The sequence below is a fragment of the Paractinoplanes brasiliensis genome (assembly GCF_004362215.1).
GTDB lineage: Bacteria > Actinomycetota > Actinomycetes > Mycobacteriales > Micromonosporaceae > Actinoplanes > Actinoplanes brasiliensis.
Map to the genome: position 1 here is coordinate 5144681 of NZ_SNWR01000001.1, position 57671 is coordinate 5202351.

The 57671-nt window shown below is 69.1% G+C and carries 44 protein-coding genes, 3 tRNA genes and 1 pseudogene (2 of these 48 running past the window's edge); 32 read left to right on the forward strand and 16 right to left on the reverse strand.

All coding sequences use genetic code 11. The annotated features are described in order from the left end of the window. The 3 genes from C8E87_RS23445 to C8E87_RS43790 all read left to right on the forward strand — a co-directional run. Window positions 1-6506 carry the 3' portion of a polymorphic toxin-type HINT domain-containing protein gene (locus C8E87_RS23445; RefSeq protein WP_133875090.1) on the forward strand. Its footprint begins 226 nt before the window's first position, so only the last 6506 of its 6732 coding nucleotides appear in the window; its start codon lies off the left edge, out of view; it ends in the stop codon at window positions 6504-6506. Between the two features lie 63 nt (window positions 6507-6569). Beyond that, a complete protein-coding gene (locus C8E87_RS23450; RefSeq protein ID WP_133875091.1) occupies window positions 6570-7697 on the forward strand; it encodes a hypothetical protein in 1128 nt (375 codons plus the stop codon). A gap of 108 nt (window positions 7698-7805) precedes the next feature. Beyond that, entirely contained in the window at window positions 7806-8009 is a 204-nt protein-coding gene (locus tag C8E87_RS43790; RefSeq protein ID WP_166661217.1) for a hypothetical protein, read from the forward strand. 71 nt (window positions 8010-8080) lie between these two features. Here C8E87_RS43790 and C8E87_RS23460 read toward each other — a convergent pair whose 3' ends face one another. After that, the gene (locus C8E87_RS23460) at window positions 8081-9262 is read right to left on the reverse strand and encodes a GNAT family N-acetyltransferase (protein ID WP_133875093.1); all 1182 of its coding nucleotides are present in this window, start codon (window positions 9260-9262) and stop codon (window positions 8081-8083) included. Between the two features lie 179 nt (window positions 9263-9441). Here C8E87_RS23460 and C8E87_RS23465 point away from each other — a divergent pair. From C8E87_RS23465 to C8E87_RS45655, 4 genes are all read left to right on the forward strand, one after another. Beyond that, window positions 9442-9514, forward strand: a tRNA-Gly gene (locus C8E87_RS23465). A gap of 34 nt (window positions 9515-9548) precedes the next feature. Then, window positions 9549-9619 (forward strand) — tRNA-Cys (locus C8E87_RS23470). Window positions 9620-9640: 21 nt separating this feature from the next. Further along, window positions 9641-9712 (forward strand) — tRNA-Val (locus C8E87_RS23475). Window positions 9713-10225: 513 nt separating this feature from the next. Beyond that, a complete protein-coding gene (locus C8E87_RS45655; protein WP_133875094.1) occupies window positions 10226-10597 on the forward strand; it encodes a VOC family protein in 372 nt (123 codons plus the stop codon). 130 nt (window positions 10598-10727) lie between these two features. Here C8E87_RS45655 and C8E87_RS23485 read toward each other — a convergent pair whose 3' ends face one another. Next, window positions 10728-11090 carry an ArsR/SmtB family transcription factor gene (locus tag C8E87_RS23485; protein ID WP_166661219.1) on the reverse strand — a complete coding sequence of 121 codons (363 nt, stop codon included), beginning with the start codon at window positions 11088-11090 and terminating at the stop codon, window positions 10728-10730. Window positions 11091-11241: 151 nt separating this feature from the next. Here C8E87_RS23485 and C8E87_RS23490 point away from each other — a divergent pair, with 151 nt between their 5' ends. The 4 genes from C8E87_RS23490 (at window position 11242) to C8E87_RS23505 (ending at window position 15957) form a co-directional block, all read left to right on the forward strand. Beyond that, window positions 11242-12645 carry an FAD-dependent oxidoreductase gene (locus tag C8E87_RS23490; protein WP_133875095.1) on the forward strand — a complete coding sequence of 468 codons (1404 nt, stop codon included), beginning with the start codon at window positions 11242-11244 and terminating at the stop codon, window positions 12643-12645. Next, window positions 12629-13882, forward strand: a complete 1254-nt coding sequence (locus C8E87_RS23495; RefSeq protein ID WP_239079893.1) for an MFS transporter — start codon at window positions 12629-12631, stop codon at window positions 13880-13882. Before C8E87_RS23490 ends, C8E87_RS23495 begins: the two co-directional genes overlap by 17 nt. A gap of 237 nt (window positions 13883-14119) precedes the next feature. Further along, on the forward strand, window positions 14120-15370 hold the full coding sequence (locus tag C8E87_RS23500) for a phospholipase D-like domain-containing protein (RefSeq protein WP_133875096.1): 1251 nt from the start codon (window positions 14120-14122) through the stop codon (window positions 15368-15370). Window positions 15371-15513: 143 nt separating this feature from the next. After that, window positions 15514-15957 carry a lamin tail domain-containing protein gene (locus C8E87_RS23505; RefSeq protein WP_133875097.1) on the forward strand — a complete coding sequence of 148 codons (444 nt, stop codon included), beginning with the start codon at window positions 15514-15516 and terminating at the stop codon, window positions 15955-15957. Between the two features lie 7 nt (window positions 15958-15964). Here the strand turns inward: C8E87_RS23505 and C8E87_RS23510 are convergent, their stop codons facing one another. Next, entirely contained in the window at window positions 15965-16942 is a 978-nt protein-coding gene (locus C8E87_RS23510; RefSeq protein WP_203720449.1) for an MsnO8 family LLM class oxidoreductase, read from the reverse strand. A 125-nt stretch (window positions 16943-17067) separates the two neighbouring features. On the opposite strand from C8E87_RS23510, the gene C8E87_RS23515 reads away from it, so the two are divergent. Together C8E87_RS23515 and C8E87_RS23520 are read left to right on the forward strand one after the other, a co-directional pair. Then, a complete protein-coding gene (locus C8E87_RS23515) occupies window positions 17068-17601 on the forward strand; it encodes a SigE family RNA polymerase sigma factor (RefSeq protein WP_133875099.1) in 534 nt (177 codons plus the stop codon). Continuing rightward, window positions 17588-18781, forward strand: coding sequence for a hypothetical protein (locus tag C8E87_RS23520; protein ID WP_133875100.1), 1194 nt, complete (start codon window positions 17588-17590; stop codon window positions 18779-18781). Before C8E87_RS23515 ends, C8E87_RS23520 begins: the two co-directional genes overlap by 14 nt. A gap of 3 nt (window positions 18782-18784) precedes the next feature. Here the strand turns inward: C8E87_RS23520 and C8E87_RS23525 are convergent, their stop codons facing one another. After that, window positions 18785-19597 carry a siderophore-interacting protein gene (locus C8E87_RS23525; protein ID WP_239079894.1) on the reverse strand — a complete coding sequence of 271 codons (813 nt, stop codon included), beginning with the start codon at window positions 19595-19597 and terminating at the stop codon, window positions 18785-18787. Window positions 19598-19671: 74 nt separating this feature from the next. Between C8E87_RS23525 and C8E87_RS23530 the strand changes: the two genes are divergently transcribed. Continuing rightward, window positions 19672-20439 carry an AraC family transcriptional regulator gene (locus tag C8E87_RS23530; RefSeq protein WP_203720450.1) on the forward strand — a complete coding sequence of 256 codons (768 nt, stop codon included), beginning with the start codon at window positions 19672-19674 and terminating at the stop codon, window positions 20437-20439. A gap of 39 nt (window positions 20440-20478) precedes the next feature. On the opposite strand, the pseudogene lgt reads toward C8E87_RS23530, so the two are convergent. Further along, window positions 20479-21300, reverse strand: a pseudogene (gene lgt, locus C8E87_RS23535) (prolipoprotein diacylglyceryl transferase); the annotation flags it as partial. Between the two features lie 112 nt (window positions 21301-21412). After that, window positions 21413-22351: a phosphotransferase gene (locus C8E87_RS23540; RefSeq protein ID WP_133875102.1), complete on the reverse strand. Its 939-nt coding sequence runs from the start codon at window positions 22349-22351 to the stop codon at window positions 21413-21415. A 36-nt stretch (window positions 22352-22387) separates the two neighbouring features. On the opposite strand from C8E87_RS23540, the gene C8E87_RS23545 reads away from it, so the two are divergent. Further along, a complete protein-coding gene (locus C8E87_RS23545; protein WP_133875103.1) occupies window positions 22388-25612 on the forward strand; it encodes an NACHT domain-containing protein in 3225 nt (1074 codons plus the stop codon). A gap of 3 nt (window positions 25613-25615) precedes the next feature. Here C8E87_RS23545 and C8E87_RS23550 read toward each other — a convergent pair whose 3' ends face one another. Beyond that, on the reverse strand, window positions 25616-26008 hold the full coding sequence (locus C8E87_RS23550) for a DUF1801 domain-containing protein (RefSeq protein ID WP_133875104.1): 393 nt from the start codon (window positions 26006-26008) through the stop codon (window positions 25616-25618). Between the two features lie 97 nt (window positions 26009-26105). On the opposite strand from C8E87_RS23550, the gene C8E87_RS23555 reads away from it, so the two are divergent. The 3 genes from C8E87_RS23555 to C8E87_RS23565 all read left to right on the forward strand — a co-directional run bounded on the left by C8E87_RS23555 (window position 26106) and on the right by C8E87_RS23565 (window position 28348). Further along, window positions 26106-26732, forward strand: a complete 627-nt coding sequence (locus C8E87_RS23555; RefSeq protein ID WP_133875105.1) for an NADPH-dependent FMN reductase — start codon at window positions 26106-26108, stop codon at window positions 26730-26732. Window positions 26733-26929: 197 nt separating this feature from the next. Further along, on the forward strand, window positions 26930-27409 hold the full coding sequence (locus C8E87_RS23560; protein ID WP_203720451.1) for an Lrp/AsnC family transcriptional regulator: 480 nt from the start codon (window positions 26930-26932) through the stop codon (window positions 27407-27409). Window positions 27410-27796: 387 nt separating this feature from the next. Continuing rightward, window positions 27797-28348: a GNAT family N-acetyltransferase gene (locus C8E87_RS23565; RefSeq protein ID WP_133875107.1), complete on the forward strand. Its 552-nt coding sequence runs from the start codon at window positions 27797-27799 to the stop codon at window positions 28346-28348. Window positions 28349-28539: 191 nt separating this feature from the next. Here the strand turns inward: C8E87_RS23565 and C8E87_RS23570 are convergent, their stop codons facing one another. Together C8E87_RS23570 and C8E87_RS23575 are read right to left on the reverse strand one after the other, a co-directional pair. Beyond that, complete coding sequence (locus tag C8E87_RS23570) at window positions 28540-30075, reverse strand: APC family permease (RefSeq protein ID WP_133875108.1); 1536 nt, start codon at window positions 30073-30075, stop codon at window positions 28540-28542. Window positions 30076-30146: 71 nt separating this feature from the next. Continuing rightward, window positions 30147-30785 carry a GOLPH3/VPS74 family protein gene (locus tag C8E87_RS23575; RefSeq protein WP_133875109.1) on the reverse strand — a complete coding sequence of 213 codons (639 nt, stop codon included), beginning with the start codon at window positions 30783-30785 and terminating at the stop codon, window positions 30147-30149. A gap of 230 nt (window positions 30786-31015) precedes the next feature. Here C8E87_RS23575 and C8E87_RS23580 point away from each other — a divergent pair, with 230 nt between their 5' ends. After that, a complete protein-coding gene (locus C8E87_RS23580; RefSeq protein WP_133875110.1) occupies window positions 31016-31864 on the forward strand; it encodes a helix-turn-helix domain-containing protein in 849 nt (282 codons plus the stop codon). A 34-nt stretch (window positions 31865-31898) separates the two neighbouring features. Continuing rightward, window positions 31899-32138 (forward strand): DUF397 domain-containing protein, encoded by a 240-nt coding sequence (locus C8E87_RS23585; protein ID WP_239079895.1) that lies wholly within the window; start codon window positions 31899-31901, stop codon window positions 32136-32138. A 1704-nt stretch (window positions 32139-33842) separates the two neighbouring features. On the opposite strand, the gene C8E87_RS23590 is transcribed toward C8E87_RS23585, so the two are convergent. Together C8E87_RS23590 and C8E87_RS23595 are read right to left on the reverse strand one after the other, a co-directional pair. Then, the gene (locus C8E87_RS23590; RefSeq protein WP_133875111.1) at window positions 33843-34355 is read right to left on the reverse strand and encodes a CAP domain-containing protein; all 513 of its coding nucleotides are present in this window, start codon (window positions 34353-34355) and stop codon (window positions 33843-33845) included. Between the two features lie 200 nt (window positions 34356-34555). After that, window positions 34556-36442, reverse strand: coding sequence for a M4 family metallopeptidase (locus C8E87_RS23595; protein ID WP_166661343.1), 1887 nt, complete (start codon window positions 36440-36442; stop codon window positions 34556-34558). A 314-nt stretch (window positions 36443-36756) separates the two neighbouring features. Here C8E87_RS23595 and C8E87_RS23600 point away from each other — a divergent pair, with 314 nt between their 5' ends. Beyond that, window positions 36757-37710 (forward strand): helix-turn-helix domain-containing protein, encoded by a 954-nt coding sequence (locus C8E87_RS23600; protein WP_133875113.1) that lies wholly within the window; start codon window positions 36757-36759, stop codon window positions 37708-37710. Between the two features lie 4 nt (window positions 37711-37714). Here the strand turns inward: C8E87_RS23600 and def are convergent, their stop codons facing one another. From def to C8E87_RS23625, 5 genes are all read right to left on the reverse strand, one after another. Then, the gene (gene def / locus C8E87_RS23605) at window positions 37715-38320 is read right to left on the reverse strand and encodes a peptide deformylase (RefSeq protein ID WP_133875114.1); all 606 of its coding nucleotides are present in this window, start codon (window positions 38318-38320) and stop codon (window positions 37715-37717) included. An 86-nt stretch (window positions 38321-38406) separates the two neighbouring features. Continuing rightward, entirely contained in the window at window positions 38407-39555 is a 1149-nt protein-coding gene (locus C8E87_RS23610) for a CynX/NimT family MFS transporter (RefSeq protein ID WP_133875115.1), read from the reverse strand. A 76-nt stretch (window positions 39556-39631) separates the two neighbouring features. Then, window positions 39632-40462, reverse strand: a complete 831-nt coding sequence (locus C8E87_RS23615; protein ID WP_133875116.1) for a siderophore-interacting protein — start codon at window positions 40460-40462, stop codon at window positions 39632-39634. Window positions 40463-40569: 107 nt separating this feature from the next. Further along, on the reverse strand, window positions 40570-41967 hold the full coding sequence (locus C8E87_RS46670; RefSeq protein WP_133875117.1) for a hypothetical protein: 1398 nt from the start codon (window positions 41965-41967) through the stop codon (window positions 40570-40572). A gap of 1910 nt (window positions 41968-43877) precedes the next feature. Continuing rightward, the gene (locus tag C8E87_RS23625; RefSeq protein WP_133875118.1) at window positions 43878-44639 is read right to left on the reverse strand and encodes a glycerophosphodiester phosphodiesterase family protein; all 762 of its coding nucleotides are present in this window, start codon (window positions 44637-44639) and stop codon (window positions 43878-43880) included. A 179-nt stretch (window positions 44640-44818) separates the two neighbouring features. On the opposite strand from C8E87_RS23625, the gene C8E87_RS23630 reads away from it, so the two are divergent. From C8E87_RS23630 to C8E87_RS23680, 11 genes are all read left to right on the forward strand, one after another. Further along, window positions 44819-46378, forward strand: coding sequence for a GMC family oxidoreductase (locus C8E87_RS23630; RefSeq protein ID WP_133875119.1), 1560 nt, complete (start codon window positions 44819-44821; stop codon window positions 46376-46378). A gap of 13 nt (window positions 46379-46391) precedes the next feature. Beyond that, window positions 46392-47426, forward strand: a complete 1035-nt coding sequence (locus tag C8E87_RS23635; protein ID WP_133875120.1) for a quaternary amine ABC transporter ATP-binding protein — start codon at window positions 46392-46394, stop codon at window positions 47424-47426. Beyond that, on the forward strand, window positions 47423-49045 hold the full coding sequence (locus C8E87_RS45665) for an ABC transporter permease (RefSeq protein WP_239079896.1): 1623 nt from the start codon (window positions 47423-47425) through the stop codon (window positions 49043-49045). Before C8E87_RS23635 ends, C8E87_RS45665 begins: the two co-directional genes overlap by 4 nt. A 53-nt stretch (window positions 49046-49098) precedes the next feature. Next, window positions 49099-49674: an ABC transporter permease gene (locus tag C8E87_RS23645; protein ID WP_203720452.1), complete on the forward strand. Its 576-nt coding sequence runs from the start codon at window positions 49099-49101 to the stop codon at window positions 49672-49674. Then, window positions 49671-50621 carry an ABC transporter substrate-binding protein gene (locus C8E87_RS23650; protein WP_133875121.1) on the forward strand — a complete coding sequence of 317 codons (951 nt, stop codon included), beginning with the start codon at window positions 49671-49673 and terminating at the stop codon, window positions 50619-50621. Before C8E87_RS23645 ends, C8E87_RS23650 begins: the two co-directional genes overlap by 4 nt. Beyond that, window positions 50567-53353, forward strand: a complete 2787-nt coding sequence (locus C8E87_RS23655) for a GcvT family protein (protein ID WP_133875122.1) — start codon at window positions 50567-50569, stop codon at window positions 53351-53353. Before C8E87_RS23650 ends, C8E87_RS23655 begins: the two co-directional genes overlap by 55 nt. Beyond that, window positions 53350-54522: an N-methyl-L-tryptophan oxidase gene (solA, locus tag C8E87_RS23660; protein ID WP_239079897.1), complete on the forward strand. Its 1173-nt coding sequence runs from the start codon at window positions 53350-53352 to the stop codon at window positions 54520-54522. The genes C8E87_RS23655 and solA overlap by 4 nt, the downstream gene beginning before the upstream one ends. A gap of 40 nt (window positions 54523-54562) precedes the next feature. Next, a complete protein-coding gene (locus tag C8E87_RS23665; protein WP_133875123.1) occupies window positions 54563-55681 on the forward strand; it encodes an aromatic ring-hydroxylating oxygenase subunit alpha in 1119 nt (372 codons plus the stop codon). Between the two features lie 111 nt (window positions 55682-55792). Then, a complete protein-coding gene (locus C8E87_RS23670) occupies window positions 55793-56545 on the forward strand; it encodes an L-type lectin-domain containing protein (protein ID WP_239079898.1) in 753 nt (250 codons plus the stop codon). Between the two features lie 74 nt (window positions 56546-56619). Further along, complete coding sequence (locus C8E87_RS23675; RefSeq protein WP_133875124.1) at window positions 56620-57432, forward strand: glycosyltransferase family 2 protein; 813 nt, start codon at window positions 56620-56622, stop codon at window positions 57430-57432. After that, window positions 57429-57671: the 5' end (the start) of a glycosyltransferase family 4 protein gene (locus C8E87_RS23680; RefSeq protein ID WP_166661221.1), read on the forward strand. Its footprint extends 882 nt past the window's final position; only the first 243 of its 1125 coding nucleotides appear in the window; its start codon is at window positions 57429-57431; its stop codon lies off the right edge, out of view. Before C8E87_RS23675 ends, C8E87_RS23680 begins: the two co-directional genes overlap by 4 nt.

Here is a 57671-nt window from a genome sequence, read left to right on the forward strand (position 1 = left end):
GGCCGGCCGCCGGTTCCACCGACATCGTCCTGGCCGGCGCCACCGGCCGGGCGGTCGAGGCAAAGGCCGGCTCGATCAAGGTGAAGGTCAAGGCGGCGCCGGGCAAGAAGGCGCCGGATCGGGTGCGGGTCACCACCCTGCCCAAGGAGCAGTCCACCAAGCTGGGCCTGTCCGGCCCGGTGCTCGCGGTCGAGGGCGACCAGCCCGGCGACGTGGAGACCGAGGTCGACGTCGACAGCTTCAGCCAGTTGTACGGCGGCGGCTGGGCGGGCCGGCTCAACCTGAGCCAGTTGCCGGCGTGCGCGGCGACAACCCCGCAGAAGGCAGAGTGCCAGGACGCGGTGCCGCTGAAGACGGAGAAGCAGGCGACGACGCTGGCGGCGCCGATGACGCTGACGGCGGCGGGACCTACCGTGCTCGCCCTGACCGCGGACACCGAGTCGGGTGAGGGTGACTACAAGGCCAGCGACCTCCAGGCATCCGGTTCGTGGACGGCCGGCGACAGCTCCGGGGCGTTCAACTACTCGAATGCCATCAAGGTGCCTCCGGCGCCCGGCCCGGTGCCGGCCGTCGCGCTGAACTACTCGTCGCAGATGGTCGACGGGCGGATGGCGGGCAACAACAACCAGGCGTCCTGGGCCGGCGACGGCTGGGACTACACCCCCGGATACATCGAGCGCAGCTACGTCACCTGCCAGGACGACGTGGACAAGGCCGACGGCAAGGACCCGAACAACAAGGACAAGAAGACCCTCGACCAGTGCTGGAAGGACAAGTCGCCGAACATCACCGTCTTGCTGAGCGGCACGAACACGGCGCTGGTCAAGGACGACGCGACGGGCGCCTGGCGGCCCGCGGCGGACGCCAACTGGAAGGTTCAGCTGGAGGGTTCGACCGCCAAGAAGGGCACCGCGACCACCGAGCGGTGGATCATCACGACTCCGGACGGCACCCGTAATTTCTTCGCCGCCGAGGCAGGCACGTCCAACTCGCGGTGGTCGGTGCCGGTCTTCGGCAACCACGACGGCGAGGACTGCCACGCCGACGCGTTCAAGGACTCGTCCTGTGAGCAGGCCTGGCGGTGGCTGCTGGACAAGCAGATCGACGTGCACGGCAACATGACCCGCTACTTCTACAAGAAGGAGACCGGGCACTACGGCTCGGCCGACGACAAGAACAACCGCGTCTCGTTCGACCGCGGCGGCAACCTCGAGCGCATCGAGTACGGCCTGCACACGGAGTACCCGGACGTCGCGGCCACCGGCCGGATCGTGTTCGGCACGGCGAACCGGTGCTTTGCGAGCGAGTGCTACTCCGACGGCAAGCCGGTCGCCGCGAACTGGCCGGACGTGCCGTGGGACAAGGAGTGCACCGCCGAGCCGTGCACCGACAAGCTCGCGCCGGTCTTCTACTCCATCAAGCGGCTCACCAAGATCACCACGGAGATCCGCACCAGCGCGACCGGGTTCGACCCGGTCGAGTCATGGACGCTCGATCAGGAGTTCAAGGCGCCCAAGTCGGCGCGCTCCGCCTCGCTGTGGCTCAAGTCGATCACGCACGCCGGGCACGTCGGTGGCACCGTCACGGACCCGCCGGTGGTGTTCACCGGCGTCGAACTGGCCAACCAGGTCAACGCGATCGCCGGCACCGAGTTCTTCTCCCGCTGGCGGATCCAGAACGTCCGCACCGAGTCCGGCGCGGACGTCTTCGTCAGCTACTCGGACGCCGACTGCGACGCGAACGACCTGCCGGCCGTGGAGAACAACAGCCGGCTCTGCTACCCGGTGTACTGGACCCCGGACGGCTACTGGGAACCGACCAGGGACTGGTTCCGCAAGTACGTGGTCAAGGAGGTCACCACGTACGAGCGCACCGCCGACCAGCCGCCGGTGACCACCCGATACGCGTACTCGAACGAGGGCACCAACACCAACGTTCTCTGGGGCTGGGACGACGGCGAGTTCACCAAGAAGAAGCACCGCACGTACGGTCAGTGGCGCGGCTACTCCCGGGTGACCGCCACGGTCGGCGGCACACAAGCTCCGCTGGTCACCCGCAAGCAGTTCTTCCGCGGCCTCGACGACCAGCCGCTGCCCGGCGACAAGACCCGCAGCGTGCAGGTCACCGACTCGGCCGGCAACAGCTACACCGACCAGCCCGCGCTGGCCGGCTCGACGCTCGAGGAGGCCTCGCTCGACGGCGCCGCGGTCGTCGAGACGTCGATCACGTCGTACTGGGTCAAGCAGACCGCGGCCCGTTCGCGTACCGGCGGATCGGACCGGGCGTACAAGATCGCCCCGTCGGTGAAGAAGGAGCGCCGGCTGATCGCACCCGGCACCTGGGCGCAGAGCGAGACCCGGACGACGTACGACGACGAGGGCTACGCCGAGGTCGCGTACGAACTCGGCGACACCAGCAAGACCGGCGACGAGACGTGCACCCGTAACACGTACGTGCAGAACGACAGCCCGTGGTTGCGCGGGCTGGTGTCGCGGAGCGAAACCGTGTCCAAGGCCTGCGGCGCGACCGTGTCCCGGCCGGCCGACATCGTCGCCGACGTCAAGACCTACTACGACGGTTCGGACACGCACGGCGCGGCGCCCGGCAAGGGCAAGGCGACCCGGGTCGACACGCTCGACGAGTGGAAGAACGGCGCGCCGCAGTACACGGTGACCACGCGGGCGGCCTTCGACGCGCTGGGCCGGCCGACCAGCAACACCGACTCGATCGGCAAGGCCAGCAAGACGTACTACACCCCGGCGGGGCCGGGCCCGGTCACCCAGACGCGCACGCTCAACGCGCTCGACCATGAGGTGATCACCGACCAGAACCCGGCGTGGGCCACGCCCACCTCGATCCTGGACGCCAACAAGAAGCGCACCGTCCTGGAACACGACCCGATGGGCCGGCTGGCGAAGGTCTGGCTGCCCGGACGGGCCAAGACCGCCACTCCGAACCTGGAGTTCTCCTACCTGGTCCGCAACGACGGTCCGCTGGCGGTGACCACCAAACGGCTCGGCCCGAACAACAACCAGATCACCGAGATCGGCCTGTTCGACTCGCTCTACCGGTCGGTGCAGGTCCAGGAGGACGCGCAGAAGAACAAGGACGGCCAGGACGCCCGCCTGGTCACCGGCACCGGCTACAACGACCGCGGCCAGGTCGAGTACAAGTCGGACGGCAACTACGCCCTCGGCAAGCCTGGCACCGGACTGGTGGGCATCACACCGGGCGAGGATCGCAGCCGGACCGTGTCGACCTACGACCGGCTGGGCCGCGTCGTGGAGGAGGCGCTCTGGTCGCACAACGTTCGCAAGTGGGGCACCACCACGGCGTACGGCGGAAACCCGCTGGGCTGGCAGGTTGCCGTCACACCGCCGAAGGGCGGCACCGCGACCGCGACCGTCGAGAACGTCGACGGCAACGTGATCGAGGAGCGGGAGTTCCACGGGCCCGAGCCCGAAGGCGCCTTCGACAAGACGTCGTACACGTACACGCCGCGCGGCGACCTCGAAACCGTGGTGAAGGGGGACCTCACCTGGCGGTACGAGTACGACCTGCGCGGTCGTGAGACCAAGACGGTCGACCCGGACAAGGGCACCACGGTGCTCGAGTACAACAACGGCGACGACGTCACCAAGTCGACCGACGCCGAGGGCGACGTGGTCTCGACCACCTACGACGACCTGGGCCGGCAGAAGCAACGCCTGTTCAACGGCGTCAAGGCTGCGGAGTGGACCTACGACACCGTCGCGAAGGGACACCTCAGCAAGTCGACCTCGATCGTCGGCGGGCACTCCTTCACCAAGGAGATCTTCGAGTACAGCGACGCGTACCAGGTCGTCGACGAGGAGGTCACCATCCCGGCGATGCCGGGGCTGACCGGGCTCGCCGGCACCTACGTCGCGACGTACACGTACACCGCGAACGGCCTGCCGTGGCGTTCCAGCCTGCCGAAGATCGGCCCGATGGAGAAGGAGGGCCTGACCCGTACGTACGACGACCTCGGCAACGTGGTCAAGCTGGCGGGCACCTCCTCGCCGTCCGGAACCGTCCGCACGTACGTCGACCGGAGCACCTACTCGCCGTACGGCGAGGTGCTCAACCGCTGGCTCGGAACGCCGGTCGGGGACAAGCCGCAGGCGTACCAGAACTACGTCTACGACGACGCGACCCGGCGGCTGTCGGAGTTCTGGTTCGACCGCGACGGCAGCGTGCCGAACGTTGCCGCGGTCACGTACGACTACGACGAGATCGGCAACGTCCGTTCGATCGCCAACCGGCCCGTGGACGCGGACAACAACCCGCGTGCGGGTGAGGAAGACGTCCAGTGCTTCACCTACGACCACCTGCGTCGCCTGACCCAGGCCTGGACGCAGGTGGCCACCGAGTGCGCCGGTCCGTCCGCCGTGGGTGGCAAGGCGCCGTACTGGAAGACCTGGGCGTTCGACGAACACGGGTCGCGGACGGGCACCAGCGACAAGCTCACCGGCAAGACCTCGACCTACGGGTACGCGGCCGGTGCGCAGCCGCACGGCGTACGCACCATCACGACCGGTGAGCAGGTCGACCACTACGACTGGGACAAGCGCGGCAACCTGAAGTACCGCAAGGTGGGCGACCGCACCGAGACGTTCCAGTGGAGTCCGCACGGCAAGCTGACCAAGATCAGCGGGCCGGAGGGCGACACCACGATGGTGTACGACGTCGACGGCAACCGCATCGCGCGGATCGACCCGAAGGGGGCGGCCACCGCCTTCCTGTTCGGCAACGAGTACACCTCGTCACCGGCCAGCACCAGCACCACGCGGTACTACGAGCACGCCGGCGACACGATCGCGTCACGGACCGACACCACCAGCCGCAAGGGCGACATCATCTGGCTGGCGTCGGACGCCCAGGACTCCGCGACCTGGGCGGTCAACGCGGTCACCCGGGCCGCGACGATCAAGTACAACGACCCGTACGGCAACCCGCGTGACGGATCGGCGACCCCGCAGTGGCCCTCGGGTCAGCGCGGGTTCGTGGGCGGCATCAACGATCCGACCGGACTGACCCTGCTCGGCGCCCGGTTCTACGACCCGAGAACCGGCGCGTTCATCTCGGTCGACCCCGAGATCGACGAGCACGACCCGCAACGGCTCCACCCGTACGCGTACTCGAACAACAACCCGACGACGTTCTCCGACCCGGACGGCCTGTTCTGGGGTGCCATCAAGAACGGCATCCAGAAGACGGCCAGTGCGGTGGCGAACGGCGCCAAGGCGGCCACCAAGGCGGTGGTCGACAACGCCGGCACGATCGCGTCGGTGGCCGGCACCGTGGCGATGGTCGCGGCGGTGCTGCCCCCGCCCGCGCAGGTGGTCGCCGCTGCGGCCGGTGCGGTGGCGGCCGTCGCCGGAGCGATCGACACGGCCAAGTCCTGTGTCGGTGGTGACGTCGGCGGCTGTGCGTCAGGCATCGCCGGCATGGTTCCCGGCGTGCGGCAGGCCAAGAACGCCGCACGAGGTATCGGGCCGTTGAAGAACGCCGCGAAGGGCATCTTCGCCAAGGGCTGCAACAGCTTCCTGCCCGGTACGCGGGTGCTGATGGCCGACGGCAGCACCAAGCCGATCGAGGACGTCGACGTGGACGATCGGGTCGTCGCGCGGGACCCCGAGACCGGTGAGGACGGCATCCGTCCCGTCACGTCGCTGATCACGGGCACCGGTGAGAAGCAGCTCGTGAAGATCACCGTCGACGCGGACGGCGACGGCGCCGGGGACGGCACCGTGACCGCCACCGACGGCCACCCGGTCTGGGTGGACGACGAGCGGAAGTGGCTGGACGCCGGCGCGCTGAAGGCGGGCATGCAGCTGCTCACGCCGGACGGCGCCCGGGTCACGGTCATCGCGGTGGTCGCCTACGGCGCCGTCGCCACGGTGCACAACCTCGACGTCGACGACATCGACACGTACTACGTCGTCGCCGGTGGCACGCCGGTCCTGGTCCACAACGCGGAAGCCTGCTCGATCCTTGAGCACCGCGCCAAGGAGCTGCACGACCTGCGCCGGGACGGCACCGCGTCGGGCTACTTCGCGTGGAAGCTCGGCACGACGGCGATCGTCCGCAGCAAGAAGGTGCTGCCCGACGGCACGGTCACCTACGTCGACGTGGTCGCGGCCAACGGCAAGGGACTGACAGCGGCGCAGAGGGCGGCTCTGCGCGGCAACGAGGAAGAAGCGGTCAACTTCGACGACCTGCACGCCGAGATGAACGCCCTGAAGCACGCGGTGGACTCGAAGTACGAGCCGCTGCACGGCGCGGCGAGCCGCAACGTCTGCCCCTGGTGCGAGAACTCGATCCGGGACCGCGGCGGCCGGCTCACCGGACGCTCGAAGTGGCGGCAGGCGGTTCCTGCGGCGGGCGGCAAGAAGAAGTACCCGAAGGGGCAGCGCGGCTTCGAGATCTACCGCAACGGGCAACTCTGGGGCATCAAGGTGCACGGCGGCACCCTGCTGCTCTGAGCCCCGGGCTGCCCGGCGCTTGCGGCGCCGGGCAGCCCGCCCCCTCGTCGATAGGATGCCGCCGTGATTCGTGAGATGCGCTTCGTCGTGTCGGTGCCGGATGAGGTTTCCGCCTATGCCGTCGCCGAGAAGCTGGCCGAGCGCGGCCACCTGCTGGTCGCGGTACGGCAAGTGCCGAACGACCCGCTGGAGGGTCGCTTCGCCGGTTGGTGGCGAGCCCACTCGCTGGTCGTGGACCCGCCCTACGAGGGTCCGCTGGAGGTCTCACCGGCAGAGAAGAAGGCCGTCGCGGCCGTTGCCCGGAAGTACGGCGGGCAGGTCAACTCGGCGTGCGGCCAGTTTCCGGACCAGGCGATCGAGCGCTTCTCGCGGGAGGGTCTCGCGCACGAGCTCGACCGGGCCGAGGCCGACCGGATCCGCGCGGAGCTCGTCGGCGCGCAGACGGCCGCCGCGCCGTCTCTGCCCGCGCCTCCTGGACTCAAGTGTGGTGGTTTCCGTCGTCCCGCCGCCGATCTTCGCGCGGCCGCCGAGGTGGTGCCCTTCGAGGGCCGTACCTTCGACGGCGTGGGCGACCTGATCGCGGCGATCGCGGACGAAGCGTTCCCGCAGGGCTCGGTGGTGCCCGCCACCCCGGGCGCGGTGCCGCGGCTGGCCGCGCTGGCCGGCGCCGACGGGGTGAGCGACTTCTACCGGGCGATGACGCTCATGGTGCTGTTCCAGATGAGCACCGCGGGCCGGCGGCGGCTGGCCTACCAGGCGGACGCCCCGGAAGACGGCGGCGCCGAGACGCCCGCGGAGACAGCGACCCGGGCCGCGGTCGCGGCGGTGCTGCCCGGTCTCGCCGTGGGCCGCAGCGAACTGGCCGAGTTCCTCCTCGCCGGGCTGTCCGCGGCCACCCGGGAGGCGGGGGCCGGGATGCCGGCCAGCCTGGAGCGGACCGCCGGGCGGTACGCGGGCACCGCCCGCATCCCGGTGGTGAACCTGATCCGGGCCGTGGCCGACGGCGCCGAAGAGCCCATCCGGACAGCCACCGCAGCGGTGGCGGCCGCCCTGCCCGGGGTGGTCGACGGCCTGCAGAGCCCGAAGGCCACGGCCGAGGGGCGGGCACTCCACACGCTCGACACCGTGCTGCAGTGGGAGCTGGACAACGCTCGGCTGTCCAAGCTGGGCGCGGTCTTCGGTCCCCGCTGATGACCGCCGGCGTCGCTGGTGCCTTCCGCGGCCGACCTTCAGGTTCCCGAAGGGCCTCAGCCGCGTTTACGCCGCCCACGGGTGTGCCCGTGCGAAGCCCCGCTCGTCATGAACCCCCGCCGCGCCCGCCACGCCATCACCGACCCGATCGACACCGCGGACAGGATCGACCCCACCGCCGCGAACGACCCGATCGACCCGACCGAGGCGAACGACCCGATCGACCCGATGGACAGCGCCGACCCGGTCGACCCGATCGACAGCACCGACCCTTTCGACCAGATGCTCAGCACGGAACCCTCGGACTTGTAAGACAGGATCGAGTCCTTCGTCATCCGCCGATTATCGTCCTCCTCCCCACGTCGGCGCTGTCCCTGCCGCCCCTAGAAGTCTGAGAACAAATACGGCATCTGTCGCGGGAACATGCTGCTCAGAGCGCCGATGGCTGCTCCGTTGACCTGCCCCAGGCCGCGCGTGATCACCTCGATGGGGTCGAGAACCCCGTACAGCAAACCGCTGAACCCACCCACTGAGAGCGTCGCCGCCGGTTCAGCCACACCCTTGCTCACCGTGAGCCGCCCGCCCTCGCCGACCAGTCGCCACGATCCGCCCACGAACTCGTCGTTCGGGATCTCGATCGTCACGTCGCCGTCCCCGACCTCGGTGCCGCTGAGCGCCGGCATGTCGAGGACCCGCACCATCGCCCCGCCGTGCCGCGGAAAGTCCACCCGCCCCTCGGTCGTGACCTGGAAATCCGTGCCCCACAGCTCGGGCACCTCCTCGCTGCTCACCCGTACGCGCACCCGCGCGATCTGATCGACGTGCCGCCCGAAGAACTGCAGCAGCAGCGCCCGGCCCAGCGGCCCCGTGGCCAAAAGATCAAGACCTTCAAGATCCCCGCCGTACGACTTCACCTGGTAATCAACCGCCCCCACGGTCTCTCCGCCGGCCCGGGCGATCGCCACCCACCGCCTGTCGTCCCGGAACTCGGCCGCCCGTGTCTCGTCGTACACCGAGAACCCGTGCCGCTCCCCGAGCAGCCGCTGCTGCAGCGTGCGCCACTCGTCGAACCCCTCCCGCATCCGCAGCAGCTCGACCTCACCCGGCAACTCGACCCGGGTGAGGTGAGACAGACCTTCCGGGGCGAACGTCGCAATCCGGTGCCGCGGAATCCCGACATAACCAAACCGGGCGTAAAAGCTCGGCCGGAACGGATACAGAGCGCTGACGGTGTGCCCCTCATCGCGAGCCTGGCGCAGCAGCCGCTCAAGAACCCCGCGAACCAGCCCCCGCCGCCGCGCGCTCGGATGGGACGCGACCGAGGCGATGCCGGCCATGTCGTGCACCTTGCCCCGCACGTTCTGCCGCATCCGCAACGCCGCCGCCCCGGCCAGCGCCGTCCCGTTCTCCTCGGCGACGACGTTGATCGCCGTCTCGAAGAACTTCATGCGACGCGCGTACGCCGCGTCATCGTCCTCGGGCCAGGGCGAAGGCATGAACGCGTACGACTGAAGGGGGAACATGGCCGCCGTGCGCTCCGCCGCGCTGATCTTTCGGAACTCCATGGGCCCATCCAACACCGGGGAGCCCGTTCGCCGCCCGCCTGTTTTCCAGGCTGTGGATAACTCAGGGAACCCCCTGGTAGACCCTCCGCGGCGACGCGCCGGGGTACCCCGGTTTGGCAAGGCCCCAGGTGACCCGCTAATGTTTCTTCCGTCGCCAGGGCAGCCGCCCAGACCGACACGCGGACGTAGCGCAGCTGGTAGCGCATCACCTTGCCAAGGTGAGGGTCGCGGGTTCGAATCCCGTCGTCCGCTCGGAGAGGCCTTCACAGTCGTGCTGGGCCGGCTCGGTGGAGTGGCCGAGAGGCGAGGCAACGGCCTGCAAAGCCGTCTACACGGGTTCAAATCCCGTCTCCACCTCGGCAGTATGCTGTACCCAAAGGGCGATTGGCGCAGCGGGAGCGCGCTTCCTTGACACGGAAGAGGTCACTGGTTCGATCCCAGTATCGCCCACAAGTCCCCGAGGCCCCCCTGTCCGCGAACGCGCGGACAGGGGGGCCTCGTCATGCTGGCTCAGGGGGCCGAGCCCCCTGAAACCCCGCGGGGCGGGCTGCGCGAAGCGCGACTGGGATTGGCCGGCGGCACATGAAGGCGTCGCGCGGCGGCAGTCTTCCGCCGTGTCGAGTCGCTCGGCCGGCTGTGGCCGAGGCCGGGTCGCGCGAGGCATTGCCGCGAGCTGTCCGTCTGCCGGGCCCGAACTTCGGGGTTCCACCTGTCGCAGCAGATGCTGGCCACGGTCGCCGCCAAGCGGCAGATCCCCGACCCCGAACTCGTCGCCGAGGCGCGCTCCCGCAAGAGCTGGTAGATCCAGCGAAGCGGCACCGGCCCGCCGCTCATGCCCGCGACGCCTGCCGAGCGCTGCCCGGCAGGCCTCGTGCCGCTCAGACGCGCGATGAGCTTGGCGAATATGGTCGAGCAGCCGGCCTTGCCCGGCTTCGAAGTCGATCTGTCCGTAGGGTGCCATCTGTGACTGATTCCCGCGCGGTCAGGCTGGTGGCCGTTTCCCTGGACTGTCCTGACCCACAGCGGCTCGCCGACTTCTACCGGGGCCTGCTCGGAGGTCGCCGGCTCTGGGCGAAGGAGTCCAGCGTCGGCATCGAGGTGAGCGGGATGGTGCTGGTAGCGCAACGGGTCGCAGGTTATGTCCCCCCGGTTTGGCCGGGAACTGCGATCGTGCACCTCGACTTCACCGCCGACGATCTCGGGATGGCTGAGGAGCGGGCGGTGGCGCTCGGGGCCACGCTGCCCGAGCAGCCCGACCCGCGCTGGCGGGTACTGCTCGATCCGGCCGGCCATCCGTTCTGCCTGACCCCGTTCACGCCGAACTCGGTAGCCTGACCGACGCTTCGCAGCCGACCACATGCCCTTGACCGAGCCTGCAGACCAGGGCACGCTCCGCGGCGACGGGAACGCGGTTGACCTTGATGAAGCGAGCCTTGCGCTGGCCCGGCGGCAGTTGGGGACCAAATCAGTCGTCGATGTCGAGCAGGGCTGACAGCCTGCGCATGAGCGCGGGCTGGGGGCGGTAGTAGACCCAGCTGGCTCTGCGTTCGGCGGTGACCAGCCCGGACTCCTTCAGCACCCTCAGGTGGTGCGAGATCGTCGGGCCGGAGATTTCGAACGCCGGCGTCAGGTCGCAGACGCAGATCTCACCGCCGGGCGCGGACGCGATCATTGACATCAGCTGCAGGCGGATCGGGTCGCCGAGGGCCTTGAACGCCTGGGCCAGCGAACCGGCTGCCTCGGGCGGGATCCGGCTCTGGGCCATCGGTGCGCAGCAACCGTCCGCGTTCACGTCTACTACGGCGATCGGCTGACCTGATTTTGACATGCTTCGAGGTTGACAGGTGTCGAAACCGCGTGCAAGTGTCGGTTTCGACAAACGTCAAGTTCGATGAATGTCGAATCCGGCTCGTGCCGCCGCCGGTGCGACGTCGTCTTCATCAGATGCTGCGGCACACCATCGACTAGGAGTTGCTCGCATGACCGAGCTCGGCACTTTGCCCATCGCTGTCATCGGCGCCGGACCCGTCGGCCTGGCCACCGCCGCTCACCTGGCCGAACGTGGCCTGCCGTTCGTGGTCCTCGAATCCGGCGAGCAGCCGGCCGCGGCCGTACGTTCCTGGGGTCACGTCCGGCTGTTCTCGCCCTGGCGTTACAACATCGACGCCGCCGCGGCCCGCCTGCTCGCCGACGCCGGATGGGTGCGTCCCGACAATGACAAGCTGCCGACCGGCGAGCAGTTGGCCGCTGACTACCTGCAGCCGTTGGCCGACCTGCCCGCGCTCAAGCCGCACGTCCGCTACCGCGCGCGGGTCGCCGCCATCACCCGGCTGGGCCTCGATCGGCTGCGCAGCACCGGCCGCGAGGAGACCCCGTTCCTGATCCGCCTGGCCGACGGCGAAGACGTCCTGGCCCGCGCGGTCGTCGACGCCTCCGGCACCTGGAGCACCCCGAACGTGCTGGGGGCCTCCGGGATCCCCGCCCACGGCGAAGCCGAAGCCGCGGCGTACGTGGAAACCGCTCTTCCCGACGTGCTCGGACGGGACCGGGAGCGTTTCGAGGGCCGCCGGATTCTGGTCGTCGGGTCCGGGCATTCCGCGGCCAACACGTTGCTGTTGCTGGCCGGCCTGCCCGGCACCGCCGTGACATGGGCGATCCGCGCCACGTCGCCGGCCCGTACGTACGGCGGCGAATCCGCTGACGCGCTGCCCGCCCGCGGCGCCCTGGGGTCCCGGCTGCGCGAGCACGTCGAGTCCGGCGCGATCGCCCTGCTCACCGGGTTCAACGTCCAGAAACTGACCGCCAACGGCGACAGCGTCGAGGTGTCCGACGGCGCCCGCGCGATCACCGTCGACCGGATAGTGTCAGCCACCGGCTTCCGCCCCGACCACACCGTCGCCGCGGAACTGCGTCTCGACCTCGACCCGATCATGGGCTCTACCCGTGCCCTCGCGCCGCTGATCGACCCGAACCAGCACTCCTGCGGCACCGTTCCGCCGCACGGGGTCGACGAGCTCACCCACCCGGAGGCCGGCTACTACGCGATCGGTTCCAAGTCGTACGGGCGCGCGCCGACGTTCCTGATGGCCACCGGCTACGAGCAGGCCCGTTCGGTGGTGGCGGCGCTGGCCGGCGACTGGGCGGCCGCCCGGGACGTACAGCTCGACCTGCCCGAGACGGGGGTCTGCTCGAGCAACGTGCCGCTGGACGCCGACACCATCGAAGCCGAGGAGGGCGGCTGCTGCGGCACTCCGGCAGCCGTGACCGAGCCGGCCGGACGAGGACTGGCGACCGGCATCGAGGGCGGGCTGCTCCGTGCCCCACTCGCCGTGATCGGTGCGCCGGCCAAGTCCGGCGAGCGGGCCGGTGGCTGCTGCGGCTGACGTGACGTCCAGCAGCACGGTGGCCGCCGACCGGAATGGCGGCGGCCACCGGAGCCGTGCCGGTGCGATCGTCGCCGCCCTGGCGGTCACCCAGACAGTCGGCTACGGCACCCTCTACTACGCCTTCGCCGTCCTCCTCGTCCCCCTCGCCACCGAACTGGACGCCTCCACCACCGCGGTCACCGGCAGCTTCACCGCCAACGTCCTCGCCTCCGCTGCCGTGGCCATCCCCGTCGGCCGCCTGCTCGACCGGCACGGCGGCCGCGCGCTCATGACCGCCGGATCCGTCGGCGGCGCCGTACTGCTGATCGTCTGGTCCCAGGTGGACAGCCTGTGGCAGCTCTACGCCGTGCAGATCGGTATCGGCCTCGCGTCGGCAGCCTGTTTGTACGAAGCGGCCTTCGCCGTCATCATCGCCTGGCACAGCGCCCGGCGACGCTCCTCGGCGCTGCTTGCCCTGACCGTGGTCGCCGGGTTCGCCAGCACGATCTTCATGCCGCTGACCGGCTGGCTCATCGAGCAACACGGCTGGCGGAGCACACTGCTGATCCTCGCCGCCATCCAGGCCGTCCTCACGGTCCCGCTGCACGCGATGGTCGTTCGGCCCGCTCCGTCCGTACCCCGAACACCTCCCGAAGCCGAAGACGACCAGCCCGTACGGCTGAAGGCGGTTCTCACCGATCGCGGCTTCTGGCTTCTCGGCGTCAGCTTCACCGCCCACACCGCAGCTGTCGCCGCCGTCGGCGTTCTCCTTGTCGCCGCGCTCATCGCCTGGGGTCACTCAGCCGCGTTCGCCGCCACCACCGCCGGCCTGTTCGGCGTCCTGTCAGTGGCCGGTCGACTGGTCTCCACCGGCCTGCAACGCCGATTTCGCACCACCAGGGTGGTCGCCACCATCTTCATCCTGCAAGGCACAGGCGCAGCCGCGCTCGCGTGGTTCGGGCGGGACGCGACCGCCGCGATCATCGCGATCATCGGTTTCGGGCTCGGCTTCGGGGTGGGCAGCATCGCCAAGCCGTTCCTGCTCGCCGAGCGTTACGACACCCGACGCTATGCCACGATCGCCGGGATCCTTGTCGTCCCGACGACCGTCGCCAAGGCCGTGGCCCCTCTGGCCGCCGCGGCCCTGCACACGGCAACCGGTGGCTACACGAGCGTCTTCCTCACGACCACGGCGGTCTGCGTGATCGCCGCCGCGGCTCTCCTCGGCATACCCGCCACACGTCCCGGACACTGAGATCAGGATGTCGGGTATGGGTGCCGCCGGGCCGGGATCAGCCGGCGACCGGCTCCGGGTGGAAGTGGACCTTGCCGTTACCGCTCGTTTCGCCTGCTCGATGGAGGCCCGCATCCGGGCGCCCAAGGGATTGGTGGTCTGGTCTGCCCCGCCCGTTCCTGACCTCGGGTATTGACGAAGATCGGTGCGGAAAACATACTCCGGGGGCCACATGGGCACATCACGGGGAGGCACTACATGCGGCGTCACTTCACCCTGCGCAGAACCAGCGCTGTCCTGCTGCTGGCCGGGCTCGCCCTGGCCGTCCCGAACGCGGCCGCGGCCGCCGACGAGGACCCGCCGGTGCAGGCCTCTGTCGCCTCGGCACGGGCGACGATCGCCGGTTATCCGGTCTGGGCCCACTTCAACGATCCACGGACGGCCGGCGGCGACGACAACACCATTCATCTCGAGCTGGAACGGCTCATCAACAACGCGCCGACGGGCTCCACGATCCGCGGCACCATCCATTCGCTGAGCATCGACTCGGTTGCCAAGGCGTTGACCAACGCCGAGAACAACCGTCAGGTCAATGTCTACATCGTCATTGACGGCAAGAACCTCGACTCCACCGACAGCGGCGTGGCCGAGCTGAAGAAGTTGAAGAACCACAAATTCTGCACGTACGGCTCGGGGCGGGCCTGCATCAGCACCAGCGCTGACGGTGACATGCACACCAAGATGTTCACCTTCACCGCCACCAAGGACCCGAGCGGCGTCGACCGCACCAACGTCTCGTGGTTCGGCTCGGCCAACCTGACCTATCAGACCGGGCCGAGGTCGTTCAACAACACCATCACCGTGTACGGCGATGCCGCGCTGATGAACGGCCTGAACGCCAACTTCAACGACATGTACAACCGGCGCCACTATTCCGGGAACGACTACTACGACGCCGATTCCGGGCGCGGCTACTACCAGGCGGCCGCGGCCGACGCGTACGCCTCGCCGGAGGCCGACGGCCAGACCGACACGATCAACACGCGGCTCAACGACGCCACCCCGGACGCGGACTGCCGGCTGCGGATCGGCATGTCGTTCGTCACCGCGGGCCGGCCCCGCATCACCAGCCTGGTCAAGCGGTTCGCGAATGCCGGCTGCAAGGTCTGGATCGTCGTGGGCTCCACCGACGCCAAAGAGATCAACATGACGAAGAGCGTCTACACCGAGCTCCTCGACGCGGGCGTGAAGATCCGCCGGATGGACATGGTGCACGACAAGTTCTTCGCCCTGTACGCCAAGTTCGGCTCGGCCTACCAGTACCGCGTCTACACCGGCTCGCAGAACTGGAGCCAGGACGCGCTCAGCGAGAACGAGGAGATCTTCGTCAAGATGGCGCCCGAGTCGGGCTCCACGCACCCGCTGTACGACGGTTTCTACGCGCACTTCAACGACGCCTACAACTACGGCGTCACGTGCACCACGTCGAACTACCCGTGTAAGAGCTGACATCGTCCGCCGGGGCCGTTTCCTCCTTTTCCCGGCCCCGGCGGACGATCCACAAAGGCAACACCGGCGTCCGTTCGAACGAAGGCTTCCGGCCGCGCTGTTCGCTACAAATGGTCGACCTCACCGATCGGAAAAGGACCTCCATGCGAAAGCTCTTCGTTTCCCTGGCCGTCACGGCCACAGTGTTCGGAATCGGCGCGGCCCCGGCCGAGGCCGCGACGAAGCCGGTGCTTTTCACCTACGTCTACGTCGACTCGCCGGGCAAGGACGACCGGAGCGCCGCGAGCCTCAACAAGGAGTACTTCCGGATCACCAACCAGCTCAACCGCCCGGTCGGCCTCAAGGACTGGTCGGTCAAGGACGCCGCGGGCAAGGTGTTCCGGTTCGGCAACGTCACGCTGCCGAAGAAGGGCTCGTTCATCGTGCACACCGGCAAGGGCACGCAGGGCAAGCCGGCCGGCCACTTCTACTGGGGCTCGGGCAACTACATCTGGAACAACACCGGCGACACCGCCACGCTGCGCAGCCCGTCGGGCGCGACGATGGACACCTGCAAGTGGAAGAAGGTCGTCACCACCAAGTGCTGACGGGACGTCATCGCAGGCCGCCGAGGAGCGCGGCCAGCGCGGCGTCCGAGGCGTCCAGGGCAGCGCGGTCGTACGTGCTGCCCGCGGCGACCAGCTCGGCTGCCCCCGTACGGTCGAACAGCTCGGCCAGGCGGCTCTCGACCTGGGCCGGCGTGCCCGCGATCGCCGCCGCGACGGTCTGCTCGACGTACTGCTGCTGACGTGCCGTCTTGGCAGCTTTCCGCGCGACGTCCACCGGTTCCAGTGGCGGGAAGACCCCGGTCGTACGGCTTTGGGCCATCGCCCACGCCTCGGGGAGCAGCAGCTCGGCGGCCTCCTCGGCGGTGCCGGCGACCAGCACGTCGAGGCTGATCGACACCCGCGGCTCGGGCTGCTGAACCGACGGCCGGAAAGCCTGCCGATAGCCGGCCAGCGCCTCCAGCCCGGGGGCCGGATCACCGCCGACACCCAGGATCGGCCCGCCGACGATCACCGGCAGCCCGAGTTCCGCCGCGACCCGCAGCCCGCTGCCGGTGGCGAGCACGTGCAACGGCACCGCACCCTCCGGCCGTGGATGCAGACCGACCTCCGAGGTGCCGTCGAGGAAACCCCGCAACTCGACGAGGTCGGCGGTGAAATCCCGGTCGACCTGACGTAACGCGCGGCGTACCGGCGGGGTGAACCCGGGCGATCGGCCCAGGCCCAGGTCGACCCGGCCGGGCGCGAAGGCCGACAGGGTGGCGAACTGCTCCGCCACCACCAGCGGCTGGTGGTGCGGCAACATCACCCCGGCCGACCCGATCCGCACGGTGGACGTCGCCCCGGCAACAGCGGTCAGAAGCACTGCCGGGGCGGCGCCGGCAATCCCGGGGACGCCGTGGTGCTCGGCTACCCAAAATCGGTCATACCCCAGCTGCTCGGCCCTCGCCGCGCGGGCGACCGAGCCGCGGAGCGCTTCCGGCTCGGGTTCACCGGCCCGGGTCCGCGACCGGTCCAGCAGCGACACGCGGTTGATCACCCTCAGTACAGCGTCGCCCTGCTGGGGCTTGTTCCCGGGACTACTTTTGAGGCTCGTGCAACTTTTGGGACCGGTGGCGCCGTTCTACCTCCGCCATAAAGGAGGCAGTCGACTTGAAAGCCGAAGACGAGCAGGCGTTCCGCGAGTTCGTGACGTTCCAGCTGCCCCAACTGCGGAAGCTGGCGTACATGACCTGCGGGGATTGGCACACGGCGGAGGATGCCGTGGCCAACGTGCTGGCGAAGCTCTATCCGCGCTGGCGCAAGCTGGAACGGCCCGACCTGTACGCCAAGACGATGGTGTACCGCGCAGCGATCGACGAGACACGCAAACCGTGGCGCCGCGAACGGGCCTCCGGTGATGCCATGCCGGACGTCGCGCACCGGGATCCGGCCGGCGCGGCCGACATGCGGCTGCGGCTGCGGGACGCGCTCGGCGCGGTGCCGCCCCGCCAGCGTGCGGCGGTCTTCCTCCGGCACTACCTCGGCCTGAGTCTCGAGGAGACGGCCGGGGTGCTCGACTGCAACGTCGGAACGGCGAAGAGCCAGACCTCACGCGGCCTGGCCAAGCTGCGCGAACTGCTCGCCGCCGACCGCATCAACCTCACCGGGGAAGCGATAGAGGAGTGGACCAATGCAGTTGCATGAATTCGTGGACACGGTGACGGCCGACGAACCGCCCCTGTCGCGCAGCGCGGACGACATCATCCGGGCGGGCCGCCGGGCTCAGCGGCGCCGCCGGGCCGGGTTCGCCTCGGCCGGCGCGGCCGGTCTCGTCGCCGTCGTGGTGGCGGGCTCGTTCGCGCTGTCGTCATCGTCGGGCAGCGAGCGCAAGACGCCCGGCACCGCCGCTCCGGCCGCGCCGGCCAAGGCCGCCACCTGGACCGACGCGCCGCCGTTCAGCTTCACGTTCCAGGGTTTCGACGCCGGCAAGTTCCACGTGCAGGACCCGATCGTGACGTCCACGGCGTACCAGATCGCCTCGGTCTACATGGACGGCGCGGAGTCCAACGACAAGCCCTCGACCGACGACGGCGAGGAGGCCAAGTCGCGCGAGGAAATGCTGCAGCGCAAGCGGAACGCGAAGCCCTCGCTGTACGCGTACCTGACCCTGTACCGGCCGGGCGCCTTCGACCCGTCCGGGATCAAGGACGGCAAGAACACCACCGTCGGCGGGCGGCAGGCCGTGCAGGCGACCCTCCCGGTCGGCCTCGAAGCCGGGAGCCCGACCGACCCGGCCAACAAGCTGCTCGCCTGGGAGTACACCGCCAACGCCTGGGCCACCGTCACCTCGATCTCCAGCCGCGCCGAGTCGCCGTCCTTCGCCGACCTGAACGCGCTGGTCGGCGGGCTCAAGCCGAGCAAGCCGACCCCGGCCACCCTGCCGTTCACGGTCGGTTACGTGCCCGCCGGCTACCAGCCCGTGCAGACCGGCACACACGCCCTGCCCGGCCTCAACGGCATCGCCATGGCCCGCGGCGGCGACTACGGCGGCGCGACCTACGCCAAGCCGGCCCCCGCCACGACCGGCCTGTCGGCGCCGTTCGACGAGGCCACCGAGGCCGGCATCAAGGGCAGCTTCAGCATCTTCGTCACACCGAGCAGGAACTCCAACCAGAAGGCGCGGGCCGGTCAGACGGCCTGCTACGACAACGGTTTCTGCAACGTGTGGAGCGCCGACGGCAAGACCCAGGTTCAGGTCAGCAACCAGGACACCGGCGCCAACCTGCCCGAGTCGGAGCTGAAGAAGATCGCCCGCTCGGTCAAGCTCGCCACCGTCACCGACCAGACCACGTGGCACCCGGCGGCCGAGGCCCTCAAGCCCTAGGGGTCACGGGCTGGCTCTGCCCACCTTCCAGTAGCCCAGGAAGGCGATGTCGGACTTGGGGACCCGGCGGTCGCTGACAAGATGTCTGCGCAGGCCCGTGGGGAGCGCGGATTCGCCCGCGGCCCAGGTGTAGAAGGGGCCGGGGCGTAACCGCGCTTCCCGTACGGTCCGGAGGGCGAGTGTGCCCGGTTTGGCCGACGCGTCGTTGCGCGGAAGCCAGTGGATCCTCGACCCGGCGGGCGCGGCGACCTCGGGGCGTACGTCGTCGTCGGTGGGCACCTCGAGGAAGACCTCGGCGGGCAGCTCGTCCGGGGACTGTTCCAGGATCGCGAGAACGGCCGGCACGGCGCTCTCGTCGCCGACGAGGAGTTGCCAGGTCGCGTACGGGGGTGGTCCGTAGCAGTAACCCTCGTCGAGGAAACTGACCTTGTCCCCGGGCTGGGCCCGCAGCGCCCAGTCCGGACCGGGGGCGCCCTCGTGCACGGCGATCTCGATGTCGAACGCGTTGATCTCCGGCCGGAAGCGGCGGATCGAGTACAGGCGTACGCGCGGGCGTTTCGCTGCCGGCAGGCGGACGTAGTGGAGCATCCACCGTTCGCCGGTGGGCAGAACCACTGTGTCGTCGCCGAAGAACAGACGGCCGGCCTGGTCGTACCCGGACTGCTCGAGATGCCGGAAGTCGTCCCCGCCCACCGTCACGGACACGAAATGTGGGCTGATCCGCTCGCGTCGCTGGACGGTCAACCCCAGCATCCGCCGGCGGCGCGGACGCCGATACTTGCCTGCCATCCCGATGGCCTCTTCCAGACTGGTCACCATGGCCTCCTCACGCCTCGGAGGCCATGGTCGCCGCGTCGGCGCATGCCCGGCCACCGGTAAGCTGACGTCTTGTGCCGGAAACCCGCCAACCTTCCACGCTCCATGCTCTGACCCCTCAGGGGAGCGCGTGGCTGCCCGACGGCTACCACCTCGAGACCCACCGCCACGCCCATGGCCAGCTGGTCTACGCCGCCGCCGGAGTTGTCGCCACCACGACCGAACGGGGAACCTGGATCGCGCCCGCCAACCGGATGACCTGGACGCCGCCCGGGTTCGACCACTCACACCGCTTCTACGGCCGGGCCGATGCCCGGCTCGTCGCCGTTCCGGCCCATCGATGCGACGAACTCGCCGCCCGACCCGCCGTGTACGCGGTCAGCCCGCTGCTGCGCGAGGCCGTCCTGGCTCTGACCGGCCGGCCGGAAACCCGTCCCGGCGCCCACGAGCGACTGCACGCGGTCATTGTCGACGAGCTCACCGAAGCCCCCGAGCAGGCCTTGCACCTGCCCGAACCCCGCGACGACCGGCTCCGCGCGGTCACCGGCCTGTTGCACGCCGATCCCGGCCGTGCCGCAACCCTGGCCGAGCTGGGCCGGGCCGCCGGCGCGAGCGAACGCACGCTCAGCCGCTTGTTCCGCAGCGAGCTCGGCATGAGTTTTCATCGCTGGCGCACGATCCTGCGCATCCACTACGCCGTGCACCACCTCACCGACGGCGTCTCCGTCACCGCCACCGCGGCGGCCTGCGGCTGGTCCAACCCGTCCAGCTTCATCGAGGCCTTCACCGAGGTGGTCGGCCAGAGCCCCGGCCGCTACCAAGCCGACCTGCGCGGGCGCTGAAGCCGTGGGCGGCGCTCACCCGATCCTGGCGGGCTCGGCGGGCTTCAGCTGCTCGCGGGGGCCGCGGACCAGCACGAAGTAGGCCGACGCCAGGCAGAAGATGACGGCGGCGGTGAACACGTTGACGCGTACGCCGAAAAAGGTGTTGGCCGCGTCGATGCGGAGCAGCTCGATCCAGAGCCGGCCCGCGGTGTAGCCCATCACGAAGAGCGCGAACGCCCGGCCCCGGCCCAGCTGGAAGCGGCGGTCGACGGCCCAGACCAGCGCGGCCACGCCGAGGTTCCAGAGCGCCTCGTACGCGAAGACGGGGTGATACAGATCGGGGTGGAGCCGGCCGGTCGACATGTCGTGGATCTCCAGGCCCCAGGGCAGCGTGGTGATCCGGCCGTAGACCTCGTTGTTGAACCAGTTGCCGAGCCGGCCGATCGCCTGGCCCACCGGCAGGCCCACCGCCAGGGCGTCGCCCAGCACGGTCAGGGGGATGCCGAGTTTGCGGGCGGCGATCCAAGCGCCGGCCGCGCCGCCGATGACGGCGCCCCAGATGCTCAGGCCGCCCTCCCAGATGTAGAGGGCGCTGATCGGGTCGCCGCCGGAGCCGAAGTACGCCTGCGGTGACGAGATCACGTGATAGAGCCGTGCGCCGACGATGCCGGCGGGCACCGCCCATGTGGCCACGTCGAGCGTCGTGCCGGGGGCCGCGCCTCGCGCTCGCAGGCGTTTCTCCATGATCAGGCCGGCGACGACGATGCCTGCCACGATGCACAGCGCGTAGGCCCGGATCGGCACGGGACCGAGATGCCAGACTGCCGTGGACGGGCTGGGGATGCTCGCGAGGTTCACGCCCGTCGACCTTAGGCCCATCTGCTGTTACGGGGCTGAGAGAGCGGCGCGACGGCATCGAGGATCCGGAAGACGGCCATCACCGCCTGTGGCCGACGTACAGCCGGCAACAAACCCTCGCGGTGGGCGACGGTCAAGACACCGGAGTCGGTTTTGGAATCTCCGCGAGGTAATACGCCGCTGCCGTGCGAAAGTCCTCAGCCACCGGTAGGGCAGCGTCGCGCAACGCCCTCCGCCAGGCCGCGGCCTTGGCGACCCGCCCGACGTGACAGGCCAGTACGGCCGACCGGCGCAGCGACTCCATCGGGGCCAGGTCGGACCACACCTCGAGATACGCGTCCCGCAGCCCGGCGAGCTCCTCGGGGGTGGTCGTGAAGAAGTACTGCGCCGACTGCAGAGCGACCAGCAAGCAGCCGAACGGATGCGCGACGGCCGCATCGCCCCAGTCGAAGAAACGGTTCCCCGGAAAGACGTTGGCGTCGTGCAGATCGTCGTGCTGCAGCGAGGCCGGCACCCCGTCGGCGGCCAATTCCGCACACCATTTCCCGTACGTGGTGACGTCCACCTCGCTGTCCACGGCCGTCTCGGCCAGCAACGCCCGCAGCACCTCCGGCAGCGTCTCGGGACGCATGTCGGGAACGCCCAGCGCCGTCATGTCGTGCGCCTTCGGGGCCAGGGTGCGCTGCAGAACCGCGTACGCCCGAAGCATCTCCCGCCACGCGAGAAGCCGTGCCTCCCGATCGTCGGGAAGCGTCTCCCGCAGGGTGGGCCCGGAATCGGCGGTGAGCAGCCATCCGCGTTTCTCGTCGACAGCGAGCGGCGTCAATACGGAATGCGGCGCCCACTCGCCGAGCGCCGCGACCAACCCGGCCTCGTACGCGCAATCCATGGTGTTCGCCTTGAACCAGCGCACCCCGGCGGTGGTGGGCGCCTTGTGCGTGACCGACCACGGGCGAACCCGTACCTCCTCGATCTCCCCGGTGACCGGGGCGCCGAGGCGGTCAAGGCTCTCGCGGATCCAGGAATGAGCCGCCGCCCGCCAGCGCGGGTCATGCCAGTCGTTCGCACGCATGCACCGGGACTTTAGGCCGTACGCCATCATGAAGCGATGCCACAGGGTCTGTCCTACGCCGACGCCGTTCGCATTCTGGGTGGTTCCGGCCCGCTCGCCAAGGCCGTCGACAATCTGCTCGGCGGCGCGCTCTCGGTGGCGACGGCCGGCGGCAGCGATCTCGCGGTCAGCCTGTTCGACGCGAAGACCGAGGTGGTCCGGCTCGGCACCCTGGTTTCCAGTTCGCTCAACGATTCCGTACGGGGTCTGGGCCGTTACGAACGCAGCGAGCGTCTGCAGGCGGCGCATGCCGTGCTGGTGGTGGCCGCTTTCTTCGAGTCGGTCGACGAATGCCTGACCGCGGCCGGGATCGAAACCGTCGAGTTCAGCCGCGACGACCAACTGCGATTGGTGGGTGACCCGGCCGAGGGAAAGCTGATCGAGCGGGTGCTCTCCACCCGCGTCCCGCTGCCGTCCGCCGATCTGCCGTACGAGCGCCTGTTGTCGGCGTTGCTCGACTGGTTCCTGCGGACGGCCGACACGATGCGGGCCCACGTCACCGGGTACGCGGTCTGGGAGCAGGCCGAAGAGGGCCGCCGCATGCAAGCGGACGGTCTGCTCCGCCGTCGGCTGCCCGAGCTGGCCGTCGAACGCTACGACGAGGCCCACCGCCGCCTGGCCGCGGAGATCCCCGAGTTCGCGTTCTGGTCCTCCCGGCTGGAGGCGCGAGCGGCCACGCGGGGGCTCGAACGGCTGGAAGTCCTGCTGATCGAGGTCACCTCCGGCCGCGACCCGAGCCGCCATCGGGCCACACTGGCCCGCGCCTACCGGGCCGATCTCGACCGGCCCGTGCTCGGCGGCGAGAACGGCGAACTGCGGCTGCCCGCGCTCGGGGCCGCGTACCTGGATCCGATCTTCCGCGTACGCGCGGCCGGACCGGGCGCCCGGCCGGCCGACGACCACTGGTGGGCCGAGGCCGGGAACCGCGCCGACGTCGCCGGGTTCCTCGCGTCGTACCTGACGACGACCCAGGCCACCGAGGCGCCGCTGCTGCTGCTCGGCCAGCCCGGCGCGGGCAAGTCCTCGCTCACCCGGATCCTGGCCGCGCGCCTGCCCGCCGCCGACTTCTTCGTCTGCCGGGTGGTGCTGCGGGACGTGCCGGCCGAGGCCGAGGTGCAGGACCAGATCGAGCACGCCGTACGCGCGGCGATCGGTGAGACGGTCTCGTGGGCCGAAATGGTCCTGTCGTGCGACGGCGCGCTGCCTGTGGTGCTGCTCGACGGCTTCGACGAGCTGCTGCAGGCCACCGGGCTGCACCAGTCCGACTACCTGCAGCGGGTGGCCGCGTTCCAGCAGCGCGAGGCGGCGCTCGGGCGGCCGGTCGCTGTCATGGTCACCAGCCGGGTCGCGGTGGCCGACCGGGCGCGTCTGCCCGCCGGCGCGCTCGCCGTCCGCCTCGAACCGTTCGACGACACGCAGATCGAGCGCTGGCTGACCGTCTGGAACGCCTCGGCCGCCGAGCCGCTGAGCCCGGACACGCTGCGGCCGCTGCGGCACCTCGCCGAACAGCCGTTGCTGCTGCTCATGCTCGCGCTGTACCACGCCACCGGGAACCCGTTGCAGGCCCTCGACGGCGGTCAGCTCTACGAGCGGCTGCTCGCCTCCTTCGCCGAACGCGAGGTCCGCCGCCTGCACGCCGGGCAGCCCGACCATTTGATGCCGGCCCTGGTCGAGCAGGAGCTGTTGCGGCTGTCGGTGGTCGCGTTCGCGATGTTCCACCGCCTGCGCCTGTGGGTCACCGAATCCGAGCTCGACGCCGACCTGGCCGGGCTCGGCCTCACCCCGTCCCGGCCCGGCCGCACCGAGGCCTTCCGCACGCCGCTCACCGCCGGGCAGGAGATGATCGGGCGCTTCTTCTTCATCCAGCGTGCGCAGGCCGTCCGCGACGATCAAACCCTTCAGACGTACGAGTTCCTGCACGCCACGTTCGGCGAGTACCTCGTGGCCCGGCTGGTCGTGCAGGCCATCCGCGACACCGAGGCGCGTGAGCGGGCGAGCACCCTGGCCTTGCGGATGGGACCGGCCCCCGACGACGACCTGCTGCGCTCGCTGCTCGGGTTCACGTCGCTGACCGCGCGCGCCACGGTCCTGCCGTTCCTCGCCGAACAGCTCGCCGGACCCGACCGTGAGCGCCTGCGGGAGTGGCTGGCCGGGCGCACGAGCCAGGCGGTGACACGTCCCACGTACACCGAAAGCGGTTATCGCCCCGTGGACAAGCGCGTCGACCATTGGATGGCGACCTACTCGTTCAACCTGCTGCTGCTGACCCTGGCGTGCGGCGATGAGCTGCGGGCGTCCGAACTGTTCACCAAGACCGACGACCCGGCGTACTGGATGCGCGGCGCGGCACTGCAGTGGCAGGCGGCCGTCCCCAGCGACATGTACATGGACGCCGTCGAAGTCCTCAAGGTCACCCGGGTCCGGCATGAGGGCAAACGCGACATCGTGCTGAAACTCGCCCTCGACTGGACCGCCGACCCACCGGACCCGATGGACGTCGCCTGGTTCAACAACCACCCGCGGGGCACTTCACGTCCGCACGTCTACCGCTCGGATTTCGAGCTGCACACGTTGCTCCGGTCCATGCACCTGAGCAACTCTCTCGGCGACAACACCCTCTTGCACGCGCTGGAGCCGCTGCTCGAACGGTTACCCGCCGGACTCACCACCTTCGTCACAGTGAACGGAGTGGAGCAGTCGGTTGCGCGTGGCCTGGTCGAATTGTGGCTGTCATCCGTCTCCGAGGACGAACTCCCGGAGGAGCGGATCGCGCGTTATGCACGGATGGCTGATGCGATCAAATTGGTCAACTCAACCCGGACGGGCTACTCCAAGCTGACCCCGCTGTTCCTGCAGGCGTTGTGCGCCGACATCGAACGCCTTCCGGGCGAGCTGGTCAGCCACCTGGCGAGCGACGTTGTGCTCAGTGAACTGACGTCGTCCAACCGAGCTGCCGAACTGGCTCTCCAATGTCTGCTGCATCCCAAGGTGGTCGGTTTGTCTTCGTCTGCGGAGCCGTTGATCGAGTTGATTCTGGACCACGTCGGAACACTCGACGAGCGCCTGGCCATCTCGGCACTCCATGCCGTTCTCGACGGCGGTACCGACGCCGAATACGTTCGCGAGGTCGTGGCCCGGCTGAAAATCGATGACCGCACGCGGTTGGCTGCGTTGGAAGGGCTCGATCCGAGGTTGGCCGAGCGCCTCGACGCTTTCCGCTGACCCTCAGCCGGTGACCTTGGCCGCCTCGTACGACCGCGCCACGATCTCGCGCAGCGCCGACTGGTCCGCCTCGTCGACCCGTTTCACGTACAGGCAGCCTTTGCCCACGGTGTGCGGCCCGAGGCGTTCGAGCAGATCCCCGTACGCGTCCAGGTAGCCGGTCAGATAGAGCACGGTCTGCGCCTTGCGGGGCGCGAACCCGACCGCCGCGACGTCGCCCTCGCGGCCCGACTCGTACCGGTAGCGCCGCGAACCGAACCCGATGATGCTGCTGCCCCACATCGCGGCCGGCTCACCCGTGACCTCGCCCATCAAACCGACGAGCAAGCGCGCGTCACTGCGGCGCCGTACGTCGCCGATCGTGTCCAGAAAAGCCTCGACATCGTCGTCAGCCATGGGTTCAGGGTGTCACAGGAACCGGCCCGGACGGGAACTGACGAAAAGCTGTCCGCCAAGACTCAACCGCGACATGACCACGGCCTAGGCTCGGCGCATGACCCGCATCCTGCTGATCTCGGGCAGCACCCGCGAGGACAGTCTGCAGACCGCCGCGCTGCGCACTGCCGCCCGTTTCGCACCGGACGACATCAACGCCGGCCTGTTCGAGGGCCTGCTCGGCGTGCCCGCGTTCGTGCCCGGCGACCCGAACCCGCACGACACCGTGGTGCTGCTGCGCCACCAGGTGCGCATCGCCGACGCCGTGCTGATCAGCACCCCGGAGTACGCGGGCACCGTGCCCGGCAGCCTCAAGAATCTGCTCGACTGGCTCATCGAGGACAACCTGCTGGACGGCAAGCCGGTGGCCTGGCTCTCGGTCTCCGGCGAGGGTGAGGACCACGGCGCCCGCACCACCCTGGAAACCGTCTTCAGCCACACCAACGCCAAGGTCCTGCGCGCCGCCTGCATCCGGGTCCCGATCGACCCCGGCACGATCGACGGCTCCGGCCTGATCACCGACGCCCGCCTGCACCAGGCGCTGCAGGACGCCTTGCAGGCCCTGGTCCGCGTCCTCAACATGAGCGACGCCCCGCCCCGCCCGGCCTGGCAGCACTATTCGAGCGTCTTCCCGGTCATCGAACGCCGTGACTCGGCCGGCCTCCCCGACTGGCAGGCCGGCTGACCGCGCGGCGCCTGCTTCGACGGCCGGCTGACTGCCGGAGGCCATTGATCTCCGGGTGGAATTTTCACCAATACTGCAACAGCTACTCGTCGATCACCGCCTGGATCGCATCACCTTGGCGCATCCTGCGCCACTTCGCGCTTGATTGCTGTGCAAACGCACAGCAGAATGGCCGTCAACAGGGGAGGATGGCAACGATGCGATCTTTGGACGGGACCGACGCGCGCATTCTGCTGGCGCTCGACGCCGACCCCGACGCCACCGTCGTCGCCCTGGCCGAGCGGCTGTCCATGTCCCGCAACACCGTGCAGGCCCGCCTGCGCCGGATGCGGGAGTCCGGCGCTCTGGGGGCGTATTCGCGCCGGGTCGAGCCGGCCGCCCTGGGTTATCCGCTCATGGCCTTCATGACGTTGTCGCTCAGCCAGCGCGAGGGTGACCTGGCGGCGCAGCAGATCGTCCGGATCCCCGAGGTGGTCGAGATCCTGGCCACGACGGGCGACGGCGATTTGCTCGTACGTATCGTCGCGAAGGACACCGCCGATCTGTACCGGATCACCAACCTGGTCGTGGCGTCCCCGGGCGTCGTCCGCACCTCGACGTCGATCGTGCTCCACGAGGTGGCGCCCAACAGCGTCGACGGCCTCCTGCGTCGTCACACAGCGGAGTCCCGCGGATAGGGCGTGTCACGCAGCGTTATTCTTTGAGGCGCTGAAATGGGTGATCCCGCCGGACAATGATCTTTGCGAATGGCGGATGCGCCAGCTCGTCCGTTCATTGAAGAAAAGCAGTCGCGTAAGGGCGTACACCAGGGGTAATGCGCACGAAGTCTAGTACTCCGGGGCCTGAGCAATGTGCTGGATCGAGGGACGAATCTACTGTGGGCACTGCAACTTGCATGCCAAAACGGGCACTCGACGCATCCGGTAGATGAATTGGCACATTCAATTGGTCGCCACGCATTGTCGCAATCGGGTAACCCTTCGTACGCTGATGGTCAACAATCATCGATCAAGATGAGTGCTAGTAGCGGGCCGACCTGGCGGCGGCCTGCGGGGGAGCCGAGCATGCTTATCAAAGTCATCGACCGGATCACCGACCAAGCGCTCCACGAGACAATGTGGACCATGTACCGGGACGCGTTCGAGGAGCTGAACCACCTGGCGGTTCAACGCCATCTGATGTTCCGGTCCGAGTTCGACGAGGTAATGGCGGACACGCGGGTCGACAAGTACCTTGCCCTCGATGACGACGGCACCATCTGCGGCGTAGCCACCTACACAAATGATCTGGAGGCCGTGCCCCTGATCGCCCCGCAGTACTTCGAACGGCATTGGCCCGAGCACTATGCCGCTCACAAGATCTGGTACATCGGATTTGTCGCGGTGAGCCCGCACGCGCAGGGTCGCGAGGCGTTCGCTCAGCTCGTCGAGCAGATGTACATGGTCGCCTCGGCCCAGAACGGGCTCGTTTGCCTGGACATCTGCAACCACAACGACGAGGTGCGGCGGATGTCGCGGGTGTTCCGGATGATGGTGAGCCGGCTCTCGGACAACATGAAGTTCACCCGGATCGACCAGCAGTCGTACTGGCTCTACGAATTCCCCTCGGCAGCCTGACGCCCTTGCGCGAAAACGCGGCAGGCCGCCGACTTTGTCGACGGTCTGCCGCGGAGCTGGGGGGAAACCTTCAGGCCATAGGCGACCTCCGGGTCGAAGCGGTGGATGCCGGTCTCCGGTAATCGCGTCGGACGCGGCTACCGGGTTCTTTCCGTCCGGCGTACGCGACGTCTCGCGAACGCCGGAGGAAGCTAGTAGGGATATCCGCTGCCGCTGCGGGCGCCGACGGGATCGGCGTGCATTGCCCGCAGCATGGATGCGCTGTCGGGAGCCACGCTCACCCGCCCCTCGGTGCCGCGGCCGATCGCCGCGTAGACCTCCGGGCGTGCCGCCCGCATGATCAGTGCCCAGACGAAGCCGATCATGGCCACGCCCAGATACAGCGCGGGAATGAGCCACTGGAACGGTGAATCACCGCTGACCTGAAGCAGTTCTCCGAAGCCGATGCACGTTGCCGCCAGCACCACGGTCAGCAGCAGGAATGCGGTGGCCGGTGCGACGTACGCCTTCCAGGCGCTCTCCCCGCGCTTGTTCCGCATGAAGAAGGCGAGTACGGCCGCCGACGCCGCCCACATGAGAATCAGCACGCCGAGCCCGCCGATCGTGGTGAGCCAGGCGAAGACGAAGACCAGCGGGTCCGAGCCGACCAGGGCGTAGATGCTGAGCACGATGATGGCCAGGACGCTCTGGGTGATGGAACCGAGCAGCGGCGCTCCCGTACGCGGGTGGGTCCGGCCCCAAGCGGCCGGGAGCACGCCCTCACGCCCGAGGGCGAACTGGTAGCGCGACACCGCCGCGTGGAACGCGAGCAATGCCGCGAACACGCTCGTGAGGAACAGGACGTAACCGAGGTCGATGAGGAAGCCGGGCAGGTGCGGCCCGACCAGCTGGAAGACCAGGTCGGTCTGGTGCTCGGCGGCTCGGGCGGCGATCTGGTCGGGGCCTGTGTTGACGGACATGGCCCAGGCCGAGACCGCGCACAGCACGCCCGCGAGGATCACCGCGATGTGGGTGGCCCGGGCGATCGTGCGTTTGGGGTCTTTGGCTTCCTCGGAGAGCACCACTGTGGCCTCGAAGCCGACGAAGCCGGCGATGGCGAGCACCATCAGGATGCCGATCACCGGGGTGGCCAGCGGCGCCGGGGAGAACTGGGAGAAGGTGATCTGGCCGTCGGCCGGGTTGCCGATCATCACGAGGTCGTAGATCAGCACGACCGCGATCTCGAGAACCAGGAGGACCGCCAGGACCTTGCCGCTGAGGTCGACCCAGAGCAGTCCCAGGATGGCCACGGCGAACCAGGCCGCTATCGCGCAGGCGTACCAGGGTACGGCGAACCCGAACGCGGCCAGGATGCCGCTGGCCACTGATCCGAACAGTCCGAAGAGGCCTATCTGCATGAGTGAGTAGGCGGGCAGCGCCACGAAGGCCGCTCCCACGCCGATGATGCGTCCTAATCCATGACTGATGTAGGAGTAGAACGCCCCGGTGTTGACGATGTGCCGGCTCATGGCGACGAACCCGACGGTGAACAGGGAGAGCAGTCCCGCCGTCACCAGGTACGCGATCGGAACAGCGGTGCTGCCGATGATCGCGTAGATGGTCGTGATCGAACCGATGATCACAGTAAGTGGGGCCGCTCCCGCGACTCCGAAGAACACAACGGACGGTACGCCCAGCCTGTTCTTGGCCAGCGCCTTCGAGACGATGTCCGGTTCTTCGGGTTCCATACGTGCCACCAGCAGCCTCCCGGCCCAATGTTCAGAGTTGTTGCGCCCGAGGTGATGGCGCCCGATGCCGCTCACCGGCGGCCAACAGTGACGACCGAGCCCACGGAGGCTTCGGTGTACTCGACAAGCTCCCGCAGGTCGGCGGGGAGCGATCCGACGGCGCTGGGCAGCGATTGGAACGCGTGCCGGTGCGCCTCGAAGTCGTAGAGCACGTGCCGGGTGAGCCCGGTGGCAGCCACCAGGCCGATCAGCACCCGGTCACTGATGCTCATGCCCATCCCGCGAACCAGCATGTTCGCCAGACGGGCCGGCGCCCACGCGGCGGCGTTGCGCTGCGCCGCGCTGTTGGGCATGTAGAGGGTCTCGGTGGAGAGCATCCGCCGTTTGGTGACCGCCTCGACCGCGCCGAGACGGGTGAGCCGTTCGCCGACCCTGATCGCCGCGTCCTGCGAGAGGAAGGCCAGCCAGATCCGGACATCCCGGTGTTGTGGCTGCGCGATGAGCAGGTCGAGAACGTCGTGTGCGAGCGCGTCGGTCGGGGGATGCCGGTCAAGGATGATCAGATCTCCGTCGGAGATGCCGATCCGGCCCTCCATGACGAGCTCACCTAGTAGTGCAGCGGCCAGGCCTAGGCCGGTCGCACGTGGATGGAGACGGGACCGGCCGGTGCGGTCCTCGTGTGCGATCAGGAAGTACTGGTCAGCCAACACGCCGCCACGCCCCTTAGACAACGTCTTGATGGTCTTTGGTCGGGTTGGCAGTGACCACCATGGCCGCGATGATCACTGTCAGTAGAAAACGCTGTGACTCGATGTCCGCGCATCATGTACCCGCCGGAAGGGCATATACAAGAAGGCTAGTACTTTTTGTTTGGTACGCCTTGTTTGGATCATGAAGGCCTGGGCCGTACTATCGGTCACATCAGGACGAGGGAGCCCAGGTGTCCGTAGATGAAGGGCCAACCCTGCGCCGGCGCCGTCTGGGTGCGGAACTCAAGCGGTGTCGTGAAGCGGCAGGGCTGACGCAAGAGAACGTCTCGAGGCATTTCGAGTGGCACGCCGCCAAGGTCACGCGCATCGAGACGGCGCGTGTCGCGGTGACCCCGCGCGATGTGAAAGATCTTCTGACGCTGTACGGCGTGGGGGATCAGGACTATCGCGAGGCGCTCGTCGAACTGGCCCGGTTGTCGCGCGAGCGAACATGGTGGACGGACTACCGGGACATCATGCGCCCCGGCAACTTCGTCGGCCTGGAGGCGGCCGCCGCCTCGATGCGCGCCTGGGAACCGATCATCGTGCCCGGTCTGCTGCAGACGGAGGCGTACATGCGTGCGCTCATCCGCACCGGCCGGTCCAACGAGTCAGCCCAGCAAACCGACCGCCGTGTCTCGCTGCGCCTCACCCGGCAGACGCGCCTGCGCGCGGAGAGGCCGCTCGAGCTGACCGCCATCATCGACGAATCGGTGGTGCGCCGGGTGGTGGGCGGCGACGACGTCATGAATGAACAGCTTCGGCATCTGATCGAGATTGCTCAATTACCCAACGTAATGCTGCAGATTCTACCGTTCAGCGCCGGCGAACACACGTTCCTCGGCGGTTCAGCTGCGCTTTTGGAGTTTCGCGAGACCACCCATTTGGATGTTGTCTATCTTGAAGGTCTTGCGGGAGACTACTACGAAGAGCAACCGGCTGAGGTCGTTCGCTACCGGCAAGAGTTCGAACGATTGAGTGCCAGGGCGCTCGACCACCGGATGACCATCAAGATGATAGAGAGCCTGCTCGTCGCGTAGTGCTCTCCGCGAGACAACCGCATATCGAAGGGGGGTGCTTGAGTTGCTCACGCACCAGCAAAACGCTGCTGTTCTCACCGGCGCGGTCTGGAAGAAGGCCAGCCGCAGCAACGGCAACGGCGGTAACAACTGTGTCGAGGTCGCGTTCCTCGACCAGGGCGTTGCCGTCCGGGACAGCAAGGACCGCTCCGGTCCTGCACTGATGTTCACCACGGCGGAGTGGGCCGCCTTCGTCGGCTCGGCCAAGGACGGCGAGTTCGACATCGACGCCTGAGTCAGCAAGCCTATCGATAGATACGCGCCGTTCGGAAGTGCTCACTTTCCGTCGGCGCGTGTTTCATTGGGGTGCCGTGACCCCGATCACCAGGAGTCGCGGCACCCGCACTCAGAATCACCCTTTACGGTGACGTTTGTGCGACGTTCCGCCGCCGGCGATTGGTGCGCAGAGATTGGTGTCGCGCCGTTCCGGGACTGCCCGAAGCGCCGTTTCCACTCGGGGTCGGGGTGGATTTTGCAGAATGCATCCGCGTTCGGGGGTTGGTGCCTTTCCTGTTGCGTCGCCGTCACCCTGCGTTCACCGGGACCTGCCGGTGTCGGCTCACCTCAGGCTCGCGCTCGCCTGGCCTGACTCGGGCTGACCTCGTTCTCGGTCACGCCGCGCCCGCACCGTTTTTGTGCCCCGCCACGCGGCCACCTGCGCCGCCGTCCGTACGCGCGCGCCGGTCAGCGGAGCCTGCGCCGGCGCCGCCGCCCGTGTCCTGCACCGTCACCGGCGCATGCATCCGCACTGCCATCGGCGCGCGTGCTCGTGCTCGTCCCGGAGCGGTGCCGGCAGCCGTACGGGGGCCGTGCCGGTACCCGTGCCTGTGTCCCGCACCGTTACCGGCGCATGCATCCGCACCGCCACCCGCTTACACATCCGCACCGCCACCGCCACCGGCGCACGCGCTCGTGCCGTACCGGAGTGGTACCGGCAGCCTCGCCGGCGCACTCATCCGCATTGCCCACCGGCGCACGCGCGTACCCGTACCGGAGCGGTACCGGCAGTCGTACGAGGGCCGTGCCGGTACCCGTGCCTGTGTCCTGCACCGTCACCGGCGCATGCATCCGCACTGCCATCGGCGCGCGTGCTCGTGCTCGTACCGGAGCGGTGCCGGCAGTCGTACGGGGGCCGTGCCGGTACCCGTGCCTGTGTCCCGCACCGTCACCGGCGCACTCATCCGCATTGCCCACCGGCGCACGCGTACCCGTACCGGAGCGACACCGGCACCAGTGCCGTACCGGCACCGGCACCCGCGTACACATCCGCTCCGCCGCCGGCGCGCACACTCGTACCCGTACCAGGGCCCGTACTGGCATCCGTACCGCCGCCCGTACTGGCACCCGCGCTAGCGCCCGGTACAGGCACCCACCAGTCGGCCGTGCCGGCACCACCACCCGGGCTCGCGGCGGCACGCGCGCACGCCTCGTCGCCACCTGCGTTTGAGTTGCACCGACCCTCGTGCTCGCGCCGTACCTGTACCGCGCCGTCACCCATGTCCGCGCCGTTACGCCCTCGTATCCTCGCCGTCGCCCTCGGGTGGCTTGGCGTAGCGACCCGCGGCGCCGCTATATGTCCCGCGCTCGTGTCAGCTGGACCGGCGCGGACGACAGATCTCGGTGCCGCATGGTCAAGCAAGCGGGGCCGCCGGGCCGCGCCGAGCAACTGTCGAACTCTTTACTTGACTTACGATGACCAAAAGCCGAAATGCCGCACAGTAGGAGCTGTACGGCATTTCGGCTGTGGACAGTCTCGTGTCCTGTGGACAACCGCCGCTGTCCCCAGGCCTGTTCGTTAGCCTGGCCGCGGGGTCGCCCCCCAGTGGTGCGGTGGGGGACGGGCAGTAGCGGGGAGTCTTGTTGGGTGCGGTGGGGGACGGGCAGTAGCGGGGAATCTTGTTGGGTGCGGCGGGGGACGGGCAGTAGCGGGGCGCTCTTGTCAGATGCGGCCGAAGTCCTGGGTCCAGTACGGCGCGCCGCTTGAGGTGTAGGCCAGGCCGACGCCGACCGCGACGCTGGAGCAGTTCAGGATGTTCTTGCGGTGGCCGGAGCTGTTCATCCAGCCCGTGACCACCTGCTGCGGCGTGCGGTAGCCCCAGGCGATGTTCTCGGCCGATGCGCCTTTGCGGGGGTAGCCGGCGCGCACCTCGCGGGTGACGAAGTTGCTGCCGTCCGACCCGGTGTGGTCGAAGAAGCCGTTGCGGACCATGTCCTGGCTGTGCGCGCGGGCCGCCTTGACCAGGCGGTCGTCGATCCGCAGGGCCTTGCAGCCGCGGGCGGTGCGCTGGGCGTTGGTGAGTTTGACGACCTCGGTCTCGTACGCGGCCTGGTCGGCAACCGCGGCCTTCTTCGGCGCCTTGGCGGTGGTCGCCGCGAACGCGGGGCCTCCGGCGAGGGTCGGGATGGCGATCAGGGCGGCGATGGCGACGGCGCGGCGGACGAAACGCTTCACGTTCGGGGCTCCTTCGGGCTTGCGACTTGCTGTCAGCGGTACCGATCGGGGAGCTGGGGCCGGGATGAAGCGGGGGACCCGGAAGGCAACGCCGGGCAACCGAGCTGCACTGAACGCGTCCGTTTTGTCGCAGAAGACGCCCAGGAAAGAGACGCGGGACCCGGCTGCGTCAAGCCGAGCCCCGCGTCGGGGGAGGAAGGTCAGAGGGTCAAGGTCCAGGAGTTGATGTAGCCGGTGTCCGCCTGGTACACGTCCTGCACCCTCAGCTGCCAGGTCCCGTCGGCGGCCTCGCTCGACAGGCTCTTCGTGTATGTCGTGTTGACGTTGTCGGCGCTGTCGGACGACGAGGTCGCCTTGAGGTTGTAGACCGTGCCGTCGGGCGCTACCAGGTCGACGCGCAGGTCACCCCGGTACGTGTGGACGATGTTGACGGCGATCGTCGAGGTCGCCGACGCGGACCGGCCGCAGCCGCTGATCGCGATGCTGCTGCTGATCGCCGACCCGGCGTCCGGGATCGTGACGTCGGTGCCGTTGGTGCCGGTGCAGGTGCCCGTCGGAGGGGAAGTGGGAGGAGTCGTCGGCGGGGTCGTGCCCCCACCGCTGCACGTCGGGTCGGCCGACTGGGCGGGCACGTTGACCGCGTCCCAGGCCGCCTTGACCGTGTTGAACTGGTCGCAGCTGTTCGGGAACAGGTTCTTGGCCGCGGTCAGCGTCCAGGTGCGGTACTTCAGGTACGACGACGAGGACGTCTTCATCAGCATCGCGTTGTACATGATCTTCATGGCGTTCTGGATGCCGAGCCCGGTGATCGCGCCGGAGCCGCTGCAGCGGGTGCTGGCCGGCTGGCCGTTGGCCGGGTTGGTGCCCTCGGCCATCAGGTAGAACCAGTGGTTGCCGGGGCCGGCCGCCGCGTGCACCTCGGAGCCGGGGGTGCTGCTGGAGTAGCAGTTGCTGTCGCCGGCGAGCGACGGGTTGTACATGTACCGGATCGGGCCGCTGCCGACCAGGTTGACCTCCTCGCCGACCTGGTAGTCGGGGGCGTCGTTGGGGTTGTTGATGAACCACTCGGTTGCCGCGCCGATGGTGTCGGCGACGAATTCCTGGGTGCCGGAGCGCGAGATGCCGCCTGGGGTGGTGTCGTCGATGCCGTGGGCCAGTTCGTGACCGACCACGTCGGCCGAGGCGATCCACTGGCCGGCCGTGTTCTTGCCGATCTGGATCTGGGTGCCGTCGTAGTACGCGTTCTGGTCGTTCAGGCCGACCCGGATGGGCCATGCGCCGCCGTTGCCGTTCTGACCGTTGCGGCCGAGCCACGACGAGAGCATCGCGTACTGCTTTTGCGCGACGTAGAAGGCGTCGACGCAGCCGGTTTCGCGGTCGGTGCCGGAGCCGTTGCCCCACACGTTGTCCGGGCCGCTGAAGGTCGCGTTGCCCGACGAGTTCTGGCAGCGGATCGAGGTGTGGCTGGGGTCCTGCAGCAGGTAGGACGAGCCGGACTGGGTGGTGTCGATCGTGACCGAGCCGTTGATCCAGCCGGTGCCCGTGCCGGCGACGTCGATGACCCTTTCCGTCGTACGCAGCACCTGTCCCGTGGCGGCGTCGACGTCGACGGTGAGGCGGCTCGGGCCCTCGGCGTTCGTGCCGGCGACCGTGGTCTGCCAGGCCAGCCGGGCCGGTTGACCTTCCTCGGCCAGCACCACGAGCTTGGTGCCCTCGACCGTGTTCACGGTCTTGAGCTGCTCCTTCGCCGTCGCGGCGGCCGCGCTGCCGGAGATCTTGGCGACGGTGCCGACCTCGCCGATCGGGGCGCTCTGCGCGACCGAGGTGGCCTTGGTCTGCCCGGCCGCGTCGGTGACCACGACGAAGTCGCCGCCCTCGACCGGCAGGCCCTTGTACGTGCGCTTGTACGGAACATAGTTGAGGCCGGAGGACTGGATCACCTTCTGCTGCTGGAAGGTCTCGTTCGAGCCTGCGTGCAGGATCGCCGGGCGGCCGGCGACGAGCGCGTCCGCCTTGTCGGAGGCCAGGGCGGCGGCGGCCGCGGGGTCCTGGGGCGCTGCGGCGGCCGGCCCGGTCGCCGCGACCATGGCGGAGGCGGCCACGGTTCCGGCCGCCAACGCGATGATCAGAGGGGTTCGACGTTTCACGCGGGTACTCCTTTCCCGCCCGGGGGTTGGGGCGGGGCTCAAGTCCGATGGTGAAAACGTAGGCATCGACGCTCGTCACCGAATCAGGGAAAACCCTTGCGCGTGGGCCGCCGCGCGCATGATTCAACAGCGTGAACGGCGATTCAAGTGTGCGCTCCGTAATCTCATGAATTCGTAAAGTGACATCTCTGACCCTGGCCGGTGGGTGCCGGGTGGGGCATCATGGCCGGACAGCGTCCCTTCAGGAGTGTGTGATGACCTCACAACTCGAGCTCACGGCCCGTACGGCATTCGCACAGGTGCTCACCGTTTGGCGCACCCGGCGGGGCCTCTCCAAGAAGCAGCTCGCCGCTTCGATGGGCTACCACCCGTCGTACATCAGCCACGTGGAGAGCCTGCGACACCACCCGACCCTCGAGTTCGCCTGCCGCGCCGAAGCGGTCCTGGCGAGCGGGGGTGAGATCATCTCGCGGTACGAGCAGTGCCGGCAGGCCGCCGGTGAGCCCGCACCCACCCCGGTTCTGCGCAACGACTACGAGCCCAGCCCCATGCTCCCGGCCACCCTGGTGATCGAGGAGGAGAACGCCACCCTCGCGTACGCCGACGGGTGGTACTTCTGCCGGGTCGAGCGCGTGGTGCGCAACGTCGGCGACCGGCCCGTCACCTGCTATCCCGTACGCGTCGACGTCGACCGCTACCCCGACCAGCCCGGCGTGTCCCGCCGGCTCTACGCCGAGAGCCCGCTGCAGCTGTCCGATCTGGACTTCGAGGCCCACGCGGGCGACGAGCAGCCCGAGCCGATGGACGTACGTGTGACGCGCGCCTCGGACGCGTACGTGAAAATGGTGTTGATCTTTGGCAACGCGCGGGCGCGGTTCCCGCTCTATCCGGGCGAACGCACCCGGGTGACGTACGCGTATCGGGTGCCCGCCAGCCTGTGGGGGCAGTGGTTCCAACGCGACATCCGGTTCCCGACCCGGGCGCTGACGATGTCGTTGCGGCTGCCGGCCGAGCTCGCCGCCGAGGTGAGTGCCGAGACCCTGTCGTACGCGGGCATCAAGGGTTTCTCGCCGACCGAGTCACCCGGGGAGAACGGCACAGTCGTCTACACGCTGCGGCTGCGCGAACTGTTGCTGACCAGCCAGATCAGGCTGCGGTGGCGGTTCGGCGAACGCGCGCCCGCCGGGTGGGGCGACCTGGCCGCGTGACCGGTCACGGGGTGCGCCAGGGCCGGCCGACGCCCTGATACTCCGAGAGCGGGATGACGTTCGTGCCGGCGGGCATGCGGTCGGTGTACAGGCGGCCCTCCAGGTGGTCGATCTCGTGCTGCACGTGCCGGGCCAGGCCACCGCGGAACCGGGAGATCTCGACAGTGCCGTCGGGACGCCGGTGCTCGACGTCCACCCGGGCCGGGCGCTCGACCTCGCCGCGCACGTCGAAGAAGCTCAGGCACCCCTCGTACAGGATGTTCTGTTCGGCCGACCGGTCGACGACCCGCGGGTTGAGGAGCACCAATTCCCGATTCTCCGTACGGATGACTGTCGCGGCCCGGTCGATGCCGATCTGGGGGGCGGCCATGCCCATGCCCTTCGCGAACGGGTGCGCACGGGCCACGTGATCCATCGCGGCCCTGATGCGGGCGATCGTCTCATGCGCCTCGGCGGCCTCGCGGGGCAGCTCGAAGGGGCGGGCGGGTGTTCTCAGCGCCGGGTCGCCGGCCTGCACGATCCCCAGTTCGATCATGCGTTGACCCGGGGTGGGTGATGGTTGCTGCTCGGGGCTCCTGCGCTGGGCGGGGATCGGGTGCTCCGGGCTCATGCCCTCACTGTGCTACACGAATCCATTGAGCGTTATGCCTGTGTGCGATCAAATCGCTGCGGAACGTGATTGAATCGCGGGTCACGTCACACCTGACGGTTGCGGCCCGCGAACCATCCGGCGACAATCTGCGGGACGATCAGGCACAGCACCAGGGCCAGTGGCGCCCGCCAGCCGCCGGTGGCGTCGTGCAGTGCGCCGACCAGGAACGGGCCCGGGATCGCGATGATGTAGCCGACACTCTGCGCGAACGCGGACAGCCGTACGACAGTGCCGGGGTCGCGGCCGCGCAGCGCGATCAGCGTCAGCACCAGCGGGAAAGCCGTGTTCACGATGCCCAGGAAGGTCGCCCACAACCACGGGGCCGCGGCCGGGTCCCACCACAGGCCGCCGTAACCGGCCAGGCCGAAGACACCCAGCCCGACCGCTATCCAGCTCTGGGTGCGCACCCGCCCGGCCAGCGCGGACAGCCCGAACCCGAGCGGCACACCGAGGAACGACGTGAGGGCGAACAGCAGGCCCGCCTGCTCGGCCGGGACCCCGGCGTCCCGATAGATCTGCGGGAGCCAGCCGATGATCACGTACGCCGAGGTGGACTGCATGCCGAAATAGACCGCGAGCGCCCACGCGACCGGGTGCCGGGAGACCCGTACGGGATCATCGGTCTTGACCTCGGCCGCCGGAGCGATCGGCTCGCGGGCCAGCGGGAGCCAGGACGGCACGGCCAGCACCGCGACGGCGGCCCAGCAGGCGAGCCCGAGCCGCCAGTCGCCGCCGAACACGTGCTGGGTCAGCGGGACGGTGGCCGCCGCGGCGGTGGTGGCGCCGACGTTGAGCGCGACCGTGTAGAGACCCGTCGTCGAGCCGACTTTGTCCGGGAAACGGTCCTTGACGACCGAGGGCAGCAGCACGTTGACGACCGCGATACCGGCCAGCGCGACGAGACTGAGCAGCAGGAACAGGGCGGTGCCACCGGCGTACGGGCGTACCGCCAAACCGGCCGCCAGCACCAGCAGACCGATCAGGATCACCCGGGACGAGCCGAACCGCCGGGCCAGCCGGGGCGCGGTCAGGCCCACGGCCGCGAAACACACCACGGGCACCGAGGCGAGCAGCCCGGCAACCGTCGAACTCATGCCGAGACCGCCGCGGATCTCGTCGAGCACCGGGCCGACGCTCGTCACCGCCAGGCGCAGGTTGACCGCGGCCAGCAGCAGCGCTACCAGCGCAGTCATGCGCGCGCGACGTTTCTGAGTCAGGTCCTGCCCGGCGGTCACCACTTACACATCATCGACCCCGGGAAGATCGGGCTCACGACCGGTCTTGCTCCTGTTCCACCTGCTGGTTCCACTCGCGCTTGGAGGACTGCCACCCGTCCTCGTTCATGCCGCGCCGCCAATAACCCGAGATCGACAGCCGGCTCATCGGGATGCCGCGCTCGTTCTTCAGGTAACGGCGCAGATCCCGTACGAAATTCGCCTCACCGTGCACGAACGCGTGCACCTGACCCGCGGGGAAGTCGCTACCCCGTACGGCCTCGACCAGCGCCTCACCCACCGGCCGGCCGCCCCGGCGCAGCCAGGTCAGCTCCAGGTCGCCGGGGCACTCGAGCTTCTGCTCCTCGTCGGCATTTTCGATCTCCACGTACGCCCGTACGCGCGCACCAGCGGGCATTCCCTCAAGCGCGGCGGCGATGGCGGGCAGCGCGCTCTCGTCACCGGCGAGCAGATGCCAGTCGGCGCCGGGGTCAGGAGCGTAACCGCCGCCCGGGCCCATGAACCGCACCACGTCGCCCGGCTTGGCCGCGGCCGCCCACGGACCGGCGATGCCCTCGTCGCCGTGCACCACGAAATCGACCCACAGCTCGGGGACCTCGGGACGCCACTTGCGAACCGTGTACGTCCGCACGACCGGCCAGTCCTCGGGGGCTACGGTCGCGCGGATCGTGCCCATGTCGAACGGCTCGGGATAGACGGCCCCCGGCTTGGGGAACAGGATCTTCACGTAATGATCGGTGCAGTCGCCGGCCTGGATCCGGGCGAGGCCGTCGCCGCCCAGGACGACTCGGATCATGTGCGGGGTGAGCTGCTCCACCCGGGTGACGACCGCCTCGGTCGCCGGTCGTGCCGGCCTGTCCGCCATGCTGCGTCCCTCGATTCGCGTAGTCGCCGGTAAGGCTACCCTCACTTGCCCGCGTACGAGGAAGGGCGGCCCGCGTGATGCGGACCGCCCTCGTTCGTCTCAGCTGACTACTCCCAGGTGCTGCCGGGGAGGCTGCGCCGCCGGGTGAGCGCCATGATGATCAGGCCGATCATCAGCAGGACAGCCGCGCCGCCGACCACCGCGACCGTGTTGTTGCCGGTCAGGGCGAGCAGGCCGCCTTCGTCCTTCTTCGCGGACTCCGCCTGCACCTGGGCGACCTGGTCGGCCACGGGGGCCTTGTTGCCCGAGTTGAACTGGCCGTCGTCGTACGTGTAATCGGTGCCGCCGGCCGCGGGCGCCGGGCTCTTCGAGGTGGAGCGGGGCTTCGGGGCCGTGGTCGCCGGGGTGTCGGTGTCGTCGGCCTTGTCGTTGCTGCCGCTCTCGCTGTTGCTTCCGCCGGTGTCGGAGTTCCCGGTGGTGGAGTTCCCGGCCGCGGGGGGCTGGGTCGTCGCCGGCTTGGTCGGCTTGGTGGTGGGCTTGGTGGTGGCCGGCTTCGTCGGGTCGGGGGTGAAGTCGTCCTTCACCGTCGGCGCGGTGGTCGGGGCCTTGGTGGGGGGCTTGGTCGGGGCCACGGTGCTGTTGGGGTTGCCCGGCGTGCCGCCGCCGTTGTTGCCGCCGCCGTTGTTGCCGCCGCCGTTGTTGCCGCCGCCGTTGTTGCCGCCGCCGTTGTTCCCGCCTCCGTTGTTCCCGCCTCCGTTGTTCCCTCCACCGTTGTTGCCGCCGCCGGCGTTGCCGACGACGATGCGGACGGAGTCGATCGCGGGCGTCTGGTTGGCGCGGACCATCATCGGCGTGCGGTGGGAGCCGTCACCGGCCCATGAGGCGCACTGCGCGATGCCGTCGGTCGGCATGCCCGGCACCTGGATGGTCACCTCGTCGGACCCTGCGCCGCCCTTGCTGTCCTCGGTGGCGACGAAGAACGCCGGAACCGGGTCGGGCTCGGGCGCCTCATTGGTGTTCGACAGCATCCGGCACGCGGTGTGGAAGTGGCCGCGGACGAGGCCGTCCTTGAGGACGGAGCTCTCCACGTAGTACCCACCCTTGCCGGCCGCGAGGAACCTGTCGCGAATCAGGTTGCGGGTGCTGACCTTCAGCGTGAACGGCGTGTTGGCCGCGACCCGCTCCGGGGCCTCGGTGATCAGCAGGCTCGGGTTGTCCTTGGCCTCGCCGACCTCACCGAACTCGGTGGAGATGCAGCGGCTGGGCACCTGGAAACCGTCGTGCGCAGGCAGGTTGCTGTCGACGCAAGTGTCAGTGAGGATCACCTGCCCGTTGACGACCTTGCCGGCCCCGCTGCCCTCGGGCCGATCGTTCTCGGCGGCGCCGGAGATCTGGGCGAAGCCCACAGCTGCACCCAGGGCCGCGATCACGGCTCCGACCGCGAACAGCCGTCGGTTGCGTCCCGACGGCGTGGCGGCCGCGCGGCGGTAAGCAGACCTACGCATGCGTGATACCTCATCTTCGAAGAATCCACCCGGCCCAATTTCCGACCGGCTCCCAGACGGTATGAGGCACCCCGCCAGATTGCAATTCCGCAGCCGAAATTGATTGATTCTTAGCCCAAACTTAAAGAAAAGATATGGGACCACCCTCGAACCCCCGGCATCATCCGAACGGCTGATGTCCAGGGTTCAACCAAGATCGCAAAAACTTCGCTGACCTGCGAGTCTTTCTCCAGGCCGTCCGCGGCGCTCCGTCGGCGCCCACAGGCCACGCCGTCACTGAGAAATGTAGAGCAAGTCACGCTCGATGTACCTTAGAACACCCTGAGAAAACCATTCCAGCCCGTCACCCAACCCTTTCGGTTCGTATTCCCCGCCTGCCAACGCCAGCGCCGCCCGCCCGGGAGAGGCGGGGCTCCGGCATCACCCCGAGCCCGCGCCTGCCCCCTACGTAGGGCCTGGGCCAGCCTGGCTGCCGACACCCGCCGCGCCGGCCGCAGTACGACGGCGTCCGCTCCACCGGTCGCAATGTCACTCCTACGCGCGCAGCACCTCCCGCGCCTGGCCGCACTGCCGCGTCGGTCGCACCCACAGGCCGGCCGCATTGCCGCCGCCGCGCCGCGCCCGCCGCCCCGCCGCGCCCGCCGCACCGCGCCATGGCCGACCGGTGGCGGGTGTTGCGCCAGTCGCGGACCGGCCGCATTGCCGCCGCGCATGTTCCTCATGGACCGGACCTCCGCCGCCGGGTCGGGCCGGGTGGGCCTACCGCACCTACCGCGCCCGCGGCACCTACCGCGCTGGCCGCGCCGGTGGCACCTACCGCGCTGGCCGCCCGGATGGCGGCCCGGACGGTGGCCTGGACGGTGGTCTGGTCTGCGATGTCGTTCGGCGGACCGGTCGTGTTCTGAGGCTCGGCCACTGTGTTGGGAAGTCCTGAGAATGGCGCTTCCGGGTAGGGTGAGCGGTGTGATCATTCGTTTCTTGGGGTGTCGGGAAGTGGCCTTTCTGTTCGTGTGATCCGGAGTGGCGATAATTGGCATGATCCAGTGCTTACACCGGGCAAGCGGGCGCGGGAAAATGGTGCATGGGTCAGTTGTCTTTGTTCGGCCGCGCGGAGATTTCTTCGATGCGTGATCGGACGCGGCGCCGCAATTACTCCGCGGCCGGTGAAGAATTCCGGCGTGAGCATCAGCGGCGCCGTGAGTGGGGTCTTCGGCAACGGCATGCGCGGAAGCTGAGCCGGCTTCGGCGACATGGCGGGGACAATTACCTCGGTTCACCTCTCCTGCCTTGTGACTCGGAGGTGTTGCTGCAGGTCACGGCTGCGGACGATTCGGCGCGGGAGCAGGTCGCCTCTTCGCGCAGGCCGGGGACTGTGTCTGACCCGGTGCTACGCCGGCAGCAAGCACGGACACCTGATCCACCTCGGACCTCAAGATCGCAGGTTCGAAGTGTCCAAGATCAGGGGGTAAGGCCCGGTTCGCGGGCGGCAAGCCGCGCTTGCTTCTGCGGGTCCGCGAAAGGCGAGCCGTCGACCAGAAAACCGCGGGCCCGATCGGTTTTCGTTGCCGGCTCTGCGTGTCGCGAGCCGGGTGGCTCCGGCGGTCCGCGGGCGACGAACTGCTTCCGTGCTTTCGAACTCATGTGCGGGGGAGGTGATGGGTGGCGAGAACGCGTTTTGGACGGTTGCGCCCTCGGGGTTTCGGACGAATTCTTTGATTGCTGTCTTGTGGTGGTTGCGGTGAATTTCTATGCCGTAGGCCGGTGCGGGTGGGTGCAACTCGTCATGCTGTGGCTGAGGCCCGGGAAATACAAGAATTCTCGTTTCCAGCAATGGGAAAGGGAGTCGTATTGCTTGTCGAATTCGGTGCTCGCGGGGCCGGCGGGCAAGGTGACGGGACACGCGCGGCTGGTCACGTGGGCCAGTGGCCCCGGGACTGGTAGAGGTCTTTCAGGACCGTGAGGCGGTCGGTCATGATGCCGTCTACGCCGAGGTCCAGCAGGCGGGCCATTTCCGCCGGGTCGTCGATGGTCCAGACGTGGACCTGCAGGCTGAGGCGGTGGGCCAGCCTGATGAAACGGCGGTCGACGATGGGGAGTCTGCCGTGCCGGGGTGGGACCTGAACCGCGGCGGCCGAGGCGGGGAGGCGTACGGGGGTGCCGGTCAACGAGGCCAGGCGCAGGCGGGCCACCGAGCGGGAGCCGAGCGACGTGGCCACGGTGGGGCCGGTCAGGGCGCGGGCCTGGGCGAGACGGCGGTCGCTGAACGAGGCGAGCAGGACGCGGTCGGCGGCGGAGGTGGAGCGTAGGCATTCGACGGTGGGGGCCACGCCGGGGTCGGCCTTGATGTCGATGTTGAAGCGGATGCCGGGCCACGCCGTCAGGACCTCGTCGAGGCGGGGGACCAGGGCGGCGCCGCCGATGCGGACGGATCGTAAGTCGGACCAGGTCAGCGACGAGATACGGCCGGCGCCGTCGGTTACCCGGTCGAGGGTGGCGTCGTGGAAGACGACCGGGATGCCGTCGGCGGTGGCGTGCACGTCGGTTTCGACGTAGCGGTAGCCGAGGCGTACGGCGCGCTCGAAGGCCTCGATCGTGTTCTCGTCGCCGTCTGCCGCGCCGCCCCGGTGGGCGAAAGCCAGGGGCGTCGGCGCGTCCAGGTAGGGGAAGGGCACCGACCGATCCTAGGAGCCGTGATCTTTGGGCGCTCGGGGCCGTGGGAGGCCGGCTTTGTTGCACAGAGGTAAAAGTCCGTCGTTGACATTGACCGTCGGCGTTGAGGCTGATGATTCTTTCTCCAGGCGCGGGACCGGGAAGGCTGAGGTGACTCACCCTGGAGACCAGAGAGTTCGACGTGGTCGTCGTCGGCGGCGGGACGGCCGGTTCGGTTGTCGCGTCACGGCTTTCCGCCGATCCGAACGTCAGCGTCTGCCTCATCGAGGGCGGCCCCTCCGACGTGGATGACCAGCGGATACTTCAGCTGCGGAACTGGATCAACCTGCTCGAGTCGGAGTTCGACTACGACTATCCGGTCGTGCCGCAGCCCCGCGGGAACTCGTATCTGCGGCACGCGCGGGCTCGGGTGCTGGGCGGCTGTTCGTCGCACAACACCATGATCAGTTTCCTGCCGCCGCCGGAGGATTTCGCGGACTGGGTGCGGGCGGGGGCGGCCGGATGGTCGTACGAGGAAATGACGCCCCTCTGGAAGCGACTCGCGATCAACATCGTGCCGGTCGCGCCTCGGGACAGGAACCCGCTGGCCGAGGACTTCGTGGCGGCCTGTCACACCGCGCTGGGGGTGCCGATCCACGAGGACTTCAACGCGGGGCCGTTCGCGGACGGCGCCGGGTTCTTCCCGGTCGGCTACCACCCCGAGACGGGCGTACGGTCGTCCGCGTCAGTCGCCTACCTGCATCCGAACCTCGACCGCCCCAACCTGACGATCCTCACCGACCACTGGGCCTACCACCTCGACCCGGATAGCGGTATATCCGTAAAAATCGGCGGCGCCGGGTGGGATGACGGTGGCGCGGGGCAAGGGTCTGGTGGGGAGGAGTGGGACGGCGGCGGTCAGCGGTTTGTTCGGATTCGGGCTCGGCATGAGTATGTGCTTTGTGCGGGGGCGATCGACACGCCGCGGTTGTTGTTGCACTCGGGGATCGGGCCGGCCCAGCAGCTTGAACGGCTGGGCATCAAGGTGCGGGCCGACGTGCCGGGGGTCGGGGAGAACCTGCTCGACCATCCGGAGTCGCTGATTCTGTGGGAGGCGAGCCGGCCCATCCCGCCGATGTCGGCGATGGATTCGGATGCGGGCCTGTTCGTGCGGCGGGAAGCCGGCGCCGTGCGGCCCGATCTGATGTTTCACCTGTATCAGATTCCGTTCACGTTCAATACCGAGCGGCTCGGCTATGACGTTCCGCAGCACGGGTTCGGGATGACGCCGAACGTGCCGCGGCCCCGCAGTTCGGGGCGGCTCACGCTGGCCGACGCCGACCCGGGAACCAAGCCGCTTCTTGATTTTCGCTACTTCACCGACCCCGACGGCTACGACGAGCGGACCATCGTCGACGGGCTGCGGCTGGCTCGCGAGGTGGCAGCCACCGAACCCTTCGCCCGGTGGATCGCCCGTGAGATCGCGCCGGGGCCACAGCTCAGATCAGATCAAGAGCTTTCCGCGTACGGGCGGGCCGCGCATCACACCGTCTATCACCCCGCGGGCACGTGCCGGATGGGGTCGCCGTCCGACGAGATGGCGGTGGTCGACCCGGAACTGCGGTTGAAAGGCGTTCCTCGCGTACGCGTCGCCGACGCCTCGGTCTTTCCGGTGATGACGTCGGTGAACCCGATGGTGGCTGTCCTGATGATCGGGGAACGGGCGGCCGACCTCATCAGCGCCGAGTTGAACCGAGGATAGGGGGCCGGTGGGGATGGCACCGATGATCGCGGTAACGGATCTGTGGAAGGTGTTCGGTCCCCGGGCCGACCGGATCGTCGGCACGCCCCTGGCCGACCTGCCCCGGGCCGAGTTGCGTGCCCGCACCGGCTGCCTGACCGCCGTACGGGACGTCAGCTTCGACGTGGAACCCGGTGAGGTCTTCGTCGTGATGGGCCTGTCCGGCAGCGGCAAGTCGACGCTGGTGCGGTGCCTGACCCGGCTCGTCGAACCGACCAGCGGCGACATCCGCATCGACGGCGAATCGGTGCGCGCGATGAGCCCGAAGAAGCTGCGCGAGCTGCGGCGGCGGCAGGTGGCCATGGTGTTCCAGCACTTCGGGCTGCTGCCGCACCGGCGGGTGCTCGACAACGTGGCGTACGGGCTGGAGATCCAGGGGGTCGCGCGGGCCGAGCGGCACCGCAAGGCGTCCGAGGTGCTGGCCCTGGTCGGGCTCGACGGGCACGAGCACCAGTACCCGGATCAGCTTTCCGGTGGCATGCAGCAGCGGGTCGGCCTGGCCCGGGCGCTGGCCGCCGACCCCGAGGTGTTGCTGTTCGACGAGCCGTTCAGCGCGCTGGACCCGCTGATCCGGCGGGACATGCAGGCCGAGGTGCGCCGGTTGCACGCCGAGGTCGGCAAGACGCTCGTGTTCATCACGCACGACCTGGCCGAGGCGCTGAGCCTGGGTGACCGGATAGCGGTGCTGCGCGACGGCGAACTGGTGCAGGTGGGCACGCCTGAGGAGCTGGTCGGGGCGCCGGCCGATTCCTATGTGGCCGATTTCGTACGGGATGTGCCGCGCTCGGACGTGCTCACGCTGCGCTGGATCATGCGGGATGCCGCGCCGGGTGAACTGTGCGAGGACGAACCGCTCAGCCATCGCACGGTGATCCGCGACGCCGTGCACCGGGTGCTGCGGGCCGGACGTCCGATCCCGGTGGTGGACGGGGTGGAACGGGTGGGCGTGGTCGACGCTGATCAGTTGCTGCCGGCGTTGGTCAGCCACCACCGTCAGGTGCCGGCATGACGACGACCGCGCCGCCGCCGGCCGTGCAGGGGCGAGTTGTCGAACCGGTGACGGACCGTGCGCATCCGGCCCGGCGTTCGGGCTGGGTGCCGACCCGTACGGTGGGCGCGGTCCTGGCCGTTGCGACGGTGGCCGCCTATCTGCTGTTCCGCACGGACGGGGCGGCCGACGGCGACGACGCGGCCGCGTTCCGGTTCTTCGACAGCGTGCGCGACTGGGTCGACGCGAACCGCGACAGCAGCCCGTTCTTCCTGTACGGGGTGAACTACGTGCGCCTCGGTGTCCGGTTGCTCGTCGACGGCGTGCAGGCGGTGCTGTACGGGCTCGGGTTCGCGGGGCTGGTCACGGCGGTCACCGCGATCGGTTTGGTGCTGGCCGGATGGCGTACGGGGTTGCTGGCTCTTCTCGGTTTTCTTGCGTTCGGCGTGCTCGGGTTGTGGCAGGAGAGCGTCGACACGTTGGTCCTGACGTTGTCCGCCGTGCTGCTCAGCGTGCTGATCGGGGTGCCGCTGGGGGTGCTCGCGGCCCGGGTGCGGTGGGTCGGCGCGTCGCTGCGGCCGGTGCTCGACGTCATGCAGATCATGCCGACTTTCGCGTACTTGGCCCCGATGACGCTGCTGTTCCTGATCGGCGAACCGGCCGCGGTGATCGCCACGATGATCTACGCGGTGCCCGCCACGATCCGGATCACGGCGCTGGGCATCAGCGAGGTCTCACCGACCGCGGTGGAGGCGGCGACGGCGCTCGGCTCGACCCGCCGGCAGTTGCTGACCAAGGTGCGGCTGCCGATGGCCCGGACGACGATCGTGCTCGCGGTCAACCAGACGATCATGCTGGCCCTGTCGATGGTGGTGATCACGGCGCTGATCGACGCGCCGGGGCTGGGGCAGAACATCGTGAACGCCCTGCAACGCGTCAACGTGGGCGCAGCCTTCGACGCGGGCGTGGCGATCGTGATCCTGGCCGTCGTCCTGGACCGGATCACGACAAACGCGGCCCGGCGCACCGGAGGCGCGGGCGGGTGGCGAGGGCGCGGAATCGGCGCGGCGCAGCGTGTCCGGAATCGGTGGCGTGGGTGGGGAGTGGCTGCGGCGCGGCGTGTCGGGGATGGACGGCGTGGAGTGGATGCAGCACGGCGTGTCGGGGGTGCGGGCGGAGGACCGGGGGCCAGTGCGGTCCGCGAGCTCCGGACCCACGGGTGGCTGCGACAGCGCCGATGGCTGTGGGCGGGCGCCGGCGCACTGATCCTTGTCGCCGTCAACGCCAAACGCACCACGATAAACGGAGATGAATCGGGTGTTTTGGGTGTGGGTGTGGCGGGGCTCGGTGGTGGCTCGGTGGCTGCGCCCGGCGACGGGGTGGCGGGGCCGAACTGGTTCGGGGTGGGCGGTGGGGAGCCCGGGTGGTTCGGTTCTTTTTCGTTTGCTGGGCCGGTCAATGACGTCGTCGGGTGGATCGAGCTGCACTGGTACGGGTTCACCGAGGGGGTCAAGAACGGGGTCAGCGCCGGGCTGCTCGATCCGCTTGAGACGCTTCTCGTAACCACGCCGTGGTGGTTGTTCGTGCTGGTTGTGGCGGCGTTCGGCACCCTGTGGTCAGTGGGTGGCGGGCCGCTCTGATCGCGGCCGCCGCGGCGGCGGGGATCGCTGGGCTGGGGCTCTGGCAGCACTCGATGCAGACGCTCGCAACCGTGCTGGTCGCGATCGCGCTCACGATGGTGGTCGGGGTGGCGGTCGGCGTCTTCTGCGCCCGGCATGATCGCCTGGCCACCGCCGTGCGGCCGGTGCTTGACGCTGCGCAGACCATGCCGTCGTTCGTCTACCTGTTGCCGGCGGTGGCGCTGTTCGGGGCGAGCCGGTTCACCGCGATCGTCGCCGCGGTGATTTTTGCTGTGCCCCCGGTGGTGCGGCTGGTCGAGCGGGGCGTACGGGATGTGCCGGCGACCGTTGTCGAAGCCGCCGTCTCGGCCGGGTCGACGCCCCGGCAACTGTTGTGGAAGGTGCAGCTCCCGATGGCCCGCGGCGGCCTGTTGCTCGCGGCCAACCAGGGCATCGTCATGGTGCTGGCCATGGTCGTGGTCGGCGGCCTGGTCGGTGCGGGCGCCCTCGGCTACGACGTGGTCGCCGGCTTCTCGCAGCGCGAACTGTTCGGCCAGGGCCTCGCCGCCGGTCTCGCCATCGTCCTGCTCGGCATCCTGCTTGATCGCCTGACCCAGGGTTTTCACGACTCGAAGGGACCTCGCCGATGAGAACACTCCGTACGGTCGCCACCGCGGCCCTGATAGTCAGCCTCACCGCCTGTGGCGGCGCCACCTCGGGCGCGGGAGAGGACAAACCCGCCGCCAAGGGCACCGTGAACCTGGCGATCAACCCGTGGGTGGGGTATGAGGCGAACGCCGCCGTCATCGCCTACCTGCTCGAGAAGGAGATGGGCTACACCGTCGAGAAGAAGGAGCTCAAGGAGGAGATCGCCTGGCAGGGCTTCGAGAGCGGCGAGGTCGACGCGATCGTGGAGAACTGGGGTCACCCGGACCTCAAGAAGACCTACATCGAGGACAAGAAGGTCGCCGTCGAGGCCGGGCCGACCGGCAACGAGGGCGTGATCGGCTGGTACGTGCCGGAGTGGATGACCCAGCAGTACCCCGACATCACCGACTACAAGAACCTCAACAAGTACGCCGGGCTGTTCAAGACCTCGGAGTCCAAGGGCAAGGGGCAGTTCCTGGCCGGCGACCCGTCCTTCGTCACCAACGACGAGGCCCTGGTCACCAACCTCAAGCTGAACTACACCGTCGTCTACTCCGGTAGCGAGGCCGCCATCATCAAGGCCGCCCAGCAGGCCACGGCGCAGAAGAAGCCGCTGCTCTTCTACTTCTACGAGCCGCAGTGGCTGTTCGCGAAGGAGAAATACGTACGGGTGAAGCTGCCCGCGTACACCGAGGGCTGCGACGCGGACCCGAAGAAGGTGGCCTGCGACTATCCCGACTACAAGCTTGACAAGATCGTCAGCAAGAAGTTCGCCGACACCGGCGGCCCCGCGTACCAGTTCGTCAAGAACTTCTCGTGGAGCAACGACGACCAGAACATCGTCTCGGACTACCTCACCAACCAGAACATGTCGGCCGACCAGGCGGCGGAGAAGTGGGTGAACGAGCACGAGGCGACCTGGAAGCCGTGGATCCCGGCGGGCAGCTGATGGCCCCCAAGGTGGTGATCATCGGGGCCGGCGTGGTCGGCTGCGCGCTCGCCGACGAGCTGACCGCCCGCGGCTGGACCGATGTGACCGTGCTCGAGCAGGGGCCGCTCTTTGTCACGGGTGGCTCCAGCTCGCACGCGCCGGGGCTGGTCTTCCAGACGAACCCCTCACGGACCATGTCGCGCCTCGCGAAGTACACGGTGGAGAAGCTGTCCGGGCTGGGCTGTTTCGAGCAGGTGGGCAGCCTGGAGGTGGCGACGACGCCGGAGCGGCTGGCCGAGCTGCACCGGCGGTTCGGGTTCGGGCAGTCGTGGGGGATCGGGTCGCGGGTGATCGACCCGGTGGCGTGCGCCGAACTGGTGCCGCTGCTCGACAAGGACCGGATTCTCGGCGGGCTGCACGTGCCGACCGACGGGCTGGCCCTGGCCGTGCGCGCGTGCGAAGCCCAGGCGGCAGCGGCACAAAAGCGAGGAGCCAGATTTTTCGGAAATGTTCGAGTGGAAGAGGTGCTGGAGAGGAACGGAAGAGCGGCCGGCGTGCGAGCGCGGTTGATCACAGCCAGCGCGCGGGAGGCCGCTGCAGGAGCGGGCGCGGCCGGGGAGCGGGAGGCCCCCGCTGGGGTGAGCGTGCGGGTGGGCGCGGTCGGGGCGCGGGAGGCCGCCGCGGGGGTGGACGCGGCCGCGGCGGATGTGTGGGCGAGCGCGGGGATGCATACGGAGGAAGGGGTTTTTGAGGCTGACGTCGTGGTCAGCTGTGCCGGGTTTTGGGGGCCGCGGATCGGGGCGATGGCGAACACGACGATTCCGCTGCTGCCGATGGCTCATCAGTTCGTGCGGACCACGCCTGTCGGGGCCGCGGACACGATGCCGATCGTGCGCCATCAGGACAGGGATCTGTACTTCAGGGCGTACGGGGAAAGGCTGGGCATCGGTTCCTATCTGCACGAGCCGATGCCGGTGAGCCTGGACGAACTGGCCGGAGGTGAGCACCCGTCGATGCTCCCGTTCACCCCCGACACTTTTCGTGAATCTTGGGAGGCCGCCCGCGACCTTCTGCCCGCCCTCGCGAATGCCGAACGAACGGACGGCTTCAACGGCGTCTTCTCGTTCACCGCAGACGGCTTCCCGCTGCTGGGCGAGTCGCGAGCACTGCCCGGGTTCTGGACGGCCGAGGCGATCTGGGTGACCCACTCGGCCGGCGCCGCCCGCGAGGTCGCCGAGTGGCTGGTCAACGGCAGGCCCGGCGTCGACCTGCACGAGTGCGACCTCAACCGGTTCGACCCGGCCCAGCTCGCCCCGGCCTACACCCGGGAGCGGGCGATCCGCAGCTTCGTCGAGGTCTACGACATCATCCACCCGCTCGACCCACCACATATCCGAAATATCCGGACAACTCCCTTCCACGCTCGCCAGCAGGAGCTGGGAGCGGTGTTCGGCGAGTCCGCAGGCTGGGAGCGCCCACTCTGGTACGCCGCCAACGCCGCCAACGAGGGCAGCGCAGCCAGCGAGGGCAGCGCAGCCAGCGAGGGCAGCGCAGCCAGCGAGGGCAGCGCAGCCAGCGAGGGCAGCGCAGCCAGCGAGGGCAGCGCAGCCAGCGAGGGCAGCGCAGCCAGCGAGGGCAGCGCAGCCAGCGAGGGCAGCGCAGCCAGCGAGGGCAACGCCGCCAACACCGCCGGCGAGGGCGACGCCGCCTACGCCGCGCCGGAGGAAGAAACCCAGCGGGACGAGTGGTCGAGCCGCCACTGGTCCCCGATCGCCGCGACCGAGGCGAAGACGACCCGCGAGGACGTCGCGATGTACGACATGACCCCGCTCATGCGCCTCGAGGTCCACGGCCCGGTCGCCTTCCTGCAGGGCCTGACCAGCAACAACGTCGACAAACCGGTCGGCTCCGTGACGTACACGCTGCTGCTGGACACCGACGGCGGCATCCGCAGCGACATCACCGTGGCCCGCCTGGGCGAGCGGCGCTTCCAGGTCGGCGTGAACGGCCCGGTCGACCTGCACTGGCTGCTCGACCACGCCCCGCCCGGCGTCCGGGTCCGCGACATCACCGGCGGCACCTGCGGGCTGGGTGTCTGGGGGCCGCGCGCCCGGGAGGTGATCGCCCCGCTGACCGACATCGACGTGTCGCCCGGCGCGTTCCGCTACTTCCAGGCCCGCGAGGGGTTCCTGGGCACGGTGCCGGTCACCATGCTGCGGCTGTCCTACGTCGGCGAGCTGGGCTGGGAGATCTACGCGCGGGCCGATCACGGGTTGCGGCTGTGGGACACGCTGCGCGCCGCCGGGGTGACTGCCGCGGGGCGGGCCGCCTTCACCAGCCTGCGGCTCGAGAAGGGCTACCGGCTGTGGGGCGCCGACATGACGAGTGAGGACAACCCGTACGAGGCCGGTCTGGGTTTTGCCGTTCGCCGTGACGCCGGTGACTTCGTCGGCAAGGACGCGCTGCCGGACGAGCCCCCGGAGCGGCTGCTCGCCTGCCTGCGCCTGCATGAGGTCGGCGCCGTGCCGATGGGCCGCGAGCCGGTGTATCACCGTGAGGATCCCGTCGGCTTCGTGACCAGCGCCGCCTTCGGGCACACGGTCGGCTTCCCGATCGCGTACGCCTGGCTCCCGGCCGCCCTGGCACAGCCGGGAACCGAGGTGGCGATCGGGTACTTCGACCGCAGGCTGGGCGCCACCGTCGCCGCCGAGCCCCTGTTCGACCCGAAGCACGAACGGTTGCGAGCGTGAGCACACCTGGAGGCATTGTGTCGGCGTACGACGTCATCGTTGTCGGTCTCGGCGGCATGGGCAGCGCCGCCGCGTTCCAGCTCGCGGCCCGCGGGCAACGGGTGCTGGGGCTGGAGAAGTACGGCCCGGCGCACGATCGCGGGGCCAGCCACGGCGGTTCGCGGGTGACCCGGCAGTCCTACTTCGAGGGCCCGGAGTACGTGCCGCTGCTGCTGCGCGCGTACGACCTGTTCGACCAGCTCGCTGTCGACTCCGGCCTCGACGTGATCACGCTGACCGGCGGCCTGATGATCGGGCGGCCGGAGAGCCGTACGGTCGCGGGCAGCCGGGCCAGCGCCGAGCAGTGGGGCCTGGTGCACGAGATCCTGGACGCGGCCGAGATCCGGCAGCGGTTCCCGACCCTGGCCCCGAAGGACGACGAGATCGCGCTGTTCGAGGCCAAGGCGGGTTTCGTACGCCCCGAGGCCACCGTCGCCGCGAACCTGCAGCTGGCCGAGAAGCGCGGCGCCGACCTGCGCTTCGGGGAGCCGATGGCCAGCTGGGCGCCCGAGAGCGAGGGCGTACGCGTCACCACCGCCCAGGGCAGTTACACGGCGGGACAGCTGGTGATCGCGCCCGGCCCGTGGGCCCCCGAGCTGCTGGCCGACCTGGGTGTCGAGTTCCGCATCGAGCGGCAGGTGCAGCACTGGTTCCAGCCGCGCGGCGGGGTCGAGCCGTTCCTGCCCGACCGGCACCCGATCTATGTCTGGGAGCGCGAGGAGGGCGGCCAGATCTACGGCTTCCCGGCGATCGACGGCCCCCGGGGCGGCGCCAAGATCGCGTTCTTCCGCCGGGGGACGCCGACCACGCCGGACACGCTCGACACCGAGGTGCACGACAGCGAGATCGCCGAGATGGCCCGCTACTGCGGGGAGCGGCTGCCCGACCTGCCGGGGGCGTATCTGCGTGGCGAGCCCTGCATGTACAGCACGACCCCCGACGAGCACTTCGTCATCGCGCGGCACCCGGCGCACGAGGCGGTCACCGTGGCCTGCGGCTTCTCCGGTCACGGGTTCAAGTTCGTCACGGTCGTCGGCGAGATCCTGGCCGACCTGGCCACCTGCGGCTCGACCGCGCACCCGATCGGCCTGTTCGACCCCCGCCGGTTCGCCCAACCAGTGACGCCGTGACCGAGACGCTCGCGGAGCACCGACCCGATGGAGTGACGCCATGACCTCGTCGCTGATCCCGACCCTTGCCGGGCGCTACTACACCGATCCGGAACTGTTCGCGCGCGAGCAGGAGCTGATCTTCGAGGGCATGTGGTTCTGCGTGGCGCGCGGCTCGGACGTGGGCACGCCGGGCGCTTTCCGGACCGTCCGGGTCGGCCGGGAGAGCGTCCTGGTCACCCGGGACAGCGACGGGGTGGCGCGGGCCTTCCTCAACGTGTGCCGGCATCGCGGGGCCCAGCTCTGCGCCGAGGAGTCGGGCTCGGTCAAGCGGACCTTCAAGTGCATGTACCACGCCTGGGCGTACGGGCTGGACGGCAAGCTGGTGGCGGCGCCCAACCTGGTCAAGATGCCCGACGTCGACCGGGTGGAGTACGGGCTGCGCCGGGTGCACGTACGGGAATGGCTGGGTTATGTCTGGGTGTGCCTGGCCGAGACGCCGCCGTCGTTCTCAGACGACGTCATGGGGGCCTGTGCCGAGCGCCTCGGCGACCTCGAGTCGATCGAGCGTTACCGCCTGCCCGAGCTCGAGGTGGGCCGCCGGATCCGGTACGACGTCCGGGCCAACTGGAAGCTGATCATCGAGAACTTCATGGAGTGCTATCACTGCTCGACGATCCACCCCGAGCTGGTGCACGTGCTGCCGGAGTTCGCCGGTGGGTACGCCGCGCAGTACTACGTCGGGCACGGCGCCGAGTTCGGCCGCGACGTCGAGGGGTTCACCGTCGACGGCAGCCCCGGCGTGGCGACGATCGGCACCCTCGCGGCCGAGCAGGACCGCCGGTACTACGCGATCACGATCAAGCCGCAGGTCTTCGTGAACCTGGTGCCCGACCACGTGATCTTCCACCGGATGTTCCCGGTGGCCGTGGACCGCACGATCGTCGAGTGCGACTGGCTGTTCCGGCCGGACGTGGTCGCGTCGGGCGCCGACCTGAGCCGCTCGGTCGAGCTGTTCGACCGGGTCAACCGGCAGGACTTCGAGGCCTGTGAGCGCTGCCAGCCGTCGATGAGCTCCCGGGCGTACGCGCAAGGGGGTGTGCTCGTCCCGAGCGAGCACCACATCGGCGCGTTCCATCGGTGGGTAACGGACCGACTGCATCCGATTCGGGACAAATAGTATCGACTCGGTCACACGGCTCTGCGTGCTGTCCTACCTTAGGCGACGTCCTAGTGGGGCAAATTATCCGAAATGGAGCGCAGAACTGTGTCTTCTTCACGTTCCTCGAAAGTGGCTCGCGGCGGCCTGATCGCCGCGCTGGCACTCTCGATAGCCACCTCGGGCGCGCCGGCCCTCGCCACCGACGACGACCCGATCATCGACCACCCGACCTTCAAGGGCGCGTCAGACGACCTCGACCGCAACGGCGCCGCCGACCTGATCCTGTCCTCGGGCGACAAGGCCCGGAAGAAGATCCTGCGGCTCACCCCGGGTGGCTACCGGCAGTCCGGGTCGGCCTGGTCGACCACCAAGCTCGACGTCACGCGGTCGTTCGAGTCGAAGTTCAAGGTCTACCTGCACCACTTCCGGCCCGGCGCCGACGGCATCGCGTTCGTCGTGCAGACCGAGGGCCCGCGGGCGCTCGGCGGCTGGGGTGGCGGCATCGGCTACCGCGGCATCAAGCCGAGCCTGGCCGTCGAGTTCGACATCTATCAGAACTCGTACGACTCCAGCCGTAACCACCTCGCGGTGGTGCTCGGCGGCAACCCGGACCACCAGGAGGCCGTGGTCGAGTCGCCGATCTCGCTGTACGGCAAACCGTTCAACGCCCGGGTCGTCTACAGCGCCGACGAGCAGCTGCTGCAGGTCTACGTCAAGGCCCTGAACGCCGGCTCCCGCGAGTCGCTGGTGCTGGAGCAGGAGATCGACCTGGCCCGGCACGTCGGCAGCGACGCCGCGTGGGTGGGCTTCACCGGCTCCACCGGCATCGGCCTTTCGAAGCAGGACATCTACTCCTGGACCGTCCAGGGGTCGCGAGCCTGACCAGGTAGAACGCCGGTGCCGGTTCGCCGGCGCCGGCGGCAACCCGTAGTCCCCACCGAGTCTTGGAGAGAAGTATGTCTACGGTCCCCTACGCTCGCCCGCAGGCCGGAGCGGGAACCGAGCTGCCGCCCCCGGTGATCACGACCGCGAGCGAGCCTCTGGTCAGCATCATCATCCCGGCGCTGAACGAGGCGCGGAACCTGCCGCACGTGATGGCCGCCCTGCCCCAGGTCGACGAGGTCATCCTGGTCGACGGCGGATCGACCGACGACACGGTCGACGTCGCGCGCCGCCTGATGCCCGGCATCCGGGTCATCCGTCAGAACCGCCGGGGCAAAGGCAACGCCCTGGCCTGCGGGTTCGCCGCGGCCACCGGCGACATCCTGGTGATGATCGACGCGGACGGGTCGACCGACCCCCGCGAGATCCCGAGCTTCATCGCCGCGCTGCGGGCCGGGGCCGACTTCGCCAAGGGCTCCCGATTCTCGGGCGCCGGCGGCAGCGCCGACATCACCCGCCTGCGCCGGGCCGGAAACCTCGGCCTCAGCATGATGGTCAACCTCCTGTTCCGGACCCGGTACAGCGACCTCTGCTACGGCTACAACGCCTTCTGGGCCCGGCACCTCGACGTGTTCGGCCTGGACAGCACAACTCCCGCCGAGGGCCGGTTGTGGGGCGACGGATTCGAGATCGAGACGCTGCTCAACCTGCGCGCGGCCCGGGCCCGGCTGCGCATCGTCGAGGTGCCCAGCTTCGAGCAGCAGCGCATCCACGGCGAGAGCAACCTCAACGCGTTCACCGACGGCATGCGGGTGCTGCGCACGATCGCCCGCGAGTGGCCGCGCCGGCGGTCGGCCGTCGAGCGCGCGCCGGAGCGGACCCGGTGAGGATCGGCGTCGTCACCAACGCCTACCACCCCGAGGTCGGCGGCGTGGAGACCCACGTACGCCGGTTGTGCGCGGCCCTGGCGGCCGCCGGCGACGAGGTCGAGGTGCTGACCCAGCACACCACCGGCTCGGTCGAGACCGTCGACGGCGTCGTGGTTCGCCGCTTCCCGCTCACCGTCACGGCCGCGAACTACCGGTTCTCGGTGGCGCTGTGGCGATGGCTGCGCGCCAACGCGGGC

Bases quoted from the DNA above. Each gene is read 5' to 3' on its own strand.
- C8E87_RS43790 (WP_166661217.1), top strand. From the start codon at position 7,806: ATGAACCCCCGCCGCGCCCGCCACGCCATCACCGACCCGATCGACACC.
- C8E87_RS23460 (WP_133875093.1), bottom strand. From the start codon at position 9,262: ATGGAGTTCCGAAAGATCAGCGCGGCGGAGCGCACGGCGGCCATGTTC.
- C8E87_RS23485 (WP_166661219.1), bottom strand. From the start codon at position 11,090: ATGTCAAAATCAGGTCAGCCGATCGCCGTAGTAGACGTGAACGCGGAC.
- C8E87_RS23490 (WP_133875095.1), top strand. From the start codon at position 11,242: ATGACCGAGCTCGGCACTTTGCCCATCGCTGTCATCGGCGCCGGACCC.
- C8E87_RS23500 (WP_133875096.1), top strand. From the start codon at position 14,120: ATGCGGCGTCACTTCACCCTGCGCAGAACCAGCGCTGTCCTGCTGCTG.
- C8E87_RS23505 (WP_133875097.1), top strand. From the start codon at position 15,514: ATGCGAAAGCTCTTCGTTTCCCTGGCCGTCACGGCCACAGTGTTCGGA.
- C8E87_RS23520 (WP_133875100.1), top strand. From the start codon at position 17,588: ATGCAGTTGCATGAATTCGTGGACACGGTGACGGCCGACGAACCGCCC.
- C8E87_RS23540 (WP_133875102.1), bottom strand. From the start codon at position 22,351: ATGCGTGCGAACGACTGGCATGACCCGCGCTGGCGGGCGGCGGCTCAT.
- C8E87_RS23545 (WP_133875103.1), top strand. From the start codon at position 22,388: ATGCCACAGGGTCTGTCCTACGCCGACGCCGTTCGCATTCTGGGTGGT.
- C8E87_RS23550 (WP_133875104.1), bottom strand. From the start codon at position 26,008: ATGGCTGACGACGATGTCGAGGCTTTTCTGGACACGATCGGCGACGTA.
- C8E87_RS23555 (WP_133875105.1), top strand. From the start codon at position 26,106: ATGACCCGCATCCTGCTGATCTCGGGCAGCACCCGCGAGGACAGTCTG.
- C8E87_RS23560 (WP_203720451.1), top strand. From the start codon at position 26,930: ATGCGATCTTTGGACGGGACCGACGCGCGCATTCTGCTGGCGCTCGAC.
- C8E87_RS23565 (WP_133875107.1), top strand. From the start codon at position 27,797: ATGCTTATCAAAGTCATCGACCGGATCACCGACCAAGCGCTCCACGAG.
- C8E87_RS23570 (WP_133875108.1), bottom strand. From the start codon at position 30,075: ATGGAACCCGAAGAACCGGACATCGTCTCGAAGGCGCTGGCCAAGAAC.
- C8E87_RS23595 (WP_166661343.1), bottom strand. From the start codon at position 36,442: ATGGTCGCGGCGACCGGGCCGGCCGCCGCAGCGCCCCAGGACCCCGCG.
- C8E87_RS23600 (WP_133875113.1), top strand. From the start codon at position 36,757: ATGACCTCACAACTCGAGCTCACGGCCCGTACGGCATTCGCACAGGTG.
- def (WP_133875114.1), bottom strand. From the start codon at position 38,320: ATGAGCCCGGAGCACCCGATCCCCGCCCAGCGCAGGAGCCCCGAGCAG.
- C8E87_RS23610 (WP_133875115.1), bottom strand. From the start codon at position 39,555: ATGACTGCGCTGGTAGCGCTGCTGCTGGCCGCGGTCAACCTGCGCCTG.
- C8E87_RS23615 (WP_133875116.1), bottom strand. From the start codon at position 40,462: ATGGCGGACAGGCCGGCACGACCGGCGACCGAGGCGGTCGTCACCCGG.
- C8E87_RS46670 (WP_133875117.1), bottom strand. From the start codon at position 41,967: ATGCGTAGGTCTGCTTACCGCCGCGCGGCCGCCACGCCGTCGGGACGC.
- C8E87_RS23635 (WP_133875120.1), top strand. From the start codon at position 46,392: ATGGCACCGATGATCGCGGTAACGGATCTGTGGAAGGTGTTCGGTCCC.
- C8E87_RS45665 (WP_239079896.1), top strand. From the start codon at position 47,423: ATGACGACGACCGCGCCGCCGCCGGCCGTGCAGGGGCGAGTTGTCGAA.
- C8E87_RS23645 (WP_203720452.1), top strand. From the start codon at position 49,099: ATGCAGACGCTCGCAACCGTGCTGGTCGCGATCGCGCTCACGATGGTG.
- C8E87_RS23650 (WP_133875121.1), top strand. From the start codon at position 49,671: ATGAGAACACTCCGTACGGTCGCCACCGCGGCCCTGATAGTCAGCCTC.
- C8E87_RS23665 (WP_133875123.1), top strand. From the start codon at position 54,563: ATGACCTCGTCGCTGATCCCGACCCTTGCCGGGCGCTACTACACCGAT.
- C8E87_RS23675 (WP_133875124.1), top strand. From the start codon at position 56,620: ATGTCTACGGTCCCCTACGCTCGCCCGCAGGCCGGAGCGGGAACCGAG.